General features: G+C 44.5%; 75 protein-coding genes and 4 pseudogenes (1 of these 79 cut by a window edge). 72 read left to right on the forward strand and 7 right to left on the reverse strand.

The genetic code is table 11. The annotated features are described in order from the left end of the window. The coding region (locus P5G61_RS22595) for a transposase (protein ID WP_301248471.1) at window positions 1–473 on the reverse strand (473 nt) is incomplete at its 3' end. A gap of 149 nt (window positions 474–622) precedes the next feature. Then, window positions 623–1,591, reverse strand: a complete 969-nt coding sequence (locus P5G61_RS22600) for a cation diffusion facilitator family transporter (protein ID WP_301248473.1) — start codon at window positions 1,589–1,591, stop codon at window positions 623–625. A gap of 312 nt (window positions 1,592–1,903) precedes the next feature. Here P5G61_RS22600 and P5G61_RS22605 point away from each other — a divergent pair, with 312 nt between their 5' ends. The 21 genes and pseudogenes from P5G61_RS22605 to P5G61_RS22700 all read left to right on the forward strand — a co-directional run bounded on the left by P5G61_RS22605 (window position 1,904) and on the right by P5G61_RS22700 (window position 19,329). After that, entirely contained in the window at window positions 1,904–2,581 is a 678-nt protein-coding gene (locus tag P5G61_RS22605) for a response regulator transcription factor (RefSeq protein WP_301248688.1), read from the forward strand. Next, complete coding sequence (locus P5G61_RS22610) at window positions 2,578–3,954, forward strand: sensor histidine kinase (RefSeq protein WP_301248475.1); 1,377 nt, start codon at window positions 2,578–2,580, stop codon at window positions 3,952–3,954. Before P5G61_RS22605 ends, P5G61_RS22610 begins: the two co-directional genes overlap by 4 nt. A gap of 66 nt (window positions 3,955–4,020) precedes the next feature. Further along, a complete protein-coding gene (locus tag P5G61_RS22615) occupies window positions 4,021–5,145 on the forward strand; it encodes an ABC transporter permease (protein ID WP_301248477.1) in 1,125 nt (374 codons plus the stop codon). Then, complete coding sequence (locus P5G61_RS22620; RefSeq protein ID WP_301248479.1) at window positions 5,142–5,819, forward strand: ABC transporter ATP-binding protein; 678 nt, start codon at window positions 5,142–5,144, stop codon at window positions 5,817–5,819. Before P5G61_RS22615 ends, P5G61_RS22620 begins: the two co-directional genes overlap by 4 nt. Window positions 5,820–5,976: 157 nt before the next feature. Further along, window positions 5,977–6,519, forward strand: a complete 543-nt coding sequence (locus P5G61_RS22625; protein WP_301248480.1) for an NUDIX hydrolase — start codon at window positions 5,977–5,979, stop codon at window positions 6,517–6,519. A gap of 117 nt (window positions 6,520–6,636) precedes the next feature. After that, window positions 6,637–7,725 carry an L-dopachrome tautomerase-related protein gene (locus P5G61_RS22630; protein WP_301248481.1) on the forward strand — a complete coding sequence of 363 codons (1,089 nt, stop codon included), beginning with the start codon at window positions 6,637–6,639 and terminating at the stop codon, window positions 7,723–7,725. Between the two features lie 187 nt (window positions 7,726–7,912). Further along, window positions 7,913–8,464 (forward strand): helicase, encoded by a 552-nt coding sequence (locus P5G61_RS22635; protein ID WP_301248689.1) that lies wholly within the window; start codon window positions 7,913–7,915, stop codon window positions 8,462–8,464. Between the two features lies 1 nt (window position 8,465). Beyond that, window positions 8,466–9,497, forward strand: coding sequence for an alpha/beta fold hydrolase (locus tag P5G61_RS22640; protein WP_301248482.1), 1,032 nt, complete (start codon window positions 8,466–8,468; stop codon window positions 9,495–9,497). A 74-nt stretch (window positions 9,498–9,571) separates the two neighbouring features. Further along, window positions 9,572–10,051, forward strand: a complete 480-nt coding sequence (locus P5G61_RS22645) for a GNAT family N-acetyltransferase (protein WP_301248483.1) — start codon at window positions 9,572–9,574, stop codon at window positions 10,049–10,051. Between the two features lie 76 nt (window positions 10,052–10,127). Next, entirely contained in the window at window positions 10,128–11,084 is a 957-nt protein-coding gene (locus P5G61_RS22650) for a GNAT family N-acetyltransferase (protein ID WP_301248484.1), read from the forward strand. 3 nt (window positions 11,085–11,087) lie between these two features. Continuing rightward, entirely contained in the window at window positions 11,088–12,095 is a 1,008-nt protein-coding gene (locus tag P5G61_RS22655) for an aminoglycoside phosphotransferase family protein (RefSeq protein WP_301248485.1), read from the forward strand. A 277-nt stretch (window positions 12,096–12,372) separates the two neighbouring features. Beyond that, window positions 12,373–12,453 (forward strand): annotated as a pseudogene (locus tag P5G61_RS31965) (DUF2569 family protein); the annotation flags it as partial. 78 nt (window positions 12,454–12,531) lie between these two features. Next, window positions 12,532–13,146: a histidine phosphatase family protein gene (locus P5G61_RS22660; protein WP_301248486.1), complete on the forward strand. Its 615-nt coding sequence runs from the start codon at window positions 12,532–12,534 to the stop codon at window positions 13,144–13,146. A 17-nt stretch (window positions 13,147–13,163) separates the two neighbouring features. Then, window positions 13,164–13,496 carry a hypothetical protein gene (locus tag P5G61_RS22665; RefSeq protein ID WP_301248487.1) on the forward strand — a complete coding sequence of 111 codons (333 nt, stop codon included), beginning with the start codon at window positions 13,164–13,166 and terminating at the stop codon, window positions 13,494–13,496. Between the two features lie 51 nt (window positions 13,497–13,547). Next, window positions 13,548–14,204, forward strand: a complete 657-nt coding sequence (locus P5G61_RS22670; protein WP_301248488.1) for a pyridoxine/pyridoxamine 5'-phosphate oxidase — start codon at window positions 13,548–13,550, stop codon at window positions 14,202–14,204. 21 nt (window positions 14,205–14,225) lie between these two features. Further along, window positions 14,226–14,534 (forward strand): hypothetical protein, encoded by a 309-nt coding sequence (locus P5G61_RS22675; protein ID WP_301248489.1) that lies wholly within the window; start codon window positions 14,226–14,228, stop codon window positions 14,532–14,534. A 58-nt stretch (window positions 14,535–14,592) separates the two neighbouring features. After that, on the forward strand, window positions 14,593–15,141 hold the full coding sequence (locus tag P5G61_RS22680; protein WP_301248490.1) for a GNAT family N-acetyltransferase: 549 nt from the start codon (window positions 14,593–14,595) through the stop codon (window positions 15,139–15,141). A gap of 152 nt (window positions 15,142–15,293) precedes the next feature. Next, window positions 15,294–15,968, forward strand: a complete 675-nt coding sequence (locus tag P5G61_RS22685) for a hypothetical protein (protein WP_301248491.1) — start codon at window positions 15,294–15,296, stop codon at window positions 15,966–15,968. Window positions 15,969–16,115: 147 nt separating this feature from the next. Further along, complete coding sequence (locus P5G61_RS22690; protein WP_301248492.1) at window positions 16,116–17,081, forward strand: radical SAM protein; 966 nt, start codon at window positions 16,116–16,118, stop codon at window positions 17,079–17,081. A 206-nt stretch (window positions 17,082–17,287) separates the two neighbouring features. Beyond that, a complete protein-coding gene (locus tag P5G61_RS22695; RefSeq protein WP_301248493.1) occupies window positions 17,288–18,313 on the forward strand; it encodes a phosphodiester glycosidase family protein in 1,026 nt (341 codons plus the stop codon). A gap of 2 nt (window positions 18,314–18,315) precedes the next feature. Further along, window positions 18,316–19,329 carry a bifunctional glycosyltransferase family 2/GtrA family protein gene (locus P5G61_RS22700; protein WP_301248494.1) on the forward strand — a complete coding sequence of 338 codons (1,014 nt, stop codon included), beginning with the start codon at window positions 18,316–18,318 and terminating at the stop codon, window positions 19,327–19,329. 351 nt (window positions 19,330–19,680) lie between these two features. On the opposite strand, the gene P5G61_RS22705 is transcribed toward P5G61_RS22700, so the two are convergent. From P5G61_RS22705 to P5G61_RS22715, 3 genes are read right to left on the reverse strand one after another with little or no spacing between them, the layout of a single operon-like run. Continuing rightward, window positions 19,681–21,138: a PTS transporter subunit EIIC gene (locus P5G61_RS22705; RefSeq protein WP_301248495.1), complete on the reverse strand. Its 1,458-nt coding sequence runs from the start codon at window positions 21,136–21,138 to the stop codon at window positions 19,681–19,683. A gap of 29 nt (window positions 21,139–21,167) precedes the next feature. Next, the gene (locus P5G61_RS22710) at window positions 21,168–21,674 is read right to left on the reverse strand and encodes a PTS sugar transporter subunit IIA (RefSeq protein ID WP_301248496.1); all 507 of its coding nucleotides are present in this window, start codon (window positions 21,672–21,674) and stop codon (window positions 21,168–21,170) included. Next, window positions 21,671–22,555 carry a PRD domain-containing protein gene (locus P5G61_RS22715; protein WP_256984634.1) on the reverse strand — a complete coding sequence of 295 codons (885 nt, stop codon included), beginning with the start codon at window positions 22,553–22,555 and terminating at the stop codon, window positions 21,671–21,673. Before P5G61_RS22715 ends, P5G61_RS22710 begins: the two co-directional genes overlap by 4 nt. Before the next feature lie 279 nt (window positions 22,556–22,834). Here P5G61_RS22715 and P5G61_RS22720 point away from each other — a divergent pair. Together P5G61_RS22720 and P5G61_RS22725 are read left to right on the forward strand one after the other, a co-directional pair. Beyond that, window positions 22,835–23,275 (forward strand): annotated as a pseudogene (locus P5G61_RS22720) (FGGY-family carbohydrate kinase); the annotation flags it as partial. 21 nt (window positions 23,276–23,296) lie between these two features. Next, a complete protein-coding gene (locus P5G61_RS22725) occupies window positions 23,297–24,991 on the forward strand; it encodes a glycerol-3-phosphate dehydrogenase/oxidase (RefSeq protein WP_301248497.1) in 1,695 nt (564 codons plus the stop codon). 221 nt (window positions 24,992–25,212) lie between these two features. On the opposite strand, the pseudogene P5G61_RS22730 reads toward P5G61_RS22725, so the two are convergent. Then, window positions 25,213–25,509: pseudogene (locus P5G61_RS22730) on the reverse strand (LrgB family protein); the annotation flags it as partial. A 151-nt stretch (window positions 25,510–25,660) separates the two neighbouring features. Here P5G61_RS22730 and P5G61_RS22735 point away from each other — a divergent pair. The 46 genes and pseudogenes from P5G61_RS22735 to P5G61_RS22960 all read left to right on the forward strand — a co-directional run bounded on the left by P5G61_RS22735 (window position 25,661) and on the right by P5G61_RS22960 (window position 51,931). After that, window positions 25,661–26,089, forward strand: coding sequence for a VOC family protein (locus P5G61_RS22735; RefSeq protein ID WP_301248498.1), 429 nt, complete (start codon window positions 25,661–25,663; stop codon window positions 26,087–26,089). Between the two features lie 20 nt (window positions 26,090–26,109). After that, window positions 26,110–26,436 (forward strand): DUF962 domain-containing protein, encoded by a 327-nt coding sequence (locus P5G61_RS22740; protein WP_301248499.1) that lies wholly within the window; start codon window positions 26,110–26,112, stop codon window positions 26,434–26,436. Between the two features lie 41 nt (window positions 26,437–26,477). Next, window positions 26,478–27,191, forward strand: coding sequence for an AAA family ATPase (locus tag P5G61_RS22745; RefSeq protein ID WP_301248500.1), 714 nt, complete (start codon window positions 26,478–26,480; stop codon window positions 27,189–27,191). A gap of 34 nt (window positions 27,192–27,225) precedes the next feature. After that, entirely contained in the window at window positions 27,226–27,711 is a 486-nt protein-coding gene (locus tag P5G61_RS22750; protein ID WP_301248501.1) for a DinB family protein, read from the forward strand. Then, window positions 27,708–28,196: a cysteine hydrolase family protein gene (locus P5G61_RS22755; protein ID WP_301248502.1), complete on the forward strand. Its 489-nt coding sequence runs from the start codon at window positions 27,708–27,710 to the stop codon at window positions 28,194–28,196. Before P5G61_RS22750 ends, P5G61_RS22755 begins: the two co-directional genes overlap by 4 nt. Before the next feature lie 204 nt (window positions 28,197–28,400). Beyond that, window positions 28,401–28,916 (forward strand): GNAT family N-acetyltransferase, encoded by a 516-nt coding sequence (locus tag P5G61_RS22760; RefSeq protein ID WP_301248503.1) that lies wholly within the window; start codon window positions 28,401–28,403, stop codon window positions 28,914–28,916. Window positions 28,917–28,999: 83 nt separating this feature from the next. Then, the gene (locus P5G61_RS22765; RefSeq protein ID WP_301248504.1) at window positions 29,000–29,461 is read left to right on the forward strand and encodes an NUDIX domain-containing protein; all 462 of its coding nucleotides are present in this window, start codon (window positions 29,000–29,002) and stop codon (window positions 29,459–29,461) included. Between the two features lie 111 nt (window positions 29,462–29,572). After that, window positions 29,573–30,043, forward strand: coding sequence for a hypothetical protein (locus tag P5G61_RS22770; protein ID WP_301248505.1), 471 nt, complete (start codon window positions 29,573–29,575; stop codon window positions 30,041–30,043). Window positions 30,044–30,174: 131 nt separating this feature from the next. Beyond that, a complete protein-coding gene (locus P5G61_RS22775; RefSeq protein ID WP_301248506.1) occupies window positions 30,175–30,492 on the forward strand; it encodes a hypothetical protein in 318 nt (105 codons plus the stop codon). Next, a complete protein-coding gene (locus P5G61_RS22780) occupies window positions 30,476–30,658 on the forward strand; it encodes an N-acetyltransferase (protein WP_301248690.1) in 183 nt (60 codons plus the stop codon). Before P5G61_RS22775 ends, P5G61_RS22780 begins: the two co-directional genes overlap by 17 nt. Before the next feature lie 95 nt (window positions 30,659–30,753). After that, the gene (locus tag P5G61_RS22785; RefSeq protein WP_301248507.1) at window positions 30,754–31,257 is read left to right on the forward strand and encodes a DUF4188 domain-containing protein; all 504 of its coding nucleotides are present in this window, start codon (window positions 30,754–30,756) and stop codon (window positions 31,255–31,257) included. Window positions 31,258–31,312: 55 nt separating this feature from the next. After that, a complete protein-coding gene (locus P5G61_RS22790) occupies window positions 31,313–31,825 on the forward strand; it encodes a hypothetical protein (protein WP_301248508.1) in 513 nt (170 codons plus the stop codon). Window positions 31,826–31,857: 32 nt separating this feature from the next. Then, complete coding sequence (locus P5G61_RS22795) at window positions 31,858–32,241, forward strand: hypothetical protein (RefSeq protein WP_301248509.1); 384 nt, start codon at window positions 31,858–31,860, stop codon at window positions 32,239–32,241. Between the two features lie 338 nt (window positions 32,242–32,579). Further along, entirely contained in the window at window positions 32,580–32,864 is a 285-nt protein-coding gene (locus P5G61_RS22800) for a hypothetical protein (protein WP_301248510.1), read from the forward strand. Between the two features lie 96 nt (window positions 32,865–32,960). Next, window positions 32,961–33,325: pseudogene (locus tag P5G61_RS22805) on the forward strand (immunity protein Imm33 domain-containing protein). Beyond that, the gene (locus P5G61_RS22810; RefSeq protein ID WP_301248511.1) at window positions 33,295–33,705 is read left to right on the forward strand and encodes a hypothetical protein; all 411 of its coding nucleotides are present in this window, start codon (window positions 33,295–33,297) and stop codon (window positions 33,703–33,705) included. Before P5G61_RS22805 ends, P5G61_RS22810 begins: the two are co-directional and overlap by 31 nt. Beyond that, window positions 33,695–34,036 carry a hypothetical protein gene (locus P5G61_RS22815; protein WP_301248512.1) on the forward strand — a complete coding sequence of 114 codons (342 nt, stop codon included), beginning with the start codon at window positions 33,695–33,697 and terminating at the stop codon, window positions 34,034–34,036. Before P5G61_RS22810 ends, P5G61_RS22815 begins: the two co-directional genes overlap by 11 nt. A gap of 42 nt (window positions 34,037–34,078) precedes the next feature. Further along, window positions 34,079–34,225, forward strand: a complete 147-nt coding sequence (locus P5G61_RS22820; protein ID WP_301248513.1) for a hypothetical protein — start codon at window positions 34,079–34,081, stop codon at window positions 34,223–34,225. A 50-nt stretch (window positions 34,226–34,275) separates the two neighbouring features. Beyond that, window positions 34,276–34,953 (forward strand): HAD family hydrolase, encoded by a 678-nt coding sequence (locus P5G61_RS22825; protein WP_301248515.1) that lies wholly within the window; start codon window positions 34,276–34,278, stop codon window positions 34,951–34,953. Further along, window positions 34,950–35,459 (forward strand): hypothetical protein, encoded by a 510-nt coding sequence (locus P5G61_RS22830; RefSeq protein WP_301248516.1) that lies wholly within the window; start codon window positions 34,950–34,952, stop codon window positions 35,457–35,459. Before P5G61_RS22825 ends, P5G61_RS22830 begins: the two co-directional genes overlap by 4 nt. A gap of 64 nt (window positions 35,460–35,523) precedes the next feature. Then, window positions 35,524–35,697, forward strand: coding sequence for a hypothetical protein (locus P5G61_RS22835; RefSeq protein ID WP_301248517.1), 174 nt, complete (start codon window positions 35,524–35,526; stop codon window positions 35,695–35,697). Then, window positions 35,684–36,172, forward strand: a complete 489-nt coding sequence (locus P5G61_RS22840) for an NUDIX hydrolase (RefSeq protein ID WP_301248519.1) — start codon at window positions 35,684–35,686, stop codon at window positions 36,170–36,172. The genes P5G61_RS22835 and P5G61_RS22840 overlap by 14 nt, the downstream gene beginning before the upstream one ends. A 9-nt stretch (window positions 36,173–36,181) precedes the next feature. After that, window positions 36,182–36,748 carry a histidine phosphatase family protein gene (locus tag P5G61_RS22845; protein WP_301248520.1) on the forward strand — a complete coding sequence of 189 codons (567 nt, stop codon included), beginning with the start codon at window positions 36,182–36,184 and terminating at the stop codon, window positions 36,746–36,748. A 14-nt stretch (window positions 36,749–36,762) separates the two neighbouring features. Then, on the forward strand, window positions 36,763–37,278 hold the full coding sequence (locus P5G61_RS22850) for a GNAT family N-acetyltransferase (protein ID WP_363325760.1): 516 nt from the start codon (window positions 36,763–36,765) through the stop codon (window positions 37,276–37,278). A gap of 31 nt (window positions 37,279–37,309) precedes the next feature. Then, window positions 37,310–37,822 carry a nucleoside deaminase gene (locus P5G61_RS22855; protein WP_301248521.1) on the forward strand — a complete coding sequence of 171 codons (513 nt, stop codon included), beginning with the start codon at window positions 37,310–37,312 and terminating at the stop codon, window positions 37,820–37,822. Further along, window positions 37,819–38,196: a hypothetical protein gene (locus tag P5G61_RS22860; RefSeq protein ID WP_301248523.1), complete on the forward strand. Its 378-nt coding sequence runs from the start codon at window positions 37,819–37,821 to the stop codon at window positions 38,194–38,196. Before P5G61_RS22855 ends, P5G61_RS22860 begins: the two co-directional genes overlap by 4 nt. Window positions 38,197–38,230: 34 nt before the next feature. Then, entirely contained in the window at window positions 38,231–38,869 is a 639-nt protein-coding gene (locus tag P5G61_RS22865) for a Type 1 glutamine amidotransferase-like domain-containing protein (protein ID WP_301248524.1), read from the forward strand. 17 nt (window positions 38,870–38,886) lie between these two features. Further along, window positions 38,887–39,780 (forward strand): PhzF family phenazine biosynthesis protein, encoded by an 894-nt coding sequence (locus tag P5G61_RS22870; protein WP_301248525.1) that lies wholly within the window; start codon window positions 38,887–38,889, stop codon window positions 39,778–39,780. Window positions 39,781–39,806: 26 nt separating this feature from the next. Continuing rightward, window positions 39,807–40,574, forward strand: coding sequence for an aminoglycoside adenylyltransferase domain-containing protein (locus P5G61_RS22875; RefSeq protein WP_301248526.1), 768 nt, complete (start codon window positions 39,807–39,809; stop codon window positions 40,572–40,574). A 34-nt stretch (window positions 40,575–40,608) separates the two neighbouring features. Then, a complete protein-coding gene (locus P5G61_RS22880; RefSeq protein ID WP_435874281.1) occupies window positions 40,609–41,406 on the forward strand; it encodes an inositol monophosphatase family protein in 798 nt (265 codons plus the stop codon). Next, window positions 41,406–42,257: a GNAT family N-acetyltransferase gene (locus P5G61_RS22885; RefSeq protein ID WP_301248529.1), complete on the forward strand. Its 852-nt coding sequence runs from the start codon at window positions 41,406–41,408 to the stop codon at window positions 42,255–42,257. Before P5G61_RS22880 ends, P5G61_RS22885 begins: the two co-directional genes overlap by 1 nt. A 32-nt stretch (window positions 42,258–42,289) precedes the next feature. Next, window positions 42,290–42,886: an HD domain-containing protein gene (locus P5G61_RS22890; protein WP_301248530.1), complete on the forward strand. Its 597-nt coding sequence runs from the start codon at window positions 42,290–42,292 to the stop codon at window positions 42,884–42,886. A 43-nt stretch (window positions 42,887–42,929) separates the two neighbouring features. Continuing rightward, entirely contained in the window at window positions 42,930–43,379 is a 450-nt protein-coding gene (locus P5G61_RS22895; RefSeq protein WP_090894908.1) for an NUDIX hydrolase, read from the forward strand. A 245-nt stretch (window positions 43,380–43,624) separates the two neighbouring features. Then, the gene (locus P5G61_RS22900; RefSeq protein WP_162491041.1) at window positions 43,625–43,780 is read left to right on the forward strand and encodes a hypothetical protein; all 156 of its coding nucleotides are present in this window, start codon (window positions 43,625–43,627) and stop codon (window positions 43,778–43,780) included. Window positions 43,781–43,889: 109 nt separating this feature from the next. After that, complete coding sequence (locus tag P5G61_RS22905) at window positions 43,890–44,666, forward strand: hypothetical protein (protein WP_301248533.1); 777 nt, start codon at window positions 43,890–43,892, stop codon at window positions 44,664–44,666. A gap of 64 nt (window positions 44,667–44,730) precedes the next feature. Beyond that, the gene (locus P5G61_RS22910) at window positions 44,731–45,423 is read left to right on the forward strand and encodes a hypothetical protein (protein ID WP_301248534.1); all 693 of its coding nucleotides are present in this window, start codon (window positions 44,731–44,733) and stop codon (window positions 45,421–45,423) included. A 76-nt stretch (window positions 45,424–45,499) separates the two neighbouring features. Beyond that, window positions 45,500–45,922 (forward strand): YhfM domain-containing protein, encoded by a 423-nt coding sequence (locus P5G61_RS22915; protein ID WP_301248535.1) that lies wholly within the window; start codon window positions 45,500–45,502, stop codon window positions 45,920–45,922. 259 nt (window positions 45,923–46,181) lie between these two features. Continuing rightward, a complete protein-coding gene (locus P5G61_RS22920) occupies window positions 46,182–46,742 on the forward strand; it encodes a GNAT family N-acetyltransferase (RefSeq protein ID WP_301248536.1) in 561 nt (186 codons plus the stop codon). 113 nt (window positions 46,743–46,855) lie between these two features. Further along, a complete protein-coding gene (locus tag P5G61_RS22925; RefSeq protein WP_301248537.1) occupies window positions 46,856–47,356 on the forward strand; it encodes a PH domain-containing protein in 501 nt (166 codons plus the stop codon). Then, window positions 47,353–48,888 carry a PH domain-containing protein gene (locus P5G61_RS22930; protein ID WP_301248538.1) on the forward strand — a complete coding sequence of 512 codons (1,536 nt, stop codon included), beginning with the start codon at window positions 47,353–47,355 and terminating at the stop codon, window positions 48,886–48,888. Before P5G61_RS22925 ends, P5G61_RS22930 begins: the two co-directional genes overlap by 4 nt. A gap of 96 nt (window positions 48,889–48,984) precedes the next feature. After that, entirely contained in the window at window positions 48,985–49,347 is a 363-nt protein-coding gene (locus tag P5G61_RS22935; RefSeq protein ID WP_301248539.1) for a DUF3139 domain-containing protein, read from the forward strand. An 11-nt stretch (window positions 49,348–49,358) separates the two neighbouring features. Next, window positions 49,359–50,138, forward strand: a complete 780-nt coding sequence (locus P5G61_RS22940; protein WP_301248540.1) for a Cof-type HAD-IIB family hydrolase — start codon at window positions 49,359–49,361, stop codon at window positions 50,136–50,138. 103 nt (window positions 50,139–50,241) lie between these two features. Next, on the forward strand, window positions 50,242–50,412 hold the full coding sequence (locus tag P5G61_RS22945; RefSeq protein ID WP_094030689.1) for a YHYH domain-containing protein: 171 nt from the start codon (window positions 50,242–50,244) through the stop codon (window positions 50,410–50,412). Between the two features lie 120 nt (window positions 50,413–50,532). Beyond that, window positions 50,533–50,694, forward strand: coding sequence for a hypothetical protein (locus tag P5G61_RS22950; protein WP_301248541.1), 162 nt, complete (start codon window positions 50,533–50,535; stop codon window positions 50,692–50,694). Between the two features lie 2 nt (window positions 50,695–50,696). Further along, entirely contained in the window at window positions 50,697–51,359 is a 663-nt protein-coding gene (locus tag P5G61_RS22955; RefSeq protein ID WP_301248542.1) for an HAD family hydrolase, read from the forward strand. A gap of 53 nt (window positions 51,360–51,412) precedes the next feature. Continuing rightward, window positions 51,413–51,931 carry an NUDIX domain-containing protein gene (locus P5G61_RS22960; protein ID WP_301248543.1) on the forward strand — a complete coding sequence of 173 codons (519 nt, stop codon included), beginning with the start codon at window positions 51,413–51,415 and terminating at the stop codon, window positions 51,929–51,931. 165 nt (window positions 51,932–52,096) lie between these two features. On the opposite strand, the gene P5G61_RS22965 is transcribed toward P5G61_RS22960, so the two are convergent. After that, window positions 52,097–53,254 (reverse strand): glycosyltransferase family 4 protein, encoded by a 1,158-nt coding sequence (locus P5G61_RS22965; RefSeq protein ID WP_301248544.1) that lies wholly within the window; start codon window positions 53,252–53,254, stop codon window positions 52,097–52,099. A gap of 246 nt (window positions 53,255–53,500) precedes the next feature. Here P5G61_RS22965 and P5G61_RS22970 point away from each other — a divergent pair, with 246 nt between their 5' ends. The 3 genes in view from P5G61_RS22970 to P5G61_RS22980 are tightly spaced (at most 25 nt apart) and all read left to right on the forward strand, a layout consistent with a single transcriptional unit that may run on beyond the window. Continuing rightward, the gene (locus tag P5G61_RS22970) at window positions 53,501–54,070 is read left to right on the forward strand and encodes a DMP19 family protein (protein WP_301248545.1); all 570 of its coding nucleotides are present in this window, start codon (window positions 53,501–53,503) and stop codon (window positions 54,068–54,070) included. A gap of 25 nt (window positions 54,071–54,095) precedes the next feature. Beyond that, on the forward strand, window positions 54,096–54,632 hold the full coding sequence (locus P5G61_RS22975) for an AAA family ATPase (protein WP_301248546.1): 537 nt from the start codon (window positions 54,096–54,098) through the stop codon (window positions 54,630–54,632). A gap of 12 nt (window positions 54,633–54,644) precedes the next feature. After that, window positions 54,645–54,799: the 5' portion of a hypothetical protein gene (locus P5G61_RS22980; protein ID WP_301248548.1), read on the forward strand. 136 nt of this gene lie beyond the right edge of the window; 155 of the gene's 291 nt are visible here — the first part of the coding sequence; its start codon is at window positions 54,645–54,647; its stop codon lies beyond the right edge, outside the window.

Here is a 54,799-nt window from a genome sequence, read left to right on the forward strand (position 1 = left end):
TTAACGACGGCTTTTTTCCATACAAAGGTGTAGCGATTCGCATTCGCTTCGAGCTTGGTTCCGTCCAGAAAATAGTGTTCCAAGGACACATATTGCTCCTGAACCAGCAGCTCCAGTACATGGGTAAACACGGTTTCCAGTACCTCTTTCATTCGCTCGGAACGAAAGCGATTAATGGTACGGAAGTCCGGCTGTTGGCGCGCGGCGAGCCACATGAACATGATATTTTCGCGGACGGCCTTGGCAATTTGACGAGAAGAATAGATCCGCTGGGTGTAGGCGTAGATGATGATTTTAGAGAGCATTTTGGGATGATAACTATGGCGGCCCCCGCCAGGATACGCGGCGTTGAAAATGGACTCGCTCAGGCGGTTGACTGCGTCATTCACGACACGAACGAGGTGGTTTTCGGGGATATCTGTCTCTAAATCCATTGGCAAGAAAAGTTGATCCATGGTATATTGAATGTACAAAGAAACCGTCTCCTTTCAAATGGTGGGTCGCACTTCCATTTTACTAGAGAACGGTTTCTTTTTGTTTTACAATTTTGAAAACAGAGCTGTCCCTAGCCATTTATGACTTATGGGACAGCCCCGTTTTCATTTAGAAGTTTGTATGAAATTCAATGATGATGATGCGCATGGGCATCCGGTGCGTCGCCTTTGACGGTACATAATACCGAGGTGTCGTGAAGATGTTTCTCAGACTCAACCTGCAAGGTCACATGCTTGATTTCTTTATGCTCCAGCAGATGTTCAATCTTTTGAACAAGCCCCTCAGCTTCATATATACTCAATGTTCCATCCACCACGATGTGAGCAGTCAGTGCGTTCAAGTTGCTGGTGATGGACCAGACATGTACGTCGTGCACGCCATGGACGCCCTCTACATTTTTAATGGTTTGTACGAGGTCAGTTACATCCACATTCGCTGGGGTGCCTTCCATCAGGATATGCAAGGATGATTTCGTTACGTAGAAACCACTTCGCAATACAAGCACGGCTACAATCACACTTGCGAGCGGGTCGGCCCAGCCCCAGCCGAAGAACATCATGAGCAAAGCCGCAGCAATGGCACCAACCGATCCCAGCATATCACTGATGACGTGCAGATAAGCTCCGCGCATATTCAGGTTTTTCTCTGTATCGCTGCCACGCATCATGATCCAGGCAACCAGAATATTGATGAGCAAGCCGATGATGCTGATGATAAACATGCCGACCGTTGCCACTTCGGGCGGGTTGATAAAGCGACCAATCGCTTCGTAAAAGATGTAAAGAGAGATGGCGATTAAGGTGACCCCATTTAGTGTAGCGGCCAAAATCTCAAAGCGTCTGTAGCCGTAGGTTTTACCAGAATTAACTGCTTTTTCGCCAAAAGTGAAAGCAAGTAAGGCGATTCCTAGAGCAATCGAATCAGACAACATATGACCTGCATCGGAAATGAGGGCCAAGCTGTTCGTCATGAATCCGCCAACGGCTTCAACAATCATATAAACGGTAATAATGATGAAGGAAAACAACAGTACTTTCTTGTTATTGGTACTAGCATGATTGTGTCCATGGTCGTGATTGTGGTGATGTCCGGACATATGAAATCCTCTCCTTTGGAGCGTTGCTCCGGTATGTAATATACTTTTTTATGATTAAAAGTGATCCTCGGCAATGATTAATCACTTATAAATGAATATATGAGCAGTTGTTCATATGTTATGGTTTTATTATAGGTGCGGCTCATAATAGTGTCAACCAGATTCGAGAAAATATAAACATCCCCGGTGCGTTCATCGTATGTACGCTGGCGATTTACGTTGCTTTTGTGCTACCATCTGTGCAGGATCAATATCACGGTGGTTCCCACTACAAATTAGATGAATTTGAAACTAGAAGGGGCGGACAACGATATGAAGCATCTGCTTCTGGCAGACGACGATGCCAATATTAGAGCACTCCTCCGGCATGTCATGACCAAGGAAGGGTATCGGGTGCATGAAGCACAGGATGGGGTGGAAGCGGTCAAGGTTATGCAAGAAACGCCGATTGATCTGGCGATCCTGGATGTGATGATGCCAGGCATGGACGGACTGGAGTTATGTGATTTCATTCGGCAGCATTATGACATTCCGATTATGCTGCTGACAGCGCGGGATCAGCTATCCGATAAGAGAGAGGGCTATCTGAAAGGCACGGATGAATATGTGACCAAGCCATTTGAACCCGAGGAACTGGTCTACCGGGTCAAGGCATTATTTCGCCGTTACCATCGCACATCCAGTGATATCATTCGCATGAATCGCATCGTGATTGACCGAAACAACGTGGAGGTCTCCGATGGGCAATCGATTCTCTTTTTGCCAATGAAGGAGTTCGAGCTGCTCTCTCAGCTTGCCCAATTTCCAGGTCGACTGTTCTCGCGTGATGAACTGATTCGACTTGTATGGGGAGCAGACTACGAAGGAGATGATCGCACCGTGGATGTACATATCAAGCGGCTGCGTGATCGTTTTGCCGATTATGCAGATGATTTTGTCATTCAGACGGTACGGGGGATTGGATATAAGATTGAGGTGAAAGCGCATTGAGATCACTGTACTTTCGGGTATTCCTGATCACGATTGCGGTGATTTTGGTCAGCGCCATGCTCGGTTTTCTTTTGTCCAACATTTATTATCATGCGAAGCTGAAGTCTTTCAATGACGAGAAGCTGGTGAACATCGCGATGCAAATGAAGCAATTTGTGGAGCAGGAACCCGCTACGGTGGAGCATTACCTGAACAATGCCGCAGCGCTCGGTTACGAAATCTATGTGACGGATGGGAAAGGGAATGACCAATTCTATGGTCGCGAATTCCGCCAAAAGGATCTGGACAAGAAGGCTGTCGATCGGGTGCTAGGTGGTGAGGTTTACCACGGTGTTGCCCAGTTTCCAAGCAAACCTTTCATTACCGGGTTTTTCGATAATCAATTGAGCAATACCGTTGGGGTGCATCTACAGATGGGCAATGCAAGTTATGCGTTGTTCATGCGCCCGGATGTCATTTTGCAATTCGGTGAACTGCGTATCTTTTTTGCGTTGATTGGCGCGTTTACGGTGGGCATTAGTGTCCTGCTCTTTTTGATCAGTACCCGCTATCTGGTGACTCCGATTGAACGTCTGTCGGAGGCGACCAAGCGCATTGCCCAAGGAAACTATAATCTGAAATTACGCACCACGCGGCGCGACGAGATTGGACAGCTGGCCCAGCATTTCATGACCATGAGTCGTGAGTTGGAGCGGGTAGACCAGGCACGTCAACAGTTTGTCTCCAACGTATCACATGAGATTCAATCGCCGCTGACCTCCATTCAGGGGTTTGCCCAATTGGTGGCGGATAAGGATCTGCCCGAACAAGAACGGGAGCACTATGCCTCCATTATCGAGGAGGAGAGTCGTCATCTCTCGTTGCTTAGTAAACAATTGCTGCTGTTGTCCTCCCTTGAACAAGGCCATGAGGATCTGACCAAAGTAAGATTTTCACTGCGTGATCAGTTCCGCCAAGCTGTTCAGGTGCTGCAATGGCAGCTGGAGGAAAAGGAGCTGCTGCTCCGGATTTCGGTACCCGAATCCATCCAGCTATATGGCAATGAAGTGCTGCTCATGCAGGTCTGGATGAATCTGCTGGGTAATGCCGTGAATCATCTTCCACAGGGGAGAAGCATCGAGATTCGTGCCGAGCAGACAAACGCCCAATACGTAATCCATATTCGGGACACAGGGGACGGGATTGCGGCGGAGCATTTGCCTTTCCTCTTTGATCGTTTCTACCGGGTTGACCGTGCTAGAGAACGTTCTTCCGGCCGAACCGGACTTGGACTTGCCATTGTGCAGAAAATTATCCGGATTCATGACGGTACGATTGAGGTCTCCAGTTCAGCTGAAGGAACGGTATTTACCGTGACGCTTCCCCAGATGTAATCTGTTATTCATTTGCCGTTCATTTTCGCCTCCTATACTTGAGTTATCAAGAGGAGGTTAGAGAACATGTACTTGGCTATTAGAGAGATGAGGTTTGCCAAAGGGCGGTATGCGTTAATTGCTACCATCATGGTACTGGTTTCGTTTCTGGTACTGTTTGTCACAGGTCTGGCACAGGGGCTCGCGTATGACAACGCGGCTTCCATCAAAAATATGGCAGCATCCCATTTTGTTCTTGAGCAGGATTCGAATCACCGTTTTACACGGTCCCAGGTGGATCAGAATCAGCTGGAGCAGACACGCTCTGTTGTGGGGCAAGAAAATGCTGAACCGTTGGGCGTGAAAATGACAACAGTCAGTCCAGCTGGCGACACGAAGAAGATTGACGTAACGCTGTTCATGGTGAACCCGGAAGGCTGGCTCGCTCCAACCGTAACCGAAGGATCTCCAATCACGGAACAGAAAGACGGGCAGGTTGTAGTGGACCAAAAGCTGTCTGAATCCGGCGTGACGATTGGAACGGTACTGGTCGATCAAGCATCGGGAACGGAGTGGACCGTGGGTGGATTTGTTGAAAATGAGTCGTTTAGTCACTCACCGGTTGTGTTCCTGAACGAACAGGAATGGCTTGCTATTCAGGAAGGTTCCCGTACTTCGCAAGGAACAGCAGACTCCAATGCTCCTGTATACAATGCAATTGCCGTTAAGGATGCAGGCGAGAAGGTAGACAGCCTGAGTAGCGCTCTGCCGAATACGGAAGTAATTACGAAGTCTGACGCGGTATCGGCTATTCCTGGGTACAAAGAAGAGCAGGGATCACTGCTCATGATGATTGCCTTTTTATTTGTCATCTCGGCGTTTGTGCTTGCGGTATTCTTCTACGTCATCACGATTCAGAAAACGAGTCAATTTGGCATTTTGAAAGCCATCGGGACGCGAAATTCGTATCTGGCTGGCAGTGTTTCATTGCAAGTATTGCTTCTGTCCGTCGGCAGTCTGGTGATCAGTGTTCTGTTGGTTCAGCTGTTTGAGTCCATCTTGCCAGCTTCGATGCCGTTTCAATTAGGCATGTCCACACTGGCACTAACCTGCGTGTTATTCGTCATTATGTCTATGGCGGGTTCGTTATTCTCGGTGTGGAAGGTTACCAAAATTGATGCGCTTGATGCGATTGGGAGGACAGCAGCATGAAAAACCGACTGGTATTACAGGGAATTACACAGACCTTCGAAGATGGTGGGGTCAAACGGACGATACTGGATAAGCTGGACCTTGAGGTGGCCGAAGGAGAACTAGTCGCAGTCATGGGGCCTTCCGGCTCAGGCAAAAGTACATTTCTGTCCATCGCAGGGGCACTCCTTGAACCGACGGAAGGACAGGTTCTGCTGGATGGCGCATCAATTATGGGCAAAAACAAGCAGGATATATCCGATGTGCGGCTTCAGCAGCTTGGATTTATTTTTCAAAGCGCCAACCTCATTCCGTATCTGAAAGTGGAAGAACAACTGATGGTGGTCGCCAAGCTGGCCGGAACGGACAAAACCAAGGCAGCAAAGCGAGTGGATGAGCTGCTGGATACGGTAGGTTTATCGCATAGACGTAAGGCATATGCTGAGAAGCTGTCCGGCGGAGAACGCCAGCGGGTTGCCATTGCGAGAGCATTGATGAATGATCCAGCCGTATTGCTCGCGGATGAGCCAACAGCCAGCCTGGATGCGGAACGAGGCCTCGATATTGTGGGCATGATTGCGAAGCTGGTTGCAGAGCAGGGCAAGAGTGCGGTTATGGTTACGCATGATGAGCGGATTTTGCCGCTATGTGATCGGGTTCTCTTTTTGGAAAACGGGAAGCTGGTACACCATTAGCGCTGAGGGTTAGCGTATTGGAACGATGCAATTCGGTTAATAGAAGGTCCATGGATTCCCGAGGGGAAAAGTGGCCTTCTTTTTTCTTTTTTGATCTATAATGAAAGATAGGATATAGATGGAAGATTCATTTTACATAGAAAGGATTGGATAGAAGATGAAGACTTTGGATCGGGAGCAATTCCCGGCGCTCAGTACATCGATTCATTGGGGAATTGTTAAAGCGGAGTTTAGGTTGAACGACATCGTGGATGAAACGCTGGTAAGCAATGTGAGTATCATCCCGTTTGTCGGGGAACAAGTGGTTGTTTTTCAGATCGATAATGGGAAATGGGAGCTTCCCGGAGGAACGTTGGAGGCAGGAGAGAAGTATATGGATGGACTGAAACGTGAAGTGATGGAGGAGCTCGGAGCCAAGTTGATCACGTATCAATTGTTTGGACAATTTCATTGCATGTCGAGTGCGTCAGAGCCGTATAGACCGCATATTCCACATCCTCATTTTGTAAGACTGATTGGCTATGGGGAGGTTGAGCTTGTGGGCCAACCGTTGAATCCAGCAGATGGGGAGCAGGTGATTGCCGTAGAGGTTGTAGAGATTGGTGAAGCGATTAAGAGATTTGAAGAACAGAACAGATATGACATTGCGGAAATGTACCAATTGGCTTATGTGCTGCGAGAAGGAAGCAAACGTGAGTAGCAAGAGACATGTTTCGGTTAGAAAAAGAATAATGAAGAGCCAGGCATTAGACAAAGTCTTAAACATATTATTAGGTAATATCTATTCAAATATGTTGGGGAGGATATCCTAAAACCTATGTTACCTATGGAGGAATATTTCGGTAAGTTAGAGCTCGTTTTTTCATTCTATGGGGCTATGCCTACAGGCGTTAGTGTATCAGAAACCGGGCGCATCTTCATTTGCTTTCCGAAATGGGGAGATGACGTTAGATTTACGGTAGCGGAAATTGTTGAGGGTCAGTTGCAGCCTTATCCAAATTTAGAAACGAATTTGATAAACCCTTTGAATATCAGTATGTCCTTCGTTAGTGTCCAAAGTGTAATTGCTGATGGAAGGGGAACTCTGTGGGTATTGGATACGGGTGCACCAAATTTTTCTGAGCCTGTTAAAGGAGGAGCCAAATTAGTCGCTGTAGATTTAAAAACAAATACATTAAGAAAAGTATATACGTTTGCAGAAGATGTAGTCTTGCCGACAACGTATCTGAATGACGTCCGATTTGATTTTCGTGTGGGTAAAGCAGGTTACGCCTATATAACGGATTCTTCTTCCAGAGGTCCAGGTGCTATTATCGTTGTTGATTTAGAAAACGGAAATGCGTATAGACGGTTAAATGGAGCAAGGTCAACCTCACCCGATCCGTATTTTGTGCCGAAAGTGGAAGGTGAAATTTTGATGAATCGAAACACGGATGGTTCGACATCTCCCTTTCAATTGGCCTCTGATGGTATAGCGATTTCCCCAGATGGAAAAATGTTATTTTACTGTCCACTATCCAGTCGTTACCTGTACTCGATCTCAACAGAAGCCCTAAGAGACAGAACGATACCGGATTTCAATTTAAGTTATCTTGTGCAGTATTGGGGAGAAAAGGGTGCATCTGATGGATTGATAACGGATGCAAAAGGAAACGTTTATGCTGGAGACTATGAAAACGATAGTATTCGAAAAATATTGCCAAATGGAATAATGGAAACCATCGCACATGATCCGAGAATTTTATGGCCGGATACGTTTTCTATTGGTCCGGATCAACACTTATATGTAATTGTGAACCAATTACATAGACAGGCAAGATTTCATTATGGAAAAGACATGCGACAAAAACCTTATAGTTTACTTCGTTTGAAAATTGATGAATTACCTGCTCCTACCTTTGGATAAATATATGCATGAAAAATGAAGACAGCTGATCTACGTGATCAGCTGATTTTGTTCAACAAACGGAGTTTAGAGGAACAAGGAAATGTATGTGGAATTCTAGAATATTTAAATTCAGTCTATTATATCGTTTTTTAGGCCTGACCCAATTTGTTAGGAGTGATGACGAGTGCGTATCGAAAACCAGAAAATGTACCCTGAGTGTGAAATGATTAAGAGGACAGTAGAGGTTGGCGGACTTACAAAAACGCAACTTTTTCAAAAAATGCAACAAAACTCTATCATGATGAATGAATTGGGAGAGAAGCTATTAACTGATGATCAATTTACAACTTCTGATACAAAGTACAGTCTGCAGACCGTTGAACTAACCGTTGGTGAACTTGGTTTTCCTGATGGAGCTACTACGGGTCAGATCTTTAAAAAAGCAAGCGAATTAGATTTGGAATTGTGCCCGCTTGAGCTGGGGCCTCACCTAAGACTGGTGTATCTGAATCAGCCTGAAGGTTATTCGGGAAATCCTATACAGCGACATCGAGCTCCAGTGGGCTCCATCACAATTGCATCAGAGATACTAACTGAAGACGAAGATTTTCCTAATGGGTTTTATCTTAGACGAATTAACGGCGTGTTGTGGCTGCGTGGGTACCGTGCCGATCATCTGCACGTTTGGAACCCTGATGATCATTTTATCTTTAGTCAAACCAAAAAGACCTTGAAGGAAATTGAAAATGGTTCGTAAGATGTCGATTAAAATATTCAGACGCGCCATAGTTAGTATCCCTTTAATCGTAATCCTCGCTCTGATCTTTCCCACATGGACCCCTGGGATCAAGGGAGAGAATAGTATCAGCACGTTAGGACAGGTTGAGATCAATGGTGCAGGTCACGAGGTTATGATTCGCGGGACGGATCGGAACAATCCAATCCTTATTTTCGTGCATGGTGGTCCTGGTTGCTCCGAGATCCCTTATGTAAGGAAGTATCAGCAGGAGCTTGAGCAACATTTCACCATTGTGCATTATGATCAGCGTGGAAGCGGAAAGTCATATCATTTGTTGGAGGATTATTCAGGTTTGACCTCGGATGTGCTTGTCGATGATTTGCTCGCTTTAACGGATGATGTTACTAACGAGCTGGGACAAGAGAAGGTTATGCTGGTCGGTCATTCATTTGGTACATACATAGGAACAAAAGCGGCAGCCAAAGCACCGGACAAATTCATGGCTTATATAGGCATTGGACAAATGGCGGATACTCCTCAGAGTGAGCTGGATAGTTTGGAATATACGATCACACAAGCGGAACAAGCAGGCAATACAGAAGATGTGGAAAGTTTGGAGCTTCTTCGCCATTCAATCAAGCGAGGAGAAAAGTACACGCCAAGAGATCTGGTTCGCAAGTATGGCGGTGCAGCCAGGCTGATTGACGATAACAAGGATTATACGCTTGGCTTTCTACTGGGAACCGAATATAATGCGCTCGATGTGATTCGGTACTCCATGGGAGTACAGGCTACACAGGAAATTCTCATGAAGGAAGAATCCGCCAACCATTTGCCAGACATTGTAGATCAACTGGAGCTTCCGACTTATTTTGTTATGGGGAAATATGATTATATGACATCTGTGAAAGCGGCACGAGAGTATTTCAATGTACTTGAAGCTCCCGAAAAAGATTTTGTTGTATTTGAAGAGTCGGCCCATTACCCACAGTTCGAGGAGAAAGAACGATTTGCAGCGTGGTTGATCGGGATAGTAGACCGTTTGAAATAAAGTAATTCAGGGAAAAAAAGATTTTGACTTTGAATAAGCGAGGGATATTGATGGAGCAACTTAATACTAAACTCATGATTAGACTTGCATTACCGGAGGAAGCACCAACTGTGTTGAACCTATGGCAAGAGTCTGCCCGGTGGCTGAACTCTAAAGAAATATATCAATGGCGTCCCGAGTACTTCAATCTGGAACAAGTCATTGAATTCATGAATGATGGATCAGAAGTGTATCTTGCTGAAATGAACAATGAAGTCGTAGGCACGTATACCTTAACATGGTCAGATCCCTTGATTTGGAAAGAACTCGACAACCCGGATTCCGGATACATACACCGATTCGCAGTGAATAGAGATTTTAAGGGACAAAATATAGGCCTACTCCTTCTAAAATCAGCAGAAGAGAATATTAGGCATAAAGGCAAGACCTTGATCAGGCTGGATTGCATGGCAGATAATCTTAGACTCAATCAATACTACAAGGATTATGGATTCCAATATATCCGAAGAGTGGAACTGGGGAGATGGAGTGCCAGTCTATATGAAAAACAATGAGTGTCTCTATCGGAGTTCGTTAAGCTCGTAAGTGTATAAAATGGGGGGGCTATTCATGCTTTTATCCTATTATCCAATGAGATTAACTGATGCGGAAAGAATCGTAACCTGGAAGTATGATCATGAATACGCGATCTACAGTTTCTCTGAATCCGATGAAGATATTCATGAGTTGATGAATGGGGAGTACTTTTCAGTCCTGGATGAAATGGAGAGGTTAGTGGGATTTATTTGTTGCGGGGGATCAGCACGTGTACCGGGAGGAACCGCAATCGGACTGTATCAAGAAGAAGGATATCTGGATATAGGCCTTGGATTAGATCCAGATCTGACAGGGCAAAAGATAGGATCTGTATTTCTTAAACAAAGTTTAGCATTCTTGCAAAACCAATTTAATAGTTCTCATTTTCAGCTGGTGGTTGCCACATTCAACGAGCGAGCAATTAAAGTATATGAGCGGACAGGTTTCAAAAGAGATAAGGCGTTTTATAGCAAAGTGAATGACGAAGACATGTTATTTATCAGTATGAAAATGAAAATGCCAGTCTACTCTTTTGAAGAAATAAAAGAACAGGATTTGACTGAAGTCAGGGAAATATATAATTACTATGTATCCAACACAACCATCTCATTTCATACCGAAGAATTGACTCTTGAAGAAATCAAAGCATCTGTCATGAACCAAAATCCGCGGTTTAAATCGTTTGTCATTAAAGAAGAGCAAGAAATTAAAGGGTATGTGCTAATTACCCAATACAAGAGTAAACAAGCCTACGACTTCTCGGGAGAAGTAACCATTTATTTGAAACCGGATATTGTAGGGAAGGGCATTGGTGGAACGGCACTGCGATTTATAGAGGATGTTGCGCGCGAGCAAGGGTTCTACACGTTGATTGCTACCGTTTGTATGGAGAACACACGCAGCATATCTTTATTTGACAAGCATGGATATGAGCAATGTGCGATGTTCAAAGGCGTGGGATATAAGTTTCAGCGCAGACTGGATATTGGTAGTTTTCAAAAGGTGTTATAACGTATGAATAATATTCAATATAATCTAAAATTCGAAAAACTCATGAAGGAATTAGAACTTGGTGAGTTGATCAGTACGCCCAAGGCGATTTCAGGTGGATTTTTACATCGCATGTATGCCATTGAAACCACGCATGCCAAATATGCTGTGAAAGCACTGAATCCTCAAATTATGAGTAGACCTACAGCGATGCAGAATTATATTCAATCTGAAAAAATAGCCAACTTGGCAGCGAATTCTACCCGAGCACTACCTGCCAAAGTAATAAACGGTTCTTCAATACAAATCTTAGATAATCAAAGTTATCTTATATTTGACTGGATCGATGGTAAAAGTCTGGAGCCTCATGAAGTAACCGAAGCCCATTGTGAGCATATGGGAATGATCCTAGCAGATATCCATAAGACCCATTTTTCACAGCTTCATATTCCAAATCTTCATTTGGATCATTCCAAAGAAACAGATTGGAAATATTATTTAATTAAAGGGCAGGAAGAAAATTCTGATTGGACGACCCTATTAGGTAATAGCATTCAAAAGCTCTATGAGTGGAGTACTAAGGCAATAAATGCATCAGTAATGCTGGCTTCAGATACAGTTATTAGCCATAGAGATCTTGAACCTAAGAACGTGATGTGGCAGCAGAATAACCCTATTATTATTGATTGGGAATCGGCTGGTTATATTAACCCGATGCATGATCTGGTGGGAACCGCTATGTATTGGTCTGTAGATCACACCGGAAACGTGGATGAAGGAAAGTTCTTGGCTTTTATAGATGGATACCGATCTCGAGTGGGGGATTTAAACGCCAATTGGAGAATGGTTCTCGAAAATGGTTTTGCCGGAAAGTTGGACTGGCTCGAATACAGTCTGAAACGCTCTTTGTGGATTGAATTCACAGACGATGAAGAACAACAAATGGGAACGTCACAAGTCACATGGACTATAGAGGCTTTAAGGAAATACGAGGATATGATTTCAGATGTTGAGAATTGGTTGTGTAACTAAACATGAAAACTCTCAATTATCCGAGAAAATAGTAAGGTGCGATCTGTATGGCAAACGACAAAGGAATATTGAGAACATGTGAACATGGCCATCCCTTTTACAAAAGTAGCGATTGTCCAACCTGTCCGGTCTGTGAGAAGGAACGAAAACCAAAAGAGGGATTATCTTTTAAAGAGTAACGCTCTTTTGTTGGTTAATCGATTGAATTGGTGAAATTGGTATCGTATTACTTCCTTTAGCTGTAGAATTTGAGGATTGAAGTTCGTTAAGAGGACTAGGTAAGTCGATGCTTAACTGTGCCATATGGAATTCTTACTTTATCAAATCAGATCGAGTTCACAATACGTTTGTCAGATAAAAAATATGCCCCAACCTAAGTTGGGAGATCTAAGGCCGGGATTTGTTATAAGAGGATTCAAATAGAGGAGGAGACATCTTGAAGATTTTCTTAGTAAGGCATGGGATGGATGAGGAGGGCTACAGAGGTGGCTGGAGTCAGCGAGGACTCATTGAGCAAGGCATTATTCAATCGGAGAGACTCGGAGATTACCTTTATCATCATTCAGAGCAATATAAGATCAACACGGTGATTAGCAGTGATCTTCCGCGTGCAGTACAGACGGCAAAAGAGCTTGAAAAAAAGTTGAACATAAAAGCACAATACCTGAAAGACTGGAGAGAAATGAACAATGGGGATTTGGCTGGAATGCCAAACGAGGAAGCAGAAGTGAAATATGCAGGAGTTTATTTTAACACGCTTGGCATGGATACTTCGTTTCCAGAAGGAGAAAGTCCTCGAAATTTTTATAACAGAATATGTACATCCTTTCAAGATTTATGCCGAAGTATAGAGGAGCAACAGATTGAATCCAATGTTCTACTGGTAACGCATGGTGGAGTAATCAACATCCTTTATTATCTCTTAGGAAACCAAAATTGGACCAATACATCGGAGTTTCATTCTATAGGAAATACCAGTGTTCATACAGTTGAAAAAGGATTAAATGGTTGGGAGTTTAGCAGCATGAACATGATGAGTCATCTAGGCTAGAAAAGGGAGTAAATACATTGGAGATTTATTTTGATGGAGATAACAAACTTTTTAGCTGGGAAGCGGAGAGTAAGGGATATAGATCCGACATTTATGTAAAAATTGACAAAGAACTTTTTCGTGTTTCGGCATATGATCTTGCTAGAATTACGCAGGACTTTAATGATGAGATAAGCCATAATGGATTTTATCGAATTGATGCCAATCTAATTCTATTAAAAGAAGTCACCAAAGACGAAATTATATCCACTATAACTAGACTATATCTGGAAGATTTTTTTGGAGAGTTGAAGCCGTTGGCGTTGGATGAAGGAAACGTAATGAGTTTAAATCTGATAAAAATAAATTAAGTTCAATTGCGCTACAATGAAATGAAATGGAAATCTAAGGAGGTTACCGATATGAGTGATAAACCGAGTGATCTGTTACGCAGATTAAAGTCCTTGTCCGGACCTTTTCCGCCTTGGGATACCGAACAGTTACCGGATCAACCAGGGGAGCTTTTTCTGGAATGGCTGAGACTGGCCATTAATTATGAGGTGAAAGAACCTCATGCGATGACGATCTCGACGGTAGACTCGAATGGTTATCCAGATGCAAGAGTATTGATTTTGAAAGACGTAGTTGATGAAGCTTTTTATTTTGCATCTGGCGCGGAGAGTCGAAAAGGTCAGCAGCTGGAGAACAATCCGAATGTGGCACTGACCTTTTACTGGCCTGCGCTGGGTAGACAAATTCGCATAAGAGGAATTGCTGAGGATATGGGCGAGGAAGCGGGGGCGGCAGACTTTCGGAAAAGATCGGCGGGGGCACGCGCAGTTGCGATGACAGGACGACAGAGTCAGGAACTGGAGAGCGAGGAAGAATTGGAACACGCCATTGCCGCTCAGAAGGAACGGATCAGTCGTGATCCTGATGTTATTACACCGAATTGGAGACTGTACGCCGTGAACGCAAAGGAAGTTGAGTTCTGGCAAGGAGACCCGGAGCGGAAGCATCTGAGAATCCGATATGTTCTGCATCAAGGGCAATGGAGGCACGAGAGGTTATGGCCGTAATTTTATAAAGGGGGAATATGTGTGAATCGTAGAACTACAGGTTCACTGTTGCTGGTCATAGCTGCATTTCTATTCGGTATTCGATATTTGAGTGCTGCTATTTTTGGTTCTGGTATAGCTTCATGGAATTCAGACTTGTTCCAGGAAATGTTGAATTATGTTGGGACTGCTCCGAGAAATTGGAGTATAGTTGCTTTAATCCTGGGATTGTTCTATTTAATATGGGCGGAATATGAAGCAACCAGTTCCAAAACCAAAGAAAGTCTCAAGCGATTTGTGAGTCATGGAATTGTAGATCAAGAAGCGGAAAGCCGGAACAACTCAGAATAACGGGACAGAGTGATTCCTTATAAGCAACGGTCGTTAAACTAATTTGGGAGGCATACATATGAAGTCTATTGAAAGTTATTTTGACTTATTTCCGGTATTGGAAACAGAACGAATTCTCCTTAGACCCATTACTTATGCTGATCTGGATGAGATGTACCGTTATTGCGCGGTTCCTGCTGTATCGGAGTACACAACTTGGGATGCACATCAGAGCCGGGAGGATACTAAAGCCTTTATTGATTTTGTCATGAGTCGATATGAGGTGGATAAGCTGGGGCCATGGGGAATCGAGGATAAACAAACGAAGAAGCTGATTGGTAGCTGCAATTATTTGGGGTGTGATAGCAACAGTATGAAGGTGGAATTGGGTTATGTGTTATCCAACGAGTACTGGGGTCGAGGAATTATGACGGAAGCAGTTAGCCGAATCATTCAATTTGGATTTGAAGACATCGGGTTGGAACGAATTCAGGCTAAATGTCTGGTGGGTAACATCGGTTCCGCAAAGGTTATGGAAAAGACAGGCATGAAATTTGAAGGGATATTGCGGAAGTATATGAGAATTAAGAACGAAATGCAGGATTTGAAAATGTATGCGATTATTTGATCCGATTATGATTCAGACATATATAATTAAAATAATATGTAAGAAATGATCATTATAGTATTCATTTCATGATCTGCGATTGTTTAAATAGTCAATCTGTTATATCTAGTATGTTGGTAATTCTCATATTTTCCGAAAGGTAAGGTGTTAATATGGTTAAAGTTAGAAAGTATCCAGAACGTGTTACTGCTTCTATGTATAGAGTGTACCATGATAATGAGGCTTTACTATTAAGGCATAATACATCTATTCATTTTGGGGAATCTACTAAGCGACTGGGCATGGTTATAATGACAAATCCGGGGAGTTTTGAATTAAAAAAGACACCAGAATGGATCTCTTATAAGAATGGCACAAGCGAGGGTGATACTTTTGAAGTTAATGATTACGCTGACTTGACAATGCGCAACATAATTAAGTTACTCAAATGTAGTTTTGAAGGACATTCTGAGCCAAGCGGTATTCTACGTGTTTATAACCTTTCCAATGTACGCCAATCTTCTGGTCCGAAAGCAGAGGTCTATCATAATCGAGCAAAACAGGTTATTTCAAACCATGTACTCTCATTGCTTGAAGATCCTATAACTCATTCCCAAGATTCTTTTTTGGAAGAGTGCGACAAATCACGTTTTATAATAATGGGATTTGTAGATAAAGTGTTTGAAGAGAAGATGAGTCGGGTTATTGATTGGTCTGAGCATGTTCGAGAGCGTCGTGTATGTGCTGTTGATAATAAGGGGCGTTTTTCACACCCACGAAGATGGATAACAGAACCTTTATTGATGGAAAAGGCGGTTGAATCCTTGAAATCGGTTATACAAGTATAAGTTTCTGTTAAGTTTTTTGAATAATTGCAAAGACATTGTATTCTATACTTTTTGAAACGTACATAATGTCATATCGTGCATCGACCGAGATCCGCTATAATCTCCAAGTTGAAAAAACATGGATAAGGAATCGGGAGGTACATCAAATTGACAGCGAAAAACAGATATAAATCACTGGAGCTTGAAATACCCGGCGTATATGAATTGGAAGGACTGGAGGTCGGTGTGACCTCCAATTGCAATTACAAATGCGACTATTGCTGCGCATACAATCGGGACGATGGGCAATGCATAAGCGGTCAGGAGGTTATCCGAATTATCCGTGAACTTCCGCGGCTCAAGCGGGTGCGTTTGTCCGGGGGAGAGGTGACTCTGAAATATCAGGATTGCCTGGAGATTGTGAAATATTGTGGGCTACATGGCGTCGACACGCAGTTAAATACCAATGCCAGCCTGCTGACGGAAGAACGAATTCATGCCTTGCGTGATGCGGGCTTATCCAATATTCATATTTCGTTCAACTATACGGACCCGGATGCATATGCCGCCTATTATCGTGTACACCCCCGCATGTATGAGCGATTGGAGCACAACATCCGTCTTTGTACTGAGGCGGGGCTGGAGACCGTATTGGAGACGCTGCTATTTGAAGGTACCCAGGCCAACATGCAGGCCATTAGCGATAAAGTCTATGATCTGGGTGTACGCATCCATGAAATCCAGAACAGCATTGCGATGCCGCATAGCGATTGGAGCCAGATTGCCTCCAAGGAATCCCTCATCCACTCCGTAAACGAGCTAATCAAGCACAAGAAGCAAGATACGACGTTATATTTCACCTGTATGGATCGTTTTGCCGGAAAATTGGGTTTGCGTGAACAGTCGGGTGTGTACTTCTCCAATTGTGTGGATGGAACCAAACAGCTGCATTTGCACGGCAACGGAGATATTCTCATCTGTGAGTTGTGTCATCCGGTCGTGATTGGTAATATCTATCAGGGAACGTCCTTGAAGGATATTTATACCAAGCAGCCTCAAGCGTTAACGGATTATCTGGAAAAGCTGCCCTGCCCTGCATACGATGCTCTTTTTGCGGGTGAACAACGTTTATAAAAGGCAGTTCAACTCTGAACTGTGCCTATTGGGTTTATACATATGTGGATTAAAATTCATTCATCTTCATTCAATTGGAAGGTTGTCTGATCTCCTTAACGGAGACAAGATGATCTTCTTTTTTTGCGTTCCCATGTTTCAGATTCATTTAAGCTATCCGGCCTATCATGAGCCTTAAGAACTTTATTACGAGGTGAAATTCACATATGACGATGCACAGAGAACCCAACAAGCGCCACAATGATAACAACAAGCCCAACACTGATAGCAACAAACTCAACACGAAACCCAAGTCCAGACGGAAATGGATGATCGTTACGCTTGTCATCATTCTGGGGCTAGGCACAGTGATATACAGTTTGGCGAACCGGTATTTGATTCGGCATGTGGAAGTGGTCGTGGCAGACGATAACACAGCAACGGCCAGCAGCGATTCAACCACGACGACTGAAGTCAACGCCACCGAAGTGAATGCAACGTCAGATGACTGGAGCTATTCCAGCGATGATATGCAGGTCAAGATCAACAAGGTGCAGACGGGCTCCGGCTCGGATCAGATTACGTATTACGTCGCTGATGTACAGCTGTCAGATGCGAGCAGCCTGCGCTCGGCTCTGGCAGATAACAGCTTTGGAACGAATATAACCGAAAACACTTCAGAGATAGCAGCGGCCAACAATGCCATCTTTGCGATCAATGGTGACTACTACGGTTTCCGCGACGATGGCGTGATTATCCGTAATGGTACGGTATATCGGGATGATCCGGTGCGTGATGCAATGGCGTTGTTCAGTGACGGCACGATGAAGACGTACAACGAGACGGAAGTTTCCTCATCGGAACTGCTGGCGGAAGGCGCGACCAATACGTTATCTTTTGGACCGATTCTGATTCAGGACGGCGAGATTGTAAGTGATTTTAGCAGTGTGAAAATTGATAACAACTTTGGTAACCGATCGATCCAGGATGCGAACCCAAGAACGGCGATCGGTATGATTGCCCCGAATCATTATGTGTTCGTGGTGGTGGACGGACGGCAGGATGACAGCCGGGGCATGACCTTGGCAGAGCTCGCTGATGTTATGAAAGGGCTGGGCGCAACGGAAGCCTATAATCTGGACGGCGGCGGTTCATCCACCATGTACTTCATGGGTCGGGTTGTCAACAATCCACTGGGCAAAAACCAGGAACGCGGCGTAAGTGACATCCTTTATCTGAAAGAGGGACAATGATCATGACGATATTAATTCCATCATACGAACCGGATGTACGTTTATTGAATCTCGTATTACAGTTGCAGACGTTTCAATTAGGACCCATTGTCATTGTGGATGATGGCAGTGGCCCGGGTTACCGGGGGATTTTCGAGACGGCAGAAGCCTATGGGTGCACGGTCCTGACACATACGGTCAATCTGGGCAAGGGATGTGCGCTCAAGACAGGATTCCAGCATATCAAGGAATATGGGCCACAGGGCGGTATTGTATGTGCGGATAGTGACGGACAGCATCTGCCGCATGATATCAAACGCATCTTCGATGTACTATTGGAGCAAACAACGCCGGGTATTGTACTGGGTAGCCGTCGGTTCAGTGGAACCATTCCAGCGCGCAGCCGTTTCGGCAACACGGTCACACGAGGCGTATTTTCTCTCACGACAGGTTCGAAAGTATATGATACGCAGACAGGCCTCCGAGGTTTTCCGTACTCGATGCTGGACTGGTTGTGCCAAATCCCGGGGGAACGGTTTGAATATGAAATGAACATGCTGCTAACAGCGCATAAAGAAGGCTATGAGATCACGGAGGAGTTTATTGATACAGTCTATCTGGATCATAATAAATCTTCTCATTTTCGCCCGTTGGTGGATTCATTCCGCATTTATATGCCGATTCTGATGTTCAGTACGTCTTCGGTGTTATCGGCGTTGATTGATTTTGGCTTACTGTTCGTCATCCAGTACTTCACGCATAATCTGTTCCTATCGGTCGTTGCAGCGAGACTTTGCAGCTCCATCTTCAACTATACGATCAATCGGAAATATGTATTTTCAGCCGGGAAAACATCCAAGGTCCGTCAGTCTTTACCGAAATACTTTTCGCTGGTCATTCTAGTGCTGCTGTTAAATTACGGATTGTTGTACTTCTACAATGAAAAACTGATTATTCCGCTGATTGCAGCCAAGCTGTTAACGGAGGTGTCGATCTTTGTGTTCAGCTATTGGGCGCAGCGCAGATTTGTGTATTAACACAGAGAGAGTAAGCATGCCGCTTGCTCTCTTTTTTCATTCAAAACCGTTTCATGTTTACCGTGTTATGGGGTACGATGGAGGTAGTTGGGATTTTCCTCCAATCGCAGTTGCCCCCAAATTTCAAATGATGTTTTAGCCGAAGAAATTAGGGGGCAAAGGCGAACGCTGACGCTTTTCCGGAATTGCTTCGTTCTCTCCGCTGCTTCGTGCTCACCCCTACCTCATAAATCCAAAGAAGACATGGCCACTCAAAAGAATATCCTGCGCTTCTTGGTTAACAAAAAAAGGACGAGAACAGGGTAAGCATACCCTTGTTCTCGTCCTTTTAAACTCAAAGGAGGACGAGCGTTACATCAGCTTCTTAATCTCATCCTTCAGAATTTCGGACTGGGTGCCGAAGATGACCTGCACAGCTCCGCCACCGAGCCTCATGATGCCGGAAGCGCCAAGCTGTTTGAGCGCCTGATCGTTGATGGCTTTGTCGTCCCTAACAACAAGTCGAAGGCGAGTGATGCAGGCGTCGATGCTCTCGATATTATTTGTTCCCCCGATCCCGGCGAGCACTTTGCCAGCCTTGGTGTCGGCAGACGCCGCTGCCACGGCGGAAGCATCAGTGGGGACATCGGCATCATCAGCGTCATCCTCGCGCCCCGGCGTTTTCAGGTTGAACTTCACAATCATGAACCGGAACAGGAAATAATAGACGACCGCGAATGCGAGTCCGACCGGGATCATGAGCAGCGGATTGGTCGACAGCTTCATGTTCACGAGGTAATCGATCAGACCTGCTGAGAAGGCGAAGCCCAGCTTAACATTCAGCAGGTACATGATCAGGGCCGCTGCACCGGTAAGAATAGCGTGCACCACATACAGCAGAGGCGCCGCGAACATGAAGGAGAACTCGAGCGGCTCGGTAATACCCGTTAAGAACGAAGCCACCGCTGCGCCGATAAAGATCGAAGCGACCATTTTGCGCTTTTCAGGCCGGGCTGTATGAATCAAGGCAAGCGCCGCCGCCGGAAGAGCGAACATCATAATCGGGAAGAAGCCAGACATGAACATGCCTGCCGTAGGGTCTCCGTTGAAGAAGCGGGTCAGGTCGCCGTGCACGACTTCCCCGGCTGCATTGGTATAATCTCCAATCTGGAACCAGGCGATGGAGTTGAGGACATGATGCAGACCGAGCGGGATGAGCAGGCGGTTGGCGATCATAAACACCATGGAGCCAACGCCTTCAAAACCTACAATCCAGGCGCCGAAAGCGCCGATGGCATCCTGAATCGGGCTCCAGACCATGCCGAACAGGATGGCCAACACCAGCATGGAGCCGGCGGTGACCATCGGCACAAAGCGTTTGCCGGAGAAGAAGCCGAGCCAGTCAGGAAGCTTGATATTATGGTATTTTTTATACATATAGGCTGCAAGCATTCCGGCAAATATCCCGCCCAATACACCCATATCCAGCTTGACATCGTCAGGAATATAGCCGAATACACCTGGAACGACTCCAAGAATCCGCGTCAGCACCATATAAGCGATCAGGGCGGAAAGAGCGGCGACCGCATCCCCCGCCAGTCCGATTGCCACCCCAATGGCGAAGATGAGCGCAAGGTTGCCGAAGATCGCCCCCGCTCCCTCATTCAGGAATGGAACTACATACTGATTAAGAAATCCCCCGATCACGGGACCGAGCGGAATGTCTTTTTCATAATTAAGAAGACCGAGGCCTTGAAGAATACCTGCCGCAGGCAGGGTTGCTACAGGAAGCATCAGGGATTTCCCCAGCTTTTGCAGTGCTTTCAGCATTTTGTTCTTCCTTTCTTTTTTGATTTAGGTTATTTGGACAAGCTGACTTTCATGATAGTTCCCATGCCTGCTTCTACGCTGCCATACTCCGGGTGCGACTCCCACTGCTGTTCTGCCGCATTCGCAATGATGACAGGGGTGATGACCGGATAACCGGCCGAAGCGATCGCATTCAGGTCAAATTCGATCAGGGTCTGACCGACAGCGACCTGATCCCCGGTCTGTACTTGGGGTGTGAAGCCCTGTCCTTTCAGGCTGACAGTATTCATACCAATATGCAGCAGCAGCTGCAGCCCGGAAGCATGCTCAATCATTACGGCATGGTGCGATTTGATCAGGTGCACCACAGTGCCGTCGATAGGGGCGACCAGCCTGCCCTCCTGGGGAATCACTGCAACTCCTGGTCCCATAAGTCCTTGCGCGAACGCTTCGTCAGGCACTTCTTCCAAACTGACGCAGGTTCCGGTGAGCGGGGAGGCGACGGATATTGTCTCAGATGTTTTGGCAGATTTGTTGTTTTTCCATTTCCAGATCATTGTGTGTTGTCCTTTCTGTTGTTGGTTTTGGCATGGGTTTGAAAAAGTCGGTATAAATGCATGGCGAGAAAAGCCGTTTCTTCCTCGGGTACCTCTGTACCCAAATCCTCGGCCATTACAGCGCTCATTTTTCTGGCCAGCTGGTATTCGGACGGATACTCATTTTGCACATATTGTGCGAAGGTGGGGGCCGTCATCGGCTGCTGATACAGGCGTTCCATGGAGAAGCGCAGGTGTATCATGAGTCTTGCCTGGCTAAGGCTGCCCTGCTCAAAGCGAACGCCACCCTCCTCTTCAATAATGGACTGAAGCTTGCTGATCACATTTGATACCTTAACCAGCTGTCCGACAGGAACGTGGTTTACGGAGGAGTACACATGGTATGTCAGGAACCCGGCCTCATCCTCCGGGACCTCTACGCCAAAGGCCTCTCCGATCATGGCCGCCGCTTCCGAGGCGATTTCGAATTCTTTCGGAAAACTGAGCTTTGTCTCCATAAGGAAAGGATTCAGAATCTCCATCCCGTTGCGGATCCGATATAAGGTGAACTGAATATGACTCGGAAGAGCAAGGTAGATCTTGTCATTCAGCTTGCCAGGAAACTGATCAGTGATGAGACGGATAATCCGGTCAGAGATGTCGATGACATTCGGGTCCAAGTCCTTCATCAGCTCCTGCGCCTGCCCCCACTCCTCCCGGTCCTCCAGCCGGAACCTTTTCTCAATCCGCGGATCATCGGCCTGAACGGTGCTTTCCCCCTTGAACGCAAATCCCAACCCTTTGCCGATCAGCACGTACTCCTTGGTATTCTGGTGCGACCGGGCCAGAACAATATTGCTGCCGACGACCCGCTCCACCTGCAGCATCATTCCTTTACTCACGGTTCACCGCCTCCTCGTTTCTAAAGTTAACGCTTTCATTCAGGAACGGCAAAAAGAGCCAAGAAGCGAGTATGGTCTCGTCGCTTCTTGGCTCATGCCCTCTGGGGTGGTAACACGCCAATTCATTTTATGTTTTTATGCAGAACGTTCTTCCTACATCATATAGGAGCTGATATGACACCGTCAACCATAATTTTGTCATCCGTCTGTTCGTCGTTTAATATAGGGAATGTGTAAATGAAAAGGTACCTTATAGGAGGTGAAGTGCACCCCTTAGACGGAAGCCCGTATTGGGACAGTGATGTGCGCGGAGCTATGTTTGGACTGACACGCGGCACGACCAAGGAGCATTTCATCCGCGCCACGCTGGAGGCCCTGGCTTATCAGACCAGGGATGTGCTGACAGCCATGGAGAGCGACTCGGGTATCAAAATGAAGGCATTGAAGGTGGACGGCGGCGCGGTTCTGAACAACTTCCTGATGCAGTTCCAGAGCGATATTCTCAGTTCTACCGTGGAGCGTCTCGCAATTCACGAAACGACAGCTCTGGGTGCCGCTTTTCTGGCCGGTCTGGCTGTTGGCTTCTGGAAGGACCTTGATGAGCTGCGCGCGCACATGAAGGTGGAGCGGTCCTTTGAGCCGGCTATGGATGAGGATACCCGGGAGCGGCTTTATGAAGGTTGGAAAAAGGCGGTTCATGCTGCTATGGCCTTCAAATAATAACCAGCTGAAAAGCGGCGGATGGCTGGAGAGCATTTCGATGTGCTGGTGATCGGCGGCGGCATTACAGGAGCAGGGATTGCGCTCGACGCGGCTACACGCGGCATGAAGGTGGCGCTGGCGGAAATGCAGGATTTTGCGGCAGGAACCTCCAGCCGCTCCACGAAGCTTGTTCACGGTGGTCTGCGTTATCTGAAGCAGTTTGAAGTCGGGATGGTGGCCGAGGTTGGCAAGGAGCGGGCGATTGTATACGAGAACGGGCCGCATGTTACGACGCCGGAACGTATGTTGCTGCCGATGCATAAAGGGGGAACGTTCGGCAAGTTCACGACCTCCATCGGGCTGCAGGTATACGACCGGCTGGCGGGTGTCAAGCACAGTAAGCGGCGGCGGATGCATGATGCACAGGAGACGCTCGCCAAAGAGCCGCTGCTGAAGCGTGAAGGCTTGAAGGGCGGCGGCACCTACGTGGAATACCGAACAGATGATGCCCGGATGACGATCGAGGTCATGAAAAAGGCGGTCGCCTCCGGCGCTCTGGCAGCTAACTATGCCAGGGTCTCCAAGCTGCTCTACGAAAATGGTCGTGTGATCGGAGCCCATGTGAAGGATCGTGCATCGGGCGAGGGCTATGATGTGCGGGCTACGATTGTTATTAATGCGGCGGGGCCGTGGGTCGATACGATGCGTGAAATGGACGGGTCCAAGAAAGGCAAGATGCTGCAGCTGACCAAAGGTGTGCATCTGGTCTTCGATCAGCAGCGTTTCCCGCTGCACCAGGCGATCTATTTCGATACGCCGGATGGGCGGATGGTGTTTGCGATCCCGCGGGATCGCAAAACCTACGTCGGAACGACGGATACGGTATATAAGGCGGATACGGCCCATCCGCGAATGACTACGGCGGACCGCACCTATATTATCAATGCGATCAACTATATGTTCCCGGACGTGAAAATCACCGCTGAGGATGTGGAATCCAGTTGGGCGGGGGTACGGCCACTGATTTATGAGGAAGGCAAGGATCCCTCGGAAATTTCGCGCAGAGATGAAATTTGGGAGTCGGCATCCGGGATGGTCACTATTGCGGGCGGCAAGCTGACAGGCTACCGTAAAATGGCGGAGATGGTCGTGGATCGGGCAGCAGAGTTGCTGAAGAACCGGGCAGGTGCCTCCTATGGCGGCGCAGTTACCAGAGACTTGACCATGTCCGGCGGCGATGTGGGCGGTTCCAAGGGTTTTGAGGGCTTCGTGCGCTCAACTGCCGATAAGGGCGCTTCTCACGGAGTGCCACGCCAACTGGCGGAAGCCTGGGTCAAACGCTACGGCTCCAACGCCGAGCGGCTGTTCGCCATTGCCGCCCGGCCGAAGCAGGGCCAGGCCGAGGATGCGCTTCCGGATGAGGTGCGAGTACCGCTGCTGTACGCCATGGAGGAGGAGATGGCGGTCACGCCGGCTGATTTCTTCATCCGCCGCACCGGCGCTCTCTTCTTCAATATTGCCTGGGTGAAGCAGTGGAAAACACAGGTGATTGGGCTCATGGCCGAACGGGCAGGCTGGAGTGCAGAGCAGCAGGAGTGGTACACGGAGGAGCTGGAGACGGAACTGCATTATGCCGTGGTGCCTGAAGACGAGAAGAGTACTGTGTCGGTTGGATGGGCGGAGGAAGTCCCAGAAGCTCCATTGAACTGGGGCTTCTCTTTTTTTATGTGGTGAAACGCTCCGGGAACGAAGCATTCCTCCAATTGCTATTGATCCTCCGGGCCAAAGGCGAACGCTCCGCTTTTCCGGAATTACTTCGTGCATATTCATAAATGAAGAAAATAGAAGAAATTGCTAATTAACAGGATCTTCTGTGATTCCGTAAAAAAGGTCGAGAACAGGAGCAAACTTACCTCTGTTCTCGACCTTTTGTTCGTGAATAGTCCATTACGCTGTTAGTGCAGGAGGAGCAGTCCCACGAGGAACGACGCGATTGCCAGTGTGAACACTGCGGCCAGCACCATAGAGATGCTGGAGATCGTTCCGGTTAGCCGACTCAGCTCGAACGTCTTCGAGGTGCCGGTGCCGTGAGCAGCGTACTGAACAGAAACGCCGCGCGAGACCTCGTTGTCAAAGCAGAACAGGCGCATCGTAAGTGGCCCGATAATCAACCCGCTCAGTCAGGTCAGAATGACAAAGACAGCGGTAACGGTTGGATTGCCGCCGATGGTCTGCGACACGTTCATTGCAATCAGTGATTTTTTTGCAAAAGAAACAGGACACCATGCACCTCTTGTCTAATGGTTAAAGTACCCACAATAACCTGAAGAGGGGGTGTCTTATCCACAGGTTGGAGTTATCCTATTCCAGATTCATGTTAAAAAGATATGGGAGGAGAAGAATATGGTTCCACAGCGAGTTAGTCTCGTAACTATTGGTGCAATACATTTGCCTGAACTGCGTTCGTTCTATCAGAAGCTTGGCTGGAGTGAGACAGCAATCAGTACAGATCAGTACAGTGTCTTTGAAACGACAGGTGTATTGTTATCGTTATATCCCATTCAGGAGCTTGAGAAAGATACGGGTATGACATTCAGTGCATCTGGTGGATTAAAGGGAACGTTGCTGGCAATCAATGTGGATAAAGCGGAAGACGTGGATGATACCATTGGGAAAATCCGTGAAGCCGGAGGTAATGTAATCAAAGAGCCATATGACGCTGCCTGGAGTGGAAGAATCGCCTATTTTCTGGACCCGGAGAATAACTGCTGGGAAGTCACTTGGAATCCAACCGCCGTATTTGATGAAAAAGGAGCCTTGATCACATTTTAAGGTGAAATGAGTGTGACCGCATGTTGAATCGTGTTCGCAAAGATTTGCGTTATTATCTTCAGGAACATCAGGATCGGAGCAACCTCATCTTGCATTATTTCGCATTTTTATCGGCGTTTGTGGCCTGGATTTTCTTGTTCATTAATATCAAAGTCATGCTGGTTCTGGCACTTATCCATTATGCCTTGTCCTGGCTGGGACACTTTTATTTCGAAGGCAACAAACCAGCGGCATTCCGATATCCGCATATCGGTTTTTATGCCGGGTTCACCTGGTTTTTTATCAAGACCATTGAGATCATCACCCGCAAGGAAATCATCCACCCGTGGATCAATAAACAGGACTGAAATCAACAGGAGTCCAACGCTATAAAAATAGGAGTGTGTCTATGTATCTTCGAAGTGTAGAGTTATTGTCTGCTAAAGTCGAAAATCCGGATCAATATCCGTTTCACATACCGGCCATACAGTCATTGGAGCGATTGGAATTCAACAATAACATTACTTTTTTTGTTGGTGAAAATGGATCGGGCAAGTCCACACTACTCGAAGGTATCGCTCACCAATGTGGCTTCAATACAGCCGGGGGCGGAAGAAATAATGCATTTGAGATTCATGCTTCTGAATCGTCACTCGGGAATTATCTAAGACTGGCCTGGTTGCCCAAAATTACGAATGGTTTCTTCATGCGCTCGGAGTCCTTCTATCAATTTGCATCGCATGTCGATGAGATGGGGCCGCAGTCGCTCAAGTATTATGGTGGGCGTTCGTTGCATGAACAATCCCACGGGGAGTCCTTTCTCAATCTGTTCGTGAACCGATTCAATTCCAAAGGTATCTATCTGCTCGATGAGCCCGAAGCCGCTTTATCTCCAGCCCGTCAACTCTCCTTGTTGCGTATTCTTCACGATCTGTCAGATACTTCCCAATTCATTATCGCGACGCATTCGCCGATTCTATTGGGTTATCCGGGTGCACGTATTTTGAGTTTTGACGATGGTGGTATTCAGGAAGTGGACTATGAAGATACGGAACATTATCAGATCACCCGCAGTTTCCTGGAAAACCGCGACCGGATGCTGAACGAGTTGTTTAAGGACTGATTTTTTCACTTTGAAAGGAGTAAGGAGGCCGAACATGAGTACCAAATTGGTGTTGTTGGACCAACTGGCTGCATGCCATTATGACAAGAGTTGGTTTATGCCGCTGGAAGAAATGTTATGTGATATAACCGCAGCGCAGGCCTTATGGGTAAATGATGAGAGGCAATCAATCTGGGGGTTGGTGAATCATCTGACTTTCTGGAATGAAATCTGGTTGGAGCGTTTTATCGAGAGTGAAGTGGGTTTGGATAATAAAATAAATAATGATGAGACGTTTATTGTAAACCCATCCCAGGTAAGTGAAGAAGATTGGCAGAAAAGTATTGAACACCTTGGAGCAACATTTAGTCGCTGGATACAGGCTGTAGAGGATAGTGATGATGCAAAATTAGGGATGACCATCCCATCGTACTTCAATGCCCCATGGTGGAATGTGATATCCAATGTGTGTATTCATAATGCATATCATATTGGACAGATCATGATCTTGAGAAAAAAAGTAAGAGGAGAGATGATATGAAAATAGGTTTTCTGATCGTGGATATGCAAGAGAGTATTGTACGGGATAAGTTAGAACAAAAAGCAATAGACCACGCTTGTGAATATATCAATCATGTCGCAGATGTGCTTCGTTCGAGTGACCATGTGGTGGTTCATGTACAAGACGTGGAAGGGATGGAGGATTCAAATTCTGAGGCGTATCGTATTATTTCTGAGGTTGATGTGAATGAGAAGGATCTGAAGGTTACGAAGGAAAGCTCCAATGCATTCTGGCAGACAGACTTGGAGCAGATTCTGAAGAGTAACGGTGTTGAGCTGTTAATCATATCGGGATTTGCCGCCGAGGAATGTGTTTTATTTACCTATAATGGCGCGATGGAGCGAGGATTTAGACCTGTCATGTTGCAGAATGGGATTCTCAGCACGCATCCCGAAGCGGTGATTTCAACCTATAGGGACCGGAACGTGATTTCTTATCCTGTAGTTAATTATTTAATCAAATAATTGAGAGTGCCATGGACGCGACGATGTCGTGTCCGTTTTTGGTTACACATAACCTTTTATGATGGAAAGGATTCTTCATCGTTTAAATTAAACTTTACCTATAATTACTGGAGTTGAAACGATACATTTAAGTGGTAAGCAGGGGCGTGATATGCAACTAAAGATGGGGAAGTGTGGTTCATTAATAAAGTGAGGTGTAATGACATGAATGTACAGATCACCAGAATCGATAAAAGACAGAAAGAATTATTTCTTAACCTGTACAACTTGTATTTATATGATCTTTCCGAATTCTCGGGTGAGGATTTACTAGAAGAGGGGAAGTACGATCCGACGAATACCTATCTCTATCTGGAACGAGCGGAATTACATCCGTTTTTTATTCAGTATGAAGGAAAGATAGTCGGATTTGTTCTGGTTTGCTCTCCTCCATATGTAGATGATGATGAAGATTATACGGTACAAGAGCTGTTTCTGGTCAAAAAGTATCGTGGGCAAGGATTGGCGGCTCAAGCGGTTGATCTGGTATTTGAACAATTTCACGGTAGATTCAAAGTGGAGCAACTGGCTAATAACCAATCCGCCGTTTCATTCTGGAAGAAATATTATGCACAACATCACATTGAATATGTAGAATCTGAGTATAGCATTGAAATTGAAAACATCACTGGAAGCCATCGGATTCTGTCTCAAACCTTTTTACGTGCAAGAAGGGACTAGATATTCGCACTTACCAATACATGGGTTATGATGAATGAAAAGGTTTACTAGAGGGGAAGCGAGCATTGAGAGGAGCATGATTAATGACAAGTCGTATTGTCGTTACGGGCGGAGCTATTATCCGTGATCATATGGGAAGAATTCTGCTGCAAAAAAGATCAGATTATGGCGATTGGGGATTACCTGGTGGTGGTATGGAGCCCGGTGAGAGTATTGAAGAAACTATGATTAGAGAAGTAAAAGAGGAAACTGGGCTTGATGTGAGTTCATATGAACTCACATCCATCTACACAGGTGAGAAAATGAAATATACATATCCGGATGGCAACGAGGTTGTATTTGTAATGTTCCTGTTTAACGTCACCGCGGAGTTGGGTGGGAAACTTGATCATGATCAAACAACTCTTTTATTTGAAGATGAACAGAATGAATCGCTAGAGCTTGTTTTTAAAAGTCTGGATGAAATTGATATTTCCACAATCAACAAGGTACAGAAGCCTGTATTGGTAGATTTGATGCAAGGGAAACTCACAATTCTGCGTTAAGTTTTCGAGGGTTTAACAGAAGGAAGATCTTGTGAGGGAATAGGGAAATATAGTTCATGAGTAAGGACCCCCCATTTTAATAGAGATAGGAGTATTACTATGCCTTGGCCCATGGTTCATTTTTCAATTGCATCTGAATTATTATCTAATCCAACCCCTGAATTTATAGTGGGAAGTCTTGCACCTGACTCCATTCATGTGAGAACGAATGAAAGAGCCGAAAAGGCAAAAACGCATCTCATGCCAGAGACAGGACGATTTGCAACAGACGAAGAGCTCAGGGCATTTTTTAATTCCAACAAAGATCGCGCGCATAGTGATCCTAAGTTCATGCAATATTTGTGCGGGTACATCGCTCATGTATATACGGATCGGGTATGGACTTTCGAGATTTATCCTGCATATGAAGTTCATCCGAATGGACGAAGTATTTATACGGAGGATGTTACGAAGCTAGAATTTATGATTCAGAGAAAAGGGTCTGAGTGCCATGATTTATTGAATAAGCTGGAAGCAGGTAAAGCTTTTGACTTAGGTGGATTGCTGGAGCAAGGGTGTATCAGTATAGAAAAGAAAAAGTAGACTTTTTGAATAACCTTGAAAATGAGCCCTTAGGAGATTTGAGCATTTTATCTATGGAAGCTATAGAAGAGTTTATTCACACAACCGCCCGGAAACTTAGACAATTGTTTACAAAGTGGGAGGTGTTCTAAATGAAAAAACTGATTAGCCTCGCCCCATATAATGAGAAGTACAATCAGGATCTGGCTAATTTTTTATTAAGTATTGAACAGGTTCAATTTACTGCAATGCCTGCGCAAGTGATTGAGGAGGCACTCCAAAATCTGAACAAATATCCGGTAGTGATTTTGAATGATGAGACACTAGTTGGTTTCTTCATATTACATAAGCATTCTGAATACGTAGAGGAAAGGGATTCTTCCCGAAAGATACTGGTACGTGCGTTATCCATCACGATAGAACATCAGGGGGAACGGGTATGCATTGGCTGCGATGAGGGCTCTGCCTGAATTGGTTAAGCAGCTTGATCCGAAGGTCAATGAAATTATTTTAGCTGTGAATGAGGGGAATATTGCGGCACAAAAGCTGTATCTGAAAGCAGGTTTTCTGGATAGAGGAGAACGGAAGATGGGCATTCATGGTCTTCAACTGATTTTGCATTATAGGATGGAGTAGGGCGAAATCAATGAATACGGTAATTGCCAATGTCGTCAAGGACAATACACTCCGAACGGGCGCCAAGTATATATTTGATAAAAAGGAGGCGTAATGTGGCGAATGTACACAAGGGAAGATATTCAGCAGAGATCGATGGAGAGTTTGTTGTTTTTATTATTGGAATGAGAGTTAATCGTCTGTGGGCCATACATAAGTGGTTACCTGTTTTTAAATCCATGGGCCCGATGATCAAAGAACTGTACATGAACCCGGAAACAGGGTATCTGGGGACGGAATATTTTATGAGCTGGCGTGGAGTGACTCTTCTGCAATATTGGAGATCTTATGATGAGTTGGAGAAATACGCACGCGGTGGCTTACATCTGGAGGCTTGGAAACGATTTAACCAATCTGTTGGATCGGATGGAAGCGTGGGGATTTATCATGAAACCTACAAAGCTCAACCCGGTTCACATGAGACCATATATGCGAATATGCCCAAATTCGGATTGGCTAAAGTATCTAATCATATTTCAGCAACAGGCAGGAAGGAAACGTCCAGACGTAGAATGGGTGGAGAGAATGATCCCGCAGTACAGTCACCTGAGAATCCTTAGCATATGACGCTAAATTTTGTATTTATAATCATTGCAAGTAGAGAGGAGCATGTTATTGAAAGTTAAAATCAAACCAGAAGATTTGGGTTCTGAGCAGCTTAGTTGGCTGTGCGTTCAACCGATGTTGATCTCCGTTCGGGGTAAAGATGTTGCAGCAAAAGTAGAGGTATATCGGCAATTACATGAAGGACAACAAGCGATATTTTTATTCTATTCCTATCATAACCACACCAAAAGCTTGGCGGAGTTTTATTGGTTTTCGGCGTACAACATTATCGACATGAAGAGCTGGAATGGAATAAGGACCGGGATGCGCTATTTTAACCAAAATGAAATGGTGACTCTGTTGGATGACATCGAGCGTTTGATTACAGATACAAATAAAGTTGGAGACACATGGCGTGAGGTCCTCCCCACGGACTTGGAGAAAGACCCGATCCTGCTGGAAAGAACGGAAGAACTATACGTTAAATATCGAGCCGCGGCTCAGGAAGCTATTTTACACATGAATGATATAATTCGGCGAAATCAGGAGATGTATCTGGAGATTACGGAGATTAACGCCTAATGTGATCTGAAAATATAAGGGGTGATCATTTCATGAGATCTCCGGGTGGATCCATTTTTCCTTATTATTATAAAGGTGGAGAAATTCATTGTCTGAAATATGGTAGCAAGCATAAGGACCAAGACAAGCTTTTCGAGGTGATGAGACAAGAAGAAGCTTTCATCTTAGGGATCAATAAAAAGCTCAAGGTTTGGGTGGACATGTATGAAACGAAGATTACCAAAGAAGTCTTGGATCAGTTAATTTCCAATATGAATAATCTCAAAGATCATGTGGATAAGCTCTCATTTGTAGGATTATCAGAGATGGATCGTTGGAAATTGAAAAGAAGATTGAATAGACTGGGGATGGGGCAATCTGTATCATTTTATGCTGATCCTGAAGAGGCAAAGACAGGGCTGATCTCGGATCGATGATTTGATCTTTAGTAGCAGGTGTGGGTAAAGGTCAATAGAAGAACTACTCTTCATGGAGTAGTTCTTTTTTTCATGATTTTGAAGGCGAACCTATGCTGCTGTAATTCGAAATACTTCTAAATTAACAAGTACTACACACAATTCAATTCTATTTCTATGCTAGAATGGATAGCAGGAAAAAAGCGGAAGAATGAAACAACATTCTGAAGTAGGCAAGGGGACGAAAATGAACGAAGAAGAGATTCTAGAGTTGTACGGTTTAGATCCAGATACCAGACACAGGCAGCAAATCAGGGAGTTATTGCAGCAGGAAATCGAGAATCAAGAAGCAGTGGATCATGAGTATCTCAAAACCTTATGTATTATGCTATTCTGCATCGGAAATGGACACTTGGCTGATCTGGCAGGCAAAACGCAAGAATCAGGATACAGGCAGTTATATTGATGTGCAGCTTCTGTGTGGTGCCGGTTATGAGAAGACAGTGACTTATCTGGAGCAGAATCCCGACGACCAAGCAGGAGAACAGTTGAACTATCTTAAACAGTGTGAGTTATATGATTTTGTTGATTTTTCCAAAGAGGAATGGGTCTCTAACTATAAAAAATATTATGAACAACCTTAGTCATATCCAACATGTGAGAAATGAGATGATCAATGATGACAAATGAGGCTTCTATCTAGGAACAGATTCAGATGTGCCAGAAATATAGCGCCGACTATGTACCTTGAATTGCACCGTAAGATCGGAATCGCCTGGAACGTCAAAGAGAAGTTGGAACCGATCCACGGAATGCGTATTCAGCCCGAGGGAGATACAACCGGATGGTATATTTGGGCAGAAAAATACTCGGATGCAGATGATTTTTTGTACCTTTACATGTAACACACATCGATGACTGGGACCCGAAAATTAAGAAGTACCTCGGACTTGCGCCGGGATGGCGGTTTGTGATTGCAGAAGATTATGAGGATGTATGGTTTGACGAACAGTTGCAACCGATCATAGGCAGAGCACTAAATGAGCTAAATCAAACATTGAAAGGAGTCATACAATGCCGAGTGTGCATGATAACATCATATTAAGTTACGAAGTCGATTTGGAGAATGAATTCATCAGGATGCGTACCCGTTCGTATCACTCTGATTTGTCTGAAGATACGGATATCTTTTTTTCGGATGTATTGGCACATTCATTTGATACACCGATGCAAGGCAGCATTATCTTCGATATTGACGACGTTGGTTTAGACCATTTTATCAACTACAATCGCGAGTTGTTGGAAAAGGGGAAAGGTCAGGGCTGGCCTATTACGTATAAAACGGATGAAGAGCTGGAAAGCAAGTTGATTGAAGGGGAATATCAGTACTTTGTCATTACATCATCATATGGATTAAGTGGTTGGGTATTGGCTAAAAAGGTAGAAATGATAACAAAGCAGCGGAATGAAAAAGATGAAGAGTAGTTTCAGTTATGAACCGAACATGATCCGTAAATTACCAGTAGTTATGGGTCTCGTCACTTTAGTTGTCATTATGATTATTACCAATCCAACCAAAACCGATTTTTATACATGGCTGGAAAGCGAGCATGGTATATATGTCTCCTACGATGTCAATGCAGAAACAACGTTTACACAGATTACAAACGGCGAGGAAAAGAGTCTTATTTTAAGTAGCGGACATATACAGCATGTGGGTATCTATACTACGTATGATGAGCTTTTTACGGATGACGAAGGTACTGAAATCAAGATTAAAGCCTTTGGTGTAATGAACATGTTCTTTAAAAGATAATAGGTTTCCGTTCCGATTATAGAGTCGGTACGGGGTTCCAACATGCCACGCCCTTTGTATGATGCAAATATGCAGAGCTGCGTGGTTTTTGTGTTGGGCAGAATCCGTAAGGAGGGGGAGGATTACGTTATTTGGTTCATTCGCAAATTCCACATTATGGGTTATGATGTACCTGTAGAGAAAATTTAACATACATAGGAAGTTTTTTCGAATGAGAGTATTCCAGTAGGAGGAATAGAATGAAAGCCATTTTCCTTGATTTCTATGGGACAGTTGTTCATGAAGATGATGATATTCTTCCGGTGATTTATAAACAAGTTCAAGCGACAGCGAAGGTTGAATGTACAATGGATGAGATCGGAGCTTATTGGTGGAAGGCATTCTCAGCGTTATTTTATGCAAGCCACGGCAGCCGGTTTGCCACGCAAAGAATGCTGAATGTGCAGTCCTTGGCAGACACTCTCAACCATTTCAAATCGGATCTACAGGCGGAGTCACTTAATCAGGAACAGTTGGCTCATTGGCGTAACCCGAGCATATTTGCTGATTCAATTCCCTTTCTGCAATCGCTTAAAATCCCAGTATATATTCTGTCTAATATCGATACCGATGACGTGAAAGCTGCAATGAAGGCACATAACATTGAAGTGGCGGGAGTGATTACCAGCGAAGATGTTCGATCTTATAAGCCAAGGTCAGAGATGTTTGATGAAGCGATCAATAGGTATGGTTTGCAGCGAGATGAGGTGATCCATATAGGGGATTCTCTGGTCAGTGATGTACAAGGAGCGCAAAATGCGGGAATTAAGGCTGTTTGGTTGAATCGGAAAGGTAAATCCAAACCGAAACAGATTACACCGGATTATGAGTGCAAAGATCTTGCCGACGTTTTGCATATATTGGAGGGTTGGTTATGAAAAAGTTAAATGCGCTGTCATTATTATTTCTTTTTCTCATGGCTTGTCAGGATAAAACAACGAATGAAAGTGTGCACGAATCAACGATTCCGGTGACGGAAAGTGTCACTGAAGAAACAATCAAGCAGAAGGACGATGAAGCAGCACCCAAAGAAGACAAAGGAACTCCTCCTGTTTACCTTGATGAAACGAACTATACAGGTGATGAACTGGAAATCGTCAAACTGATGAATGCTCGCATGCGTTATATATGGGAAGAGGATGAGACGGGCTATATGAGCCTTTTTGATCCGCAATCGCCTGTCTCAGGCATGTCAACTTCTAAAGTTCGCAAAGTCATCTCTATGAGTGAGATCAGGATTCGAGAGCAAAAGAAGCTCTATGAGGCAGCTTTGATAGTTACTGAATTAAGAGAGAACGATGAAGAGGTCAGCCCTAGCATGGTGTTTTGGAAAAAGAAAGCGGATGGCGATGCTGCGAAGTGGATTTTTGCAGACATTGATTAACATTAATGGACTTAGATGAAATTAAGGGTGATGAAATAATGACAAGACAATTGTTGATGGCACGGTGAAGGTTCTTCAGGCAAGGAAAGAGTTAGAAACCGAGATTTATCATTTGCTGAAGATGGACAAAAACTGGCTGGACAATTCGAGTTATAATCGTGCTGCTTGCCAGGAGGATCTGGAGAAAATCCTGAAAGAGGAAATGGTGAGGAGGGACTCATTTGATGAATTCAGATAACAATAACATAACGTATGAAAAAGATAACAATAAATTCAATTTCCGTGTGGCTGGAATTGTTATACATCAGGAGAAAGTGCTCCTGCACACAACAGAACAGGATGATTTCTGGAATCTGCCTGGAGGGCGGGTGGAATTCAACGAAACGACAGAAGCAGCCATTGTGCGAGAGATGTTGGAGGAGTTGGGGGTTCAGGTACGACCGCAGAAACTTGCCTTTGTAAGCGAAGATTTCTTTGATTATGATGGCCTGAAGTACCATGAGATTGGATTTTATTATGTCATCACATTACCCGAAGAACATAGGCTCTATGATGAATTGGAATTCAAGGGACTTGAGGATAACGGAAAATTGACATTCCGCTGGTTTTCTTTTGAAGAGTTGCAAAGTATGGAGGTTTATCCGGTATTTCTGAAAAAGGATCTATGCAATCTGCAAGATACAGAGCGCATTAAGCATTACGTTCAGAAATAGGAGGAGCTTATGGATCTCACATTTATTCGTCATGGTCACGCTGAACATTTGCTTCATTATCCTCATCAGCTAAACCAGTTGCATCCGGGACTTACTGAACAGGGAAAGAGGCAGGCGACTGAAATGCGGAAGCTGATCGAACTCTTGCCCGAAGACGTAGTTTTGGTGAGTCCTACGAAACGAACGATAGAAACGGCACTCCTCTTAACATCAAGCGATAAGCTGATCATCTGTCCACTCGTTGGCCCGAGAATGTTCCCTCAAAACCCGGAGTTTTCGGTTCTACGCTGTGATCAGATCTATTCGAAAGACGAATTAAATGCTCAGTATACGGGTTTACGAATTCTTGATTTTGAACTTGATTGCTGGGTGGATGGGATTAATCGGATGGAGGAACATCAATTCAAGGTTTATGCTGGGCAGCTAATTCAATGGTGCAGAGAGCACGGTGAGAGAATTTTTATCATTTCACATGATGGTACGATAACGAGTTACAGAGTTTTCCTTGGAGAGCAGGGGTTAACCCGAAGCGATTTTCTCGGTGAGGCGGGTCATTACAGGATCAAAAACCTTTAGAGAAGAAGGGACATATGGACATGAAAACTTTTCCCGAAATAAAGACTGACCGATTGTATATTAGAGAGTTAACTTTGGCGGATCGGGAATCTGTGTTCAAGCATTTTGCTGATCCGGAAGTAACTCGATTTATGGATATTGAGCCTTGCCGTCACATAAAAGAAGCAGAAGAAATCATACAATTTCATATGGATGATTCAGGTTGCAGGTATGGTCTGTTCAACAAAGTAAATAATCATTTCCTTGGTACAGTCGGATTTCACTGCTGGGCCAAAAGCGAACCGTCAAGCGCAGAGCTTGGATTTGATTTATCCCGTTCCTATTGGGGACGAGGTTTAATGCAAGAAGCTATAATCGAAATCATAAAAATGGGATGGGATGTAATGAATCTTGATTTCATTGAAGCCACAGTGGAGCAGGCCAACATTCGCTCACAGAACCTATTAGTCAAGATGCATTTTTCAAAAGCTGATGAATTGAAAGACGACCTGTTCTACTATACGTTGAAGAAGGAAGACTTTATTTTGTAAGCGGTCAATATCTACACTAAGGGGGATTTCAGTGAGATTATCGGATTATGAATATTTAACTTTGGCTCTGGAAGAGGCAGATCAGGCTCTAATAGAAGGAACCTATCCGATTGGAGCGATAATTGTGGATGTGGATGGGAATGTCGTAAGTAGGGGCAGAAACCGAGTCTTCTCCGAATGTGATCCCACCGCACATGCTGAAGTCGATGCAATTCGTCAGGCAGGGAGGCATTTGCTGGATATAAGTAAGAAGAGATTTACGAAGAAAGACCTCACTCTCTATACGACCTGCGAACCTTGTCCCATGTGTTCTTGTACCATATTAATGTCGGGGATCAAAAAGATTGTATGGGCAGCAGATGATGAAGAGTACGGCGGGCTTCGACGTTTCAAGGAGGGTCCTCATTTTATCCATATGTTCGACACATTGTCCTGTATTGCAGCGCCATATCTTGATTTGGAAAATAGACAGCGGGCAATGCTTGCCAAATGGAATATTGGTAGAGGTTTACTTAATACGGAGTGGGAGACTGCCAAACAATGAAATCCATTCCGATCTCAATTTTACTAGCCAGTGCCATTCTGGGAATATCGTTTATCGTTGGTTGCCTGTTGCTATCAAATCAGGGAAGAGTTAATGAATCAACTCAGGCAGTGGAGCAGGATTTGCCGAACAACAATAAAACATTAATGACGATCCAAGAAACGGCGGAGTATCTGAGTATGACTGAAGATCAGGTGATGGGCATTATTAAGGCCGAACAAGGGAGTTTCTCGGCATCGGGTTTCTTTGAGGGGAAAATGTTTCCTTTTATTAAGGTTCAGGATCAATTTTTGGTTTGCAGGGTCGAGTTGGAATTGTGGGCTAAAGATGCATCTTCAAGTCATAGAAGATATATTAATGGACAGTTGTATTAAGGACTTTGGAATTTAAGAAAGGGAGGAATTCAGATTGAGCAAATTGGTCTTGTTAAGTGATTTATATTTCGAATCTAACCATGAACTAAATCAGAGAATATTGAGCTTGTTCAACTCGGATCAGCCTTCCATCGGTTATGTACCTTCATGTTCTGACCCGGATAGAAGATATTTCGAGCATACGAGACGTTACTATAATCAACTGGGAATCGAAACGATTAATTATTATGATCTCGATTTAGAGTACGAGGAAAACAGATTTAATACCATTTTTGAAACCGATGCAATTCATTTATCTGGGGGAAATACATTTTATTTTCTAAGTTTATTACAGAAGAGAAATGCAATGGGGTTGCTGCGTTCCTATGTGCATAAAGGCGGTATTCTGATTGGGGTTAGCGCAGGTAGTATTCTAACTACACCAACGATTGAAATTGCTGGATACGGCAAAGATGCAGACGAGAACCAAGTTGGATTGATGGACAAGCAGGCGCTGGCGCTCGTTGATTTTGAATTTGCACCACACTGGGATGAATCGGACGAAGCTTTGGATTCCTTAAGAGATTACGCTCTTGCCAACGCTACAACAGTCTATGCCTGCAAAGATGGTGGCGGGGTCGTTATCGATGGTGAAGTAACAGAGTTATATGGCGATGTACGTCTAATAAATTGAAAAAAGGTGGGTCTACAATGAGTGAAATCACTGTATATCATTATGATGCTTTTTCGACGGTTCCCGGTAAAGGAAATCCCGCTGGAGTCGTCTTTCATGCCGATTCGCTCAGTGAAGAAGTCATGCAACAGATTGCGCATAAAGTCGGCTTTAATGAAACGGTCTTTGTCATGAGTTCCGAGATTGCAGACGTTAGATTACGATATTTTACGCCGGGTCATGAGATTAATCTGTGTGGGCATGCCACGATGGCATCCATGTATGGGTTAAAGACTAGAGGGCTTCTAAAGGACAAGCAGTCGATCACCATTGAGACTAATGTAGGCATCTTGCCGATTCAGTTCAAGCAGGATGGCGATACGATCAACATCGAGATGAAGCAGGATCAACCCCGTTTCCTGCCATTCCAAGGTGACATAGAGAAGCTGGCAAATTCCATAAATCTGACCATCGATGATATTGATTTAACCACACCTATCGTCTATGGAAGTACGGGCACCTGGACGTTGTTAATACCGATCCGCAAACTAACCTCATTCCAACACATGAAACCGGAGTCTTCCCTATTTCCTGAGATATTAGTTGAAAATCCAAAATCATCTTTGCATCCATTTACTCTGGAAACCCGTGATTCAGATGCCTTAATGCATGCCAGACATTTTTCCTCCCCCTTTTCCGGTACTACGGAAGATCCGGTTACGGGAACAGCATCCGGTGTGATGGGTGCCTATTATCTGGCGTATCTGAATCCAGAGATGGATCTGGCACAGTTTGTTGTGGAGCAAGGTCATGAGATTGACAGAGATGGGAAAGTTCATGTTAGCGTGGTCAGAAATGGACAGGAAATGGATGTCAGAATACGAGGGACGGCTGTTTTTGTGGAGGAAATGAAAGTGGAATTGGATACGTAACAACGTAAATAAAGGAGTGGGTTTAAGTGGATGAACAGGCGGTACTACATACAGCTACTCATTTGTTAAAAGAAGAATGTGCGGATTCCCTAGTGGGAATTTATTTGCACGGGTCCATGGCTATGGGGTGCTTCCTTCCTAATCAAAGCGATATCGATATTCTGGTGATATGCCGGGAGCAGCTGTCTGCTGGTACCTATCGAAGTATTGCGAAGAGATTAATGCACATCGAAGATGAAATGCACATGGTCACAGGGTTTGAACTTAGTATTGTTTTGGAGTCTACGATTGCTAATCTGACGTTTCCGACACCATTCGAATTTCATTACTCTGCGTATCACCGGGAAAAGTATAGAAATGATGATCAATATCTTTGCGGTGGATACGAAGATCCGGATCTGGTAGCACATTTGGCTGTTATTGTTGACCGTGGAATAGTGCTTGTTGGCAAACCTATTAAGGAGTTATTCCATCCAGTAAAACGTGAATATATGCTGGCCTCTATTACATCTGATGTTGGTTCAGCTCTGGAAGAAATAACGGAGAACCCAGTCTACTATGTTTTGAACCTATCGCGGGTTCTATTATACGTGAAAGATTCGGTAATATACTCCAAGCGAGAAGCAGGCGAGTGGGCACTCATTCATATTTTGCCGAAATATAAGGAAGTCATCTCACAATGTCTTGCAAAGTATAACGGAGAGCTGGAGAGCGTGAATCTAAGTGATGATTTGCTTCTGGATTATGCGAAGTACATGTTGAACGAAATAAAAGGTTTGGCGGAATCTGGTTGATCCCATGAAAAAGTAACCGAACGGAGTGATGGTCATCGAACAAACCATTCGTTTAGCCCAAGAGCTTGCGGAGAGAGTCATTCGAAAAGCAGGAGAGGTTGCCAAAGAGCATTTTGATCAGATCACCTGTGCAGTGGATAAGGGCATCTTTGGTGATGTAGTTACGGAAGTTGATCATGAAGCAGAGCGGATGATATGTGATGAAATTAGCATTCATTTTCCCGATCATGAGATCCATAGTGAAGAGCGGGGGCATAACGGACAGAAGAGTGACTGGCTGTGGATGATTGATCCGCTAGACGGAACAAACAACTTTGCCATTGGTCTACCGATATTTTCCGTTTCCATTACATTAATGTATCGTTCAGAACCTGTTCTCGGAGTTATTTACGAACCTCTGGTGGATCGTTTGTTTGTGGCATCACGTGGGAATGGAGCAAGTTGTAATCTGAACCCCATGAAAGTCCAAAAGAAAGAGTATATTCATAAAGGGACCATTGGCTGGATTCAAGGGCATCAGGTGCAAAATGAGGAGAAGGCTGTACGGCTGCGTCAACATCTGGATGTTCGCTTCAAACGAATGATGCGATTATGGGCTCCAACCATACAGTGGTGCATGTTAGCTAAGGGAGATATTGACTGCATTGTGCTCTACAATTCGGAAGGAGACGATCTGTATTCAGGCATATTAATGGTGAAGGAGGCAGGTGCCATTGTTATGGATTTTGAAGGTATTCCCTTTGAAGGGGTGAATTCAGAGCCATACCTGATTGCCTGTCATCCGGATCATCGTGAATATTTCCTGAGTGTCGTTCGGGAGGGTATGAACTGATGATTAGCGAGCTTAATAAGCATGAATTCTATAAGGTGATGCAATTCGCGGACTTTAACAGCAATATTGAGGTGAAGGCTGTGGCATCTGGGTTGAATCCTGGCCGGATCTACGTTGATGATGCAGCGAATATCACAGCAGCTTTAATTTGGGTGAAGGGACAAAACGGTTTTCAGTTGATCGGAAACCCCCAAAGTAAACCCTTTCTGAACGATTTGGAAGAGTTCATGAAAGAACATATAGAACCTGAATTATTAAGATTAAATATCCATACAGTCGAAGTAGGTGTGGTGGATAAAAGATGGGAAGATGTGCTACATCATATGGCCGCGAATAAAGAGGTCCATAGCGATATTCAGCATGTATTCACATTGGATTCAACCCAAGGAATGACTGAGTATCGAAGTCATCAAGCAATTCATGAAGGTTATCCTTCTCAGAATGAGGTCGTCAGGCTTCTCAGATTAGACGAGACATTAATGAAAGTTGGAAAATTCAATAATCTATCTTTTCTGAAGGATAAAGTCTCGCGATTTTGGGATAACATGGATGATTTCTTGGAACATGGCTTTGGATACACTGCAGTACACAACGAGGATATTGCGAGTGTTTGCTTTTCGGCGTTTATATCAGATCAGTGGCATGCAATTGATATTGAAACGATCGAAGCATACAAGAGAAGGAATTACGCTGCGTTGGTATCGCGGTCGTTTGTAGAAGAATGCAAGAACAAAGGCATCCATCCATATTGGGACTGTTCCCCAGATAATGCAGGTTCAATTCGTTTGGCAGAGGGTGCGGGTATGACGCTGAACTTTAATTACAGAGTTTACTGGTACAATCTCGTTTGATAGATTCGGAAAAGTATCGGAGGGAGAATTAAATGAACGAATCATTGCAGGAGCAGATTCAGTTTTTGATTGAGATTGATAAACTGAAAACGATTGAACGAAAAACGAGAATCATCCATGGCGACAGACTCGAAAATGATGCGGAGCATTCCTGGCATCTGGCGATGATGGCCTTGATTTTGCAGAGCCATTCCAACAAGGAGGTGGATATTCTCAAAGTCATTAAGATGCTTCTCGTTCATGACCTCGTTGAGATTGATGCCGGAGATACATTTGCCTACGATACGGTAGGGCATACGGATAAATATGACCGCGAGATCAAGGCAGCGCATCGACTATTTGGGATATTGTCTGAGGAACAGGCTGAGGAATTGTTGAACTTGTGGCTGGAGTTCGAGGCAAAGGAGACCAATGAAGCACAGTTTGCCTCGTCGCTGGATCGGTTGCAACCGTTGATCCACAATCATCAGAATGAGGGAGATACGTGGCAGAAATACAATATTACAAGTGAACAGGTGTTAAACAGAAACCGTGAGATTGCGAACGGCTCCGAAACATTGTGGACATACGCACAGCAGATTATTCAAAATTCTGTGGACAAGGGAATTTTGATTCAATCCAAGTCTTAGAGACACGTGGAACTTATCTGATTCAAAACGGGGGAGAATCTTTATGGGGTATATCATGGAGTTGAGAAAGCTGGTGGGTTCGCGCCCTCTAATCATGGCTGGTTCATGTGTGTTGGTCTTCAATGAGCAGGGCCATCTGCTATTGCAAAGACGTACAGATAGTCTGGATTGGGGAACCCTTGGCGGATCGTTGGAACCGGGAGAATCTCTGGAGGAAGCAGCAGCCCGTGAATTATATGAGGAAGCTGGACTGAGGGCGGGTGCGTATAAACTCATTACCGTTTTCTCAGGTCAGGATATGTATTACAAGTATCCGCATGGAGATGAAGTGTATAATGTCATGGCTGTCTATGAAGCTACTGAAATTCAGGGCGAACCAACCGTCATGGATGATGAAGGACTGGAACTGCGTTATTTTGATCTGAGTATGCCAATCCCAGAGATTAATCCGTTCACGGAATATGTGCTGAAAAAAGCGGGATATATTAACTAAGAGTAGTGAACGGATTCAATAAAATAAGTCTTGAGTAAAGTCTTCCAGCCGGATTTCCGGGGGAAGATTTTTTATTTTTAATGATTAGAATTCAGCCTATCAAGAATGAGGAATTTGATTGAAGAAAGTAAAGGAAGGTAAAATATGCTAAAATAGGTTAGCGAAATAATAAATTGGTATATTTATAAATCATGATGATCATATGAATTTTGAATTCATTACGGTGATAAAAAGGAGGAAGTATGATGAGTTTTTCATTCATTTCAACATTTGCAGTTTTATTTAATTTGGTATTATTCGGATTGGGCGTATATGCCCTTATTTTATTTATCAAACTTGCTAAACGTGGGATTCAGGCGCTGGATATTTATTTATATGAGAAACGAGGAGAACGGTTCTAACCTGTAGAAATATCACTCAACAATAGAATTATCATTTTTCTCTCAGTGTTTTATTGTTGCTCTATTGATATGATTAACTCATCATTCAACTAAAGAGAGGGTAATTGACATGGATACTTTTTTAGAGCAAATCAACGAGTTGCAAGAGCTTCAAAAGGATTTGGTCAGTATACATCCCTTATTCAGAGAGCATTATCCTGTGGTTGTGGCATATGAAACTTTGTTATATATCTATGATTATTCGTCCAAGACGAAGCAATATGAATGGGTAAAAACCGTTCCGGATGACCTGAATATTCCCGATGAATGCCTGGCGGCATTTCCGGTGCATCACATGGATGAACGAATATGCGCAGTTGTGACAGATGCGGCGTTTCAAAATTTTGAGCAGAAAGTCTACCTCTTTCATGAGTTTGTCCATTGTTACGTATATGAACAGTATCGCGACATTGGTGACCGACTTGAGATTAAACGCAGGATGGAGCAAATCAAACGTGTAACATGGGAACTGGATTATGAGTTTCCTTATGACAATGAGATTGTTGTCCAGCGGATCACTTCGTTGCTATCAGCCTTGAAGAGTAAGGATCTCTTGCAAGTCAAAGCGGCAAGATTGGCTCTGTTTAACTCTTTGAGTGAAGAACAAGGTGAGTACTTCAACTGGCTGGAGTGGAACGAAGGTTACGCGCGATATATGGAGAATCGGATTCGGGAGAAATTAGGACTGGATATGAATCACCTTGGGGATTCAGCTCCGTTTAATCGTCTAGTTTTCTATGAATGCGGGTCGGAATATATAAGCCTGCTCGTTAACGAACAGCCGGATCTTCACACGGATTTGGAGCAGCTATTTGAGACGATACAAGCAGAGCGAGTGCAGGCTTGAGCATAGACTACATTGATTTTCTTTTGTATGTGTAGCAGATTTTGCGAAAAAGGAGAATATCTCTATGCCACTGCCAATGGTTCATTTAAATGTTGCTGTTCTTTTTGCTGAAACCTTGCAAGGACATGTAGAACGAGGCCCGTTCTATCTGGGGAATGTCGCACCTGACTCTATTCATATGCGTGAGGGTTGGACAAGAGCGGATAAGGAAAACACTCATTTCAACCCTAAGGATAAGAATGAAGGAGATTACGTTGAGCAACTAAAAAAACGTTATTCAACCTACATCCAACAGCATGCAGATGAGGGATGGAAGTGGTTCGTGTGGGGCTACTTTATGCATGTCCTGACAGACTTTTACTGGTTCCGTAGTGTTCATCCACAATTTGTGGAGCAGGTTACTCTTACGGATCAAAATTCGGGTATAACCCGAACCAAGGATGAACTTGGGCGTCTGTATTACCAGGAGACGGATCAGATTGATTTTAATCTTTATCAACAGGCGAGTTGGAGTGAAGAAGTCTGGAAAATGCTTGAGATTGCACCTGGCTATGATGTTGCTGATCTGTTAACCGCAGAGGAGATTTTGCGCTGGCGGGATCGTACATTTTCCTTTTTTAATGAAAGCGCCAACGAACCCGGTATAGTTCCCAAATTCATTACGGACGTAAAGATAAGTGTTTTCGTGGCCAATACCGCCCAACGTTTAAAAGTGCTGCTCCAAGGATGGGACACCGAGTTGCGGTATACAACATAAGCATCTAGAGCTAAATACAGATGATTACGTAGAGAGTGAGTACTAAATGTTTAGTTGAGCCGGGAGGTATATGCTAATGAAAAAAGCAGGGATTATCTTAGCTCTCTTCGCGATGCTCCTTGCAGCCTGTAACCATCCAATTGAAACTAATTCTAGTCCGAAAGAAGCTCTGCCTTCGCTCATCTCATTAACCTGGAACCCAAACCTCACAACTGAAGCTTGTGAGGATGTCAAAATCGAAGATCCGGTTGAGATTGGAATCGTAATCGAGGCTATAAATAAAGCGGAGCGTATAGAGGGGATTCTTGATTATAGCGTGGAGTACAAGATGAACTTAACAGATGCAGATGGCGCCTTAACCAAGTATGATTTTTCCATAGGCAAAGATCCCAAGCAATCAGCCCTTCTGGTTAACCATGAGGATACCCACGTGGGATATAGCATACCCATAGAGGATGCAAACCGAGTAAGGAAACTGATTCAGAGTCATACGGACTAAACATAGAAGCTTACTGATTACATCGGTAAGTCAGTTTACTATATAGGTTTAACAAAAAAATTACACGATAACGGAGAGGACAGAAAAAAACCTGAAGAAGCATTAGCTTCGCCTTTATCCCCGGATTTTCCCCTTTGAAAATAGGAATCAAAAAAATCTGGGGATAACAGCGATCGGAAGGTTGTTCTGTCATCGGAGTGGCAAGTGTAAATATCCTTTAGTTTAATTTATATAGCTATCGAAACGGAGAAACGGTCATATGAGTCACCTGATTACCATTCAACCTTTAACATCATCGGATATGGAGAGTGCCTGCCAGGTATTCGAGACATCCATTACGAATGCATTTATGCAAGAGGGGCTGGGTGCCCTGCACGAAGACATTCGGGATGAAATTGAACACAAAAAAGCAATGCTTCACTCCGCTTTGCATCCTGACAACAATAAGAAATCGAGTGTCTTCTTTTTGCTCGCCAAAAGAGAAGACACCGTCGTTGGCACCATTTCCTATGGTCCTTGCGGCAAGGAGATTCAAGAATGCACACAAAACCAATTGAACCGTATAGGGGAACTGGGTAGTCTTTACGTTTTGCCAACAGTTCAGGGTCAGGGGATTGGTTCTGCACTTATTCAGGCTCTGGCTACTGAACTTCAGAGGTGTGGGATTACGCAATTTTGCCTGGATAGTGGATACCGGACAGCGCAGAAGAAATGGCAGCGAAAGTTCGGAGAACCTTATGCGGTGGCAAAAAACTATTGGGGTGAAGGAACAGACCATATGGTGTGGTTATGTGAAGTAAAGGATTTTGCTGCAAAATAAAATGACCCAGAGATGACGACCTGTACTGAACAGGTGTCATCTCTTTTACTAAGTCAATCTTTCTGCATCGATAGAGGACTATTCTTCGTACAGTAGCAAAGAGGAGTGAGTATATGCAGCAAACACAGTGGAATACGCCCGAGCAACGTTTATCCCCGAATGCCATAACCATATGGAGAATCAGTGCGATCATAACCAATGGAATAGGTTTGATCGTACTTGCAGCACTGCTGGTTCTGGATTCTGTCTTTGGATGGAAGGCGTGGATTGGTTGGTTACTGTGGGTAGTGATGGCCATTTCAGTGCTGTATGCGGTGTGGGAGATTCTAATCCGACCTTCATTGTTATACAAGCATTGGTATTACGATGCGAATGAGGAGTTCTTGCAATTGAAGCATGGGGCTCTGAAAAAGGTACATCAGATTGTCCCCATGGCCAAAGTGCAATCGGTTACGACGAACCAAGGTCCCCTTTTACGCAAATATGGTCTATATTCCGTATCGGTCGGCACGATGGGTTCATCTCATACGATTCCGGCGCTGCCAGAGGAAGTGGCGCTTGAATTGCGGCATCAGATTGCGTCCTATGCGAGGATTAACGAGGTGGATGAATGAACGACACGAAAAGACAACACCCGTTAGCCATGCTCTGGAGTTTGTGGAAACTGGTGAAAAATTCTTTTGCATTTATCGTATTTTTATTTATTATCCGTCATGGCTCAGAGTCCCAGTGGATTATGTACGGCAGAATCGCATTTTATGTGGCTATCGCGTTTGGTGTTATAACCATCATCTGGAGCTGGTTTACGCTCCGTTATACTACAGATGATAAGGCTTTTCAGATCTACAGTGGGGTGTTCAATCGCACAAGAAGAACGATACCCTATACCAAAGTTCAGAACGTGAACCGGCATACGTCGCTGTTTCATCGTTTGTTCAGAGTCACATCCATTCGCTTTGAGACGGGTATAAAGGGAGAGGACGCCACTTTTCATTTGCAAGTCGTTTCACTTTCGGAATCAGATCGGCTTGAAAAGATTGTAGCAGGACATATGCCGAAAGCAGATGCGATCAGTGATGTTGTGGAACAACTTGTAGATACAGAGAATTTGCCGGAAAACATAAATATGGAAGTAGATACTCCAGTGCCTGTAAAAGAGGAGCTTGAACGGAATCTACATTACCAGTCCACCCGTAAAGATATATTCAAAGCATCGTTCACCTCACTCAGCTTTCTGGTACTTATTCCGATTCTGGGGTCTCTCTATTCGTCGATCAAAGATTTCTTTCCCGATGAAAAAGTGACGGAGAGCATCGTATTAACGTGGCTGGATACTTGGTGGATTACCGCATTGATTATCACTGGGCTTATTGCTGTTTCTATTACGCTTGGTATAATCAGAACCTTTGTGAAGTATGGTGATTTCCAAATATCCTCAGATCGCAAACGTATCTATATTACGAAGGGCATGTTGGAACAGACCGCATTTTCGATTCTGAAGGAACGAGTCCAGGCGGTGAAAATCACGCAGTCTCCGATGAAAAGGCTGTTAGGACTGGCAGAAGTGGAACTGACGACAGCAGGTGGTTTGGGAGAATCCGACCAGGAGGTTAACTCGCTCTATCCTTTTCTGCCTGTAAAGCAAGCTTACGATATGATCTCGGAGATTTTGCCATCCTATGAGGTTACGCAGGAGATGCAGAAGCTTCCACGCAAATCATTATGGCTCCGCATGCTCACACCAAGCTGGGTGTGGATCATTGCAACGGGGTTATTGATTTATTTCAAACCGGTGATTCTGGGACAGAATCAGGCATGGTGGATGATTTCCGCTATTCTGTTACTGTGGATTGTCATATGCAGATTAGCTGATTTTCTCCATACCCGATACGTGATGAATCATAACTTTATCCAGTTGCGAACTGGTGCATTAACCTCGACCCTTTACATCTCCAAGCGGGAGAAAGTCATTGAGGTACAGATCACCCGGAATCTGCTGCAGCGCTGGTTCGATGTTGCTTCGATTCAAACCGTGAATCGTGCCAAACCTGTTCTGCATCACACGCTAAACGATATTCCGCCTGAAGCCGTAGAGGCGTTTCAGTTGTGGTATATGGAGCGGAGCCAGAACGTCCAGACTCGGTAAATGTAAAGGCAAGTGCAGGAAGACTACTAAGGTAAATTGCGCACTTGCCTTTTTTATTGAAGGTAGATGCTTAATTGCTTTTCTTAGGAGGTTTTTATGACCAAGAAGAAAAAATACATACAGCTAGCGTTTCTGATCATCATGATTATGTTAGTATTGACCCCGTTTGTATATGTGCAAGTAAACAAGAAGATCTATGCGCATAGAGTTACCGAATACCTAATTGAGGAAAAGAAATACACCCAAGAGGAAATTGAATCCGTGGAAGGCATATGGGGAATTAAACTGCCTCCCTTCTTTGCCCTGGTTAATTTTAAAGATGAACCGGATGTTGAATATATTTATTTTGCTCATAATGAAGTCCTGCAATTTGGTCATCGTATCTCAGAAGAAGCGCAAAGAAGAGGCAAAACCAAATCGGATCTGAAGCATGTTGCACCAACTAATGACAGTGAGTAGGAGGCCTTTCATTGATTAAAATCGTATTTATGGACGTGGACGGTACGTTACTCAGTGAGAAGGATCGAAGTCTCTCGCCAAGTACAGAGGAATCAATTCGAAAATTGGTTCGTAGGGGTATACAGGTCGTTCTAGTCACCGGCAGACCCTATCATTTATGCGGAGACTTCAGGAAACTCGGAATTGATACCATAATCTCGGCTAACGGCGCATTGATTAAGAGCGGAGATGAAGTAATACATAAATCGGTGCTTTCTGCACGGATGGTTAGAGAATTCAGTGAATTTGCCAAGATGAACGGAAACAGTATTTCTTATTTTACAGAGTCATTCGAGATGAATGGATTATGTACCGCGGATGTACGTGTCACCAATGCATTGAGAGATACGCTCGGTCTGATAGAATATCCACTGACCATTAGTTCTTTGGAACAAGAAGTGTATTGTATATGTTTATATGCCGATCAAACTGAAGCGGAGAAATTCCATTACAAATTCCCTACATTAAAATTCGTGAGGTTCCATCCTTATGTGTCTAACGTGATGGAAGAGAACGAAGTATCCAAATCAATAGCGGCAGGGAAAGTGCTCGACCATCTGAATATATCGAGAGAGGAAGCGATGGCTTTTGGCGATGGTGAAAATGATATCGATCTGCTAGAGTACGTGGGTCTCGGCATTGCGATGGGGAATGGCGGAGAGCGTGTCAAACAAAGTGCGGATTATGTCACACTGCGAGCAAGTGAGGATGGCATCACACACGCATTGAAGAAATTTGAAATCATAGAATAAGTAAATTTTGGAGTAGTAAGGATATCCTTATTATGGGTTTTCATGTAGAATGATGGAGGAAGAATTAAGCCCTAAAGCATAGGGTGTGATCGAAGGGTGACGTATGAAAAAGGTTGTTATTGTAATTCTGTCTCTTGTCGTACTTATTGGTGTGTCTTCTTCTGCTTACGCCCATCCAGGCAGATTGGACAAAAATGGTGGACATAATTGTTCCGCGAAATCCAAACAAAAGGGCCTATGTACAGGATACCATTATCACAAAAAGAAGAAATGAACATAGGTCTACAAGGTAAACCCAGCCCTGGTCTATTCTATGGTTGGGTTTATATGTTTATAATTCATGGTAGTCGCAGCTAACAGAATAGAATAAACATTACGTTAGAGGTGAGTAGTTATGGGGTTTATTGGGATCATTTGTGTAATTATTATGACGGTCACACTCATCAGCATAGAAAGTAAAACGAAACGGTTAATTCAAGAGCAGGCCGAAACCAATCGGAAACTGGAGTTGCTGTTGAGTAAAGAACGTTTGACAGACCAGACAGGAGGAGCATGACGATGGATCATATTAAAGCGATTATTTTTGATCTGGACAATACGATTCTCAACAGAACAAGTACCTTTGAAGGCTTCACCCAGAGCTTGATCAACACTTATTTTACCCATCTTGAGACTACGGATGATATCCTCAAAAGAATCATTGAGCTCGATATGGATGGTTATAAGGATAAACATATTTTGTTCAACGAGCTGCTCCATGAATTACCTTGGGCTGAGAACCCGCCTCACGCGGAGCTTATGGAGTTCTATGGCAGAGAGTATGTGAGTAGTGCTGTTCTGATGGAACAGGCACGAGAAGTGGTGCAGCATCTAAGAGGAAAATATAAAACAGGTTTGATCACCAATGGTAAAACTGAGATTCAGTACGGTAAAATCGATCAGCTCGGCATTCGGGATGATTTTGATCATATTATCGTTTCGGAAGAAGCTGGGGTCAAAAAGCCTGATCCTCGTATTTTCAGACTGGCACTGGACCATTTCGGCCTGTCTCCTGACCAGTGTATTTACATTGGAGACCATCCCGTAAATGATGTCGAAGGAGCGGCAAAAGTAGGCATGAGCACGATCTGGATGAAGGTCAATCAGCCTTGGCAGGACAGCATTACGACCAAACCATTGCATGCTATTGAACATCTCGGTGAATTAAGGGATTTGCTCTAGGCAGATAGACAGATTAGATCAATTTACATAACAGAACAGTGAGGAAGGTGAACATGGAGATCAGACAGATGGCTACGGCTTTTTTGAGCAATGGAACCGACATGTTGATGATGAAGAAGGCAGGCAGCAAGCTGTTTAATTTTGAGTTTTGGGGTGGCATTGGCGGTCATCTGGAGCACGGCGAGCTTAACTCACCAATGACTGCCAGCTACCGGGAGATCGAAGAAGAAACAGGGTTCAAGCAAGAGGATGTTGAGAATTTTCGTCTTCGATATATATTGCTGGAGGTTAACGGCAATGAAGTACGGCAGCAGTTTGTATATTTTGGTGAGACGAAGCATCGATCCTTTATACCATCGGATGAAGGTGAGTTATTTTGGGTACCTTTGGATGAACTGCTGGATTTACATACATCTATCCTGATCAAAGCATCGATTCGGCACTTTTTGCAGAATCAGGAGACCAACGAGATCTGGATCGGGAATGTCCTGAATGGAGAAGGTTCAGCGGCCAGACCAAGGGTTGAATGGAGCATCATGCAAGACACCATATCATTTGAAACCGTTGTGTAAAAGTAGAACGCCACGGGAACCCGGCCTATTTCTAATCGCAGACTCATACGGCCTGCCTGTTGTAATGGGCTATTATCAAGAGTGAGGATGTCAGCACATCCCCGCTCTTTTTTAACTCCGTATCCAATACAAATGTGGTCTTTGGAAAGAGGAAGGGTATGAAAGTCAAGCTGTAATGATCCGATCTTTCGTGTTTCTTCTCCGATTCTCAATGGCTTCTTCATAATCTCCGATTAACCCGTCGAAAATGTGATCCCACGAACGCTGCTGAGCAAGTTTTCGCCCTTCAAGGCCCATATTCTTCAGTTGATCCACATGATCTCCCCACAGGCATATCTCCCGAATCAATGCGTCTGCCTGGCCCGGCTCAAACAAAACACCGCTTCGATGATGTGCGACCAAGTCTTTTACACCGCCACCATTCGCTGCGAGAACTGGCAATCCTGAAGCCATCGCTTCCAGCACCACATTGCCAAATGTTTCTGTTGAGGAAGGAAACACAAAGAGATCTGCCGAAGCATACATAACAGCAAGCTCCTCACCATGTAGGTACCCTGTAAAGGTGACATTGGGCGGGGATTGCATACGCATTTTGGGAAGCAATGGGCCATCACCTACAATGATCCAGTGTACACGGGATTGCATATGTTCAGGTAACTGCTGCATGGCAAGCGTGAGGGTAGCGATATCTTTTTCTGGGGCAATTCGTCCTACGTAGAGTAAAATTAGAGGAGCCGTTATATTGTAGCGTGTACGGATATCTGAGCTTCGTTTATCTGGTGAGTACAGGATGCAATCGATCCCGCGGGACCAGAGCTTTAGACGCTGAATACCTTTCGACTGCAATGAGTTTAAGGTCTCCTGAGACGGTGCTAATGTGGAGTCACAGGCCCGGTGGAACCACTGAATGTACTTCCAGTAGAGAGGAATTATGCTGTTCAACCTGTAGTATTCGAGGTAACGATCAAAGTGGGTATGGTAGGAGATGACATGAGGAAGCTGATGCTTGAGCGCATATCTGAGACCGAGAAGGCCCATATTGAATGGAGTGGCGATATGCAGCAGATCTGGCTGAAAGGCTTTTAACTCTTGATGGATGGATCTCCGATTAGGTAGGGCTATTCTACATTCCGGATAGAGGAAAAAGGGGATGTTGGTAACCGAACGAGCCGGTGCGGCGTGATTGCCTTCAATAACGGACTGCGGCGTAAGTAGCAGATGCTCAATTCCTTTGCGGTTTAACTGGTTACTTAAGCGGTGCAGCGTGCCGGCAACACCATTGGTATCCGGAACATAGGTATCGGTGAACAAGGCCAGGCGCATCATTACCCCTCCCATGACTCTTGATGAGACGATCATAACAGCGGATCATTTTCCAGAGGTCAAGTGAAGGTTAACTTTATCTGTATTTCGTGTAAAGTGTGTGGGCAGCGTGATCTGGTGCAAACATACATCGGATAAACTTATATCGTATATTCTGCTATGATGTATAGGCGTTTCGTTTTAGTGGACCCGTGTAAAATCATTCGTTCAACTTACATATAGAGAGATTATAGGAGGCAGAGAGAGATGAATAAATTACAGGAAGAATTACAGCAATTATTACCCTTGGATCAGCTTGAAAGCATGTCGGGTGAAGAAGTGGTGGGGAGCGTTGCCATGGATCTTTATCGTGCTGAATTTGCGACCATTCGGGAATGCGGACCGGGTCTTCCACAGGTACTGCGAGATGCTATCCTGATCGTAGATCTGGATACAGAGCTGTCCATGAGTGGTATTACCGGTTTTCTTGAAAATGCGAGCGGACAGTTTCTGGGTGAAACGACGGAAGCGATGCAGCGCATAGGAAATGATGCAGATGCAGAGATCCTGAAGAACATTCAGCATATGTTATCCGAAAATGGTGTGACGCCTGAGCAATTAAGAGAAAATGTGAATGCACTCTCCGAACAGGATGTAACGACGACCCTGAATACGCATGGTCAACAGATTCATGAGGTTTTGCAACGGGTGGAGTTGGAAGCGGGTCATTTGAGCATGCAATCGGATAATGAAGAGGTATTTGAACTCCTTTATCAATATGTAGAAACGAACAAAGATCGTCTGAAACAGGAGATGGAACACCTCTTGTCTAATTGAATCTGACACGTAGGAGAGTGTTACGATGATTGTGATGATTAATGGGGCATTTGGCTCGGGTAAAACCTCTGCTGCTACCAAGCTGCAGTCGCAAATTCCGAACAGCATGATCTACGATCCGGAAGAGATTGGTTACATGTTAAGAAATCTGATTGTGGATGACGTGAAAATGGAAGAGGAGAAAACGGACGATTTTCAGGATATGGAGCTGTGGAAAGTCCTTACCGTGAAAGTCGCCTGTGAAATCAGGGAGAAGTATAACAAACATCTGATTGTTCCAATGACCATCTACAAGTCAGAGCAGTTCAATTACATCCATCGGGGTCTGAAAGAGTTAGATGCTGACCTTTTTCATTTCACTTTGATGACAACTATGGAAACATTACATGAGAGATTGTTGAAGCGCGGGGATGAGCCTGGTGGATGGACTTTTATACAAGCGGTTAAGTGTGCTGAAGCATTCCACGGAGTACGCTTTGAAGAGTATATTCAAACGGATGACCAAACAACAGATGATGTGGTGGATTTTATAATTTCCAAAGTGTTATCAGACCGTAAATGAGGAGGCAAAAAGATGAGTATCAACAAACGATTAGGTGTGGAATCCCTGTTGGTAACTTTGCTATTCACACTGGGTTTTATGGCTTGGAATGTCGTTCAAGGGATGCTAATGACGCTTAATCATGCACCTGAAATAATGAACAACGATTCATCCGTCGCCATGTTGCA

This window comes from Paenibacillus vandeheii (assembly GCF_030433635.1).
GTDB classification, from domain to species: domain Bacteria; phylum Bacillota; class Bacilli; order Paenibacillales; family Paenibacillaceae; genus Paenibacillus; species Paenibacillus vandeheii.

What these genes read in the sequence shown, in the direction of transcription:
- P5G61_RS22600 (WP_301248473.1), bottom strand. Translation starts at nt 1,591, where the DNA reads ATGTCCGGACATCACCACAATCACGACCATGGACACAATCATGCTAGT.
- P5G61_RS22605 (WP_301248688.1), top strand. Translation starts at nt 1,904, where the DNA reads ATGAAGCATCTGCTTCTGGCAGACGACGATGCCAATATTAGAGCACTC.
- P5G61_RS22615 (WP_301248477.1), top strand. Translation starts at nt 4,021, where the DNA reads ATGTACTTGGCTATTAGAGAGATGAGGTTTGCCAAAGGGCGGTATGCG.
- P5G61_RS22620 (WP_301248479.1), top strand. Translation starts at nt 5,142, where the DNA reads ATGAAAAACCGACTGGTATTACAGGGAATTACACAGACCTTCGAAGAT.
- P5G61_RS22625 (WP_301248480.1), top strand. Translation starts at nt 5,977, where the DNA reads ATGAAGACTTTGGATCGGGAGCAATTCCCGGCGCTCAGTACATCGATT.
- P5G61_RS22630 (WP_301248481.1), top strand. Translation starts at nt 6,637, where the DNA reads ATGTTACCTATGGAGGAATATTTCGGTAAGTTAGAGCTCGTTTTTTCA.
- P5G61_RS22635 (WP_301248689.1), top strand. Translation starts at nt 7,913, where the DNA reads ATGTACCCTGAGTGTGAAATGATTAAGAGGACAGTAGAGGTTGGCGGA.
- P5G61_RS22640 (WP_301248482.1), top strand. Translation starts at nt 8,466, where the DNA reads ATGTCGATTAAAATATTCAGACGCGCCATAGTTAGTATCCCTTTAATC.
- P5G61_RS22645 (WP_301248483.1), top strand. Translation starts at nt 9,572, where the DNA reads ATGATTAGACTTGCATTACCGGAGGAAGCACCAACTGTGTTGAACCTA.
- P5G61_RS22650 (WP_301248484.1), top strand. Translation starts at nt 10,128, where the DNA reads ATGAGATTAACTGATGCGGAAAGAATCGTAACCTGGAAGTATGATCAT.
- P5G61_RS22655 (WP_301248485.1), top strand. Translation starts at nt 11,088, where the DNA reads ATGAATAATATTCAATATAATCTAAAATTCGAAAAACTCATGAAGGAA.
- P5G61_RS22670 (WP_301248488.1), top strand. Translation starts at nt 13,548, where the DNA reads ATGAGTGATAAACCGAGTGATCTGTTACGCAGATTAAAGTCCTTGTCC.
- P5G61_RS22680 (WP_301248490.1), top strand. Translation starts at nt 14,593, where the DNA reads ATGAAGTCTATTGAAAGTTATTTTGACTTATTTCCGGTATTGGAAACA.
- P5G61_RS22685 (WP_301248491.1), top strand. Translation starts at nt 15,294, where the DNA reads ATGGTTAAAGTTAGAAAGTATCCAGAACGTGTTACTGCTTCTATGTAT.
- P5G61_RS22695 (WP_301248493.1), top strand. Translation starts at nt 17,288, where the DNA reads ATGACGATGCACAGAGAACCCAACAAGCGCCACAATGATAACAACAAG.
- P5G61_RS22700 (WP_301248494.1), top strand. Translation starts at nt 18,316, where the DNA reads ATGACGATATTAATTCCATCATACGAACCGGATGTACGTTTATTGAAT.
- P5G61_RS22705 (WP_301248495.1), bottom strand. Translation starts at nt 21,138, where the DNA reads ATGCTGAAAGCACTGCAAAAGCTGGGGAAATCCCTGATGCTTCCTGTA.
- P5G61_RS22710 (WP_301248496.1), bottom strand. Translation starts at nt 21,674, where the DNA reads ATGATCTGGAAATGGAAAAACAACAAATCTGCCAAAACATCTGAGACA.
- P5G61_RS22725 (WP_301248497.1), top strand. Translation starts at nt 23,297, where the DNA reads ATGGCTGGAGAGCATTTCGATGTGCTGGTGATCGGCGGCGGCATTACA.
- P5G61_RS22735 (WP_301248498.1), top strand. Translation starts at nt 25,661, where the DNA reads ATGGTTCCACAGCGAGTTAGTCTCGTAACTATTGGTGCAATACATTTG.
- P5G61_RS22740 (WP_301248499.1), top strand. Translation starts at nt 26,110, where the DNA reads ATGTTGAATCGTGTTCGCAAAGATTTGCGTTATTATCTTCAGGAACAT.
- P5G61_RS22745 (WP_301248500.1), top strand. Translation starts at nt 26,478, where the DNA reads ATGTATCTTCGAAGTGTAGAGTTATTGTCTGCTAAAGTCGAAAATCCG.
- P5G61_RS22750 (WP_301248501.1), top strand. Translation starts at nt 27,226, where the DNA reads ATGAGTACCAAATTGGTGTTGTTGGACCAACTGGCTGCATGCCATTAT.
- P5G61_RS22755 (WP_301248502.1), top strand. Translation starts at nt 27,708, where the DNA reads ATGAAAATAGGTTTTCTGATCGTGGATATGCAAGAGAGTATTGTACGG.
- P5G61_RS22760 (WP_301248503.1), top strand. Translation starts at nt 28,401, where the DNA reads ATGAATGTACAGATCACCAGAATCGATAAAAGACAGAAAGAATTATTT.
- P5G61_RS22765 (WP_301248504.1), top strand. Translation starts at nt 29,000, where the DNA reads ATGACAAGTCGTATTGTCGTTACGGGCGGAGCTATTATCCGTGATCAT.
- P5G61_RS22770 (WP_301248505.1), top strand. Translation starts at nt 29,573, where the DNA reads ATGGTTCATTTTTCAATTGCATCTGAATTATTATCTAATCCAACCCCT.
- P5G61_RS22775 (WP_301248506.1), top strand. Translation starts at nt 30,175, where the DNA reads ATGAAAAAACTGATTAGCCTCGCCCCATATAATGAGAAGTACAATCAG.
- P5G61_RS22780 (WP_301248690.1), top strand. Translation starts at nt 30,476, where the DNA reads ATGAGGGCTCTGCCTGAATTGGTTAAGCAGCTTGATCCGAAGGTCAAT.
- P5G61_RS22795 (WP_301248509.1), top strand. Translation starts at nt 31,858, where the DNA reads ATGAGATCTCCGGGTGGATCCATTTTTCCTTATTATTATAAAGGTGGA.
- P5G61_RS22800 (WP_301248510.1), top strand. Translation starts at nt 32,580, where the DNA reads ATGAGTATCTCAAAACCTTATGTATTATGCTATTCTGCATCGGAAATG.
- P5G61_RS22810 (WP_301248511.1), top strand. Translation starts at nt 33,295, where the DNA reads ATGCCGAGTGTGCATGATAACATCATATTAAGTTACGAAGTCGATTTG.
- P5G61_RS22815 (WP_301248512.1), top strand. Translation starts at nt 33,695, where the DNA reads ATGAAGAGTAGTTTCAGTTATGAACCGAACATGATCCGTAAATTACCA.
- P5G61_RS22820 (WP_301248513.1), top strand. Translation starts at nt 34,079, where the DNA reads ATGCCACGCCCTTTGTATGATGCAAATATGCAGAGCTGCGTGGTTTTT.
- P5G61_RS22825 (WP_301248515.1), top strand. Translation starts at nt 34,276, where the DNA reads ATGAAAGCCATTTTCCTTGATTTCTATGGGACAGTTGTTCATGAAGAT.
- P5G61_RS22830 (WP_301248516.1), top strand. Translation starts at nt 34,950, where the DNA reads ATGAAAAAGTTAAATGCGCTGTCATTATTATTTCTTTTTCTCATGGCT.
- P5G61_RS22840 (WP_301248519.1), top strand. Translation starts at nt 35,684, where the DNA reads ATGAATTCAGATAACAATAACATAACGTATGAAAAAGATAACAATAAA.
- P5G61_RS22845 (WP_301248520.1), top strand. Translation starts at nt 36,182, where the DNA reads ATGGATCTCACATTTATTCGTCATGGTCACGCTGAACATTTGCTTCAT.
- P5G61_RS22850 (WP_363325760.1), top strand. Translation starts at nt 36,763, where the DNA reads ATGGACATGAAAACTTTTCCCGAAATAAAGACTGACCGATTGTATATT.
- P5G61_RS22860 (WP_301248523.1), top strand. Translation starts at nt 37,819, where the DNA reads ATGAAATCCATTCCGATCTCAATTTTACTAGCCAGTGCCATTCTGGGA.
- P5G61_RS22870 (WP_301248525.1), top strand. Translation starts at nt 38,887, where the DNA reads ATGAGTGAAATCACTGTATATCATTATGATGCTTTTTCGACGGTTCCC.
- P5G61_RS22885 (WP_301248529.1), top strand. Translation starts at nt 41,406, where the DNA reads ATGATTAGCGAGCTTAATAAGCATGAATTCTATAAGGTGATGCAATTC.
- P5G61_RS22890 (WP_301248530.1), top strand. Translation starts at nt 42,290, where the DNA reads ATGAACGAATCATTGCAGGAGCAGATTCAGTTTTTGATTGAGATTGAT.
- P5G61_RS22895 (WP_090894908.1), top strand. Translation starts at nt 42,930, where the DNA reads ATGGGGTATATCATGGAGTTGAGAAAGCTGGTGGGTTCGCGCCCTCTA.
- P5G61_RS22900 (WP_162491041.1), top strand. Translation starts at nt 43,625, where the DNA reads ATGAGTTTTTCATTCATTTCAACATTTGCAGTTTTATTTAATTTGGTA.
- P5G61_RS22905 (WP_301248533.1), top strand. Translation starts at nt 43,890, where the DNA reads ATGGATACTTTTTTAGAGCAAATCAACGAGTTGCAAGAGCTTCAAAAG.
- P5G61_RS22910 (WP_301248534.1), top strand. Translation starts at nt 44,731, where the DNA reads ATGCCACTGCCAATGGTTCATTTAAATGTTGCTGTTCTTTTTGCTGAA.
- P5G61_RS22915 (WP_301248535.1), top strand. Translation starts at nt 45,500, where the DNA reads ATGAAAAAAGCAGGGATTATCTTAGCTCTCTTCGCGATGCTCCTTGCA.
- P5G61_RS22920 (WP_301248536.1), top strand. Translation starts at nt 46,182, where the DNA reads ATGAGTCACCTGATTACCATTCAACCTTTAACATCATCGGATATGGAG.
- P5G61_RS22925 (WP_301248537.1), top strand. Translation starts at nt 46,856, where the DNA reads ATGCAGCAAACACAGTGGAATACGCCCGAGCAACGTTTATCCCCGAAT.
- P5G61_RS22930 (WP_301248538.1), top strand. Translation starts at nt 47,353, where the DNA reads ATGAACGACACGAAAAGACAACACCCGTTAGCCATGCTCTGGAGTTTG.
- P5G61_RS22935 (WP_301248539.1), top strand. Translation starts at nt 48,985, where the DNA reads ATGACCAAGAAGAAAAAATACATACAGCTAGCGTTTCTGATCATCATG.
- P5G61_RS22945 (WP_094030689.1), top strand. Translation starts at nt 50,242, where the DNA reads ATGAAAAAGGTTGTTATTGTAATTCTGTCTCTTGTCGTACTTATTGGT.
- P5G61_RS22950 (WP_301248541.1), top strand. Translation starts at nt 50,533, where the DNA reads ATGGGGTTTATTGGGATCATTTGTGTAATTATTATGACGGTCACACTC.
- P5G61_RS22955 (WP_301248542.1), top strand. Translation starts at nt 50,697, where the DNA reads ATGGATCATATTAAAGCGATTATTTTTGATCTGGACAATACGATTCTC.
- P5G61_RS22960 (WP_301248543.1), top strand. Translation starts at nt 51,413, where the DNA reads ATGGAGATCAGACAGATGGCTACGGCTTTTTTGAGCAATGGAACCGAC.
- P5G61_RS22965 (WP_301248544.1), bottom strand. Translation starts at nt 53,254, where the DNA reads ATGCGCCTGGCCTTGTTCACCGATACCTATGTTCCGGATACCAATGGT.
- P5G61_RS22970 (WP_301248545.1), top strand. Translation starts at nt 53,501, where the DNA reads ATGAATAAATTACAGGAAGAATTACAGCAATTATTACCCTTGGATCAG.
- P5G61_RS22975 (WP_301248546.1), top strand. Translation starts at nt 54,096, where the DNA reads ATGATTGTGATGATTAATGGGGCATTTGGCTCGGGTAAAACCTCTGCT.